Here is a 57671-nt window from a genome sequence, read left to right as displayed (position 1 = left end):
ATCCTGACACTCTCTGTGATTTTTTATGGTTTTCTGACCGTTGGCGTACAAATTGTCATTGCTCAGTTACTGGGCGCGAAGAAAAAACATCTGGTCAAAAAAGTGATTACGAACGGGCTGGTGGTGGCATTTATTATTGGTATTGCGATGAGCGGCATTTTTATTGTGTTGGGCGATACCTTCCTGCGCTGGCTCGGCCTGAGCGAACAACTGGTGGCCGTTGGTTCACCGTTTATTAAAATTATCGGCGGCAGCTCGGTTATTATCGCAATTTACTCCTCTCTGTTACCGATCCTGCGAACGCATGGCTATGTGCGTCAGGCCATGATTGTTCCCATCACCGTCGGGATTATTAACGTCATTTTTAACTACTTATTTCTCTACGGGCAGCTCAGCTATCTTAATTTGGGTGTTACCGGCGTCGGAATTGCCACCAGCTTCGCCAATATTGTGGGGATGGCGATCACAGTCTGGATGATAAAAAAATATATTGGCTACCGCTTCCGCTGGCAAAAACTGAAGCACTGCTCGAAGAAGATGCTCGGTTCAATATTACGTTATGGCCTGCCCTCTGCGGGCGAAAACCTCTCCTACGCTGGCTCGCAACTGGTGGTCACAGCGATTATTGCTTACCTGGGTACGGAGGCGCTGACCACCAAAGTATATGCCTCGAGCATCAGTCAGTTTGTGGCGATGTTCGCTATCGCCATCGGCCAGGCCTCGCAAATTATTATTGGACGCGCGACGGGGGCCGGTGAAATTGACCGCGCTTATCGTCAGGGTATCCGAAGCTGGAAAATAGGTCTGGTCATTGCCTTTCTGATAAGCGTCATCATTTATCTTTTCGCGCAGCCAATCATGCAATGGTTTACGCCAAACCATGACATTATTGCGATGACCAAACAACTTTTCCTGCTCGCGATACTGCTTGAAATGGGCCGCGCCACCAATATCATTGTGATTAGCAGCCTTAACTCCACCGGCGATGTCCGGTTCCCTTTTATCTGCGGCATTATCGTAATGTGGATTGTCAGCCTGCCTTTTTCTTATCTGCTGGGCATTTCCTGCGGTCTCGGGCTGGTCGGCGTGTGGCTGGCCTATATCATCGATGAAGGGGTTCGTGCACTGCTGATGTACCGGCGCTGGCGCAGCCGTGTCTGGACAACAAAAGCATTGTTTTGATGAGAATATGTTTTTATTGCTACCCGGCAATAAACATGGCATTTCGCTCGCCAGCGATTATGATAAGTTGTTCTAATAAGACATCGCAAAAAAGGATGATATTGATGAAATGGGCAGTTAAAGCAGGGTTATCGGGCGCAATTATTCTCTCCATTGCCGCGTGTGATAGTCTGGATCCCACCAGTACTAAAGGGGAATTTCATTACAGTAATCCCACTAATAACACGATGACCTTTAAGGTTGATGATAAGGATTACAAAGTGGAACCCGGCGCAACCGGACAGCTGAGCCTGTCACCCGGTATGCACAGTATGGTGAACGCAAAGGGTGAAAAAAGTCAGTTCATGGTGTTTGATAATAATACCGGTGGAATTATTAACCCGGATCATCAGATGTACTATATGTTGTCTGAAGTCTACGCCGTTAAAGGACATGAACAGCGTTTCAGACCCGCGGAGTACGCGGTCACCATCAACGGCCATAATCTCAAAATGCCGCTTCTCAGTGCCAATGCCACTATTATTGACCACACTTTCTTTGCCTGTAAATATCAGTTAGGTGAACCTTTTCCTGATAACATTACGACGCTTGATAAAAATACCGAAGGCAACATCTATAACAAATGTTTTGATAAAACAGAACTGCTGACCTACTTCGAAAAAGAATATAATCAAAAGCTCGACCCTTCTTCTGAAAACGGTGACGCCAGCGATTCTGTGAATACGGTCTTTGACTACCGTATCCCTGAACCGAAATTTAAAGATCCGGCCACGCAAAAGCAGGCGGAGAAAATAGTTTCGCTGTTGAAGAAGATCAACGACTCTACCGATCCTGGTATTCATGAGGACGTCAGAAAAGAACTTTTCCAGGCCACCAGCGATCTGGTCTCGGCTGACGTCAAGGTCGCGGCGAAAAATACGGTTGAGGATAATAAATATTACAACGCCTTTGTAGAGCAAACGGGCAGGTTCAGAGGCTACGGTATTCTGCCTAAGTAAGACGGTTCTGCCCGCGATAAGCGATTAACGCGGGCAACGTCGGTGAACGCCCCTTCTCGCATCATTAACCATGCAGCATTTTCGCATATCTATAGCCTGATAAAGGCAACTCTGCATTAGCCATTCTGAATCTTGTACAACTTTACACTCCATCAACTCATTGTTTTAAAATGATTTTTATAATTAATCTATCAACAGAAAGCTTTTAACAAGAAAAAACCTGTACAAGATTACAATTATTGTATAACTTTCTTTAACACCATCGACAACACTAAACATACAACAAGGCTAAATATGCAACAGATTATGCCATCCCATGCAATATCAAGCCACCTTACTGCCTTGCTCGGTCAGGCAACGCTGCCTTCTCAGCAACAGACGCTCGGCGCTATCGTTGTGGAGGTTTTAAAATCAGGCAGGACGCTGAACCGTAAAGCCCTTTGTCTGCGCCTGCTTGCGCGTATGGATCAGTCGTCGTCCAGCGAAGAGAAACAGCATTATCAGGACCTGTTAGGTTTGCTTTTCCGGAACTAGACCTCCTTCCAGCAGCAAGGAAGCGGTATTGTTGCCAGGAGGTTAATCATTATCCTGAAGAGTAGAGATGAAAGAGAATAACACCCATAACCTGCCCCATGTCGTTATCGGGGACATCGTGATGGAATTGCTGGATGAAACACGTTCGTTTACCCCGGAGATCGTGCTTCAGAAGCTGGAAACCGCACTGGATGCAAGTAAAGATAGCCAGCATTCACATGCACTGAATGATGCCATGACCCAGGTAAAAGCAAAGTTAGTCCCTGCGGAGCAGATTATCCCTGACGAAAGTAATCTGACCGGCAGCTGAGTCGTCAGTTGCTGAAAATCTGAGGTTACGTCAATACAATCTGTCGGCTTAAATTAATCACTGAAGGAAATAGTATGCGCCAGACAACGAATCAACCCGCCTTTCATGCGTGGTTTCTGGACAACGGAGATATGTATGCCGCCGAGCAACATGTCCTTGATGGGATCGTTAAGCAATTGCTGATCAAAAACGTCACGCTGACTAACAAGGCCATCATTCTTTGTCTCATTAGCGAGCTTGAGAAATGCTCTGATGTTGTACAACTGGATATTCTGCGGAGCTGTCTTGAAATCGTTGTGGGTCGCAAGACGGAAGATGAAGATTACTTTTTTCCTCGTTCAGCCAGCGCCCGGCATACACACTGATTCGAGCAGATCGCACCGTTGCTGGCGGCATGTCTGTTTGGAGTAGAAAATAACCCACGTACTGGAAGTAGAAAACCTTTTGTGCCAGATGCCTTAGTGCATTTTACGAGCAAGCGTTTCAATCAACAGCTTGCAGTTTTCGCGTCTGGATGGATTTTCCGTTATCTCCATTACGCTGTGAAGCGACTCGATAATGTCGTGGACCGTAATAACTCTGGCGGGCGCCAGCATATCAACGACAACTTGTCCGATAAGTTCACTTAAATCAACTCCCTTTCCTGTATGATCTTTTGTCAAAGCCCCTCCGACTGTTGGATGTATATACAGTGTAACACCTCACGCGCTTTAAGCGAAACTTCTGGCTGCCATTTTGTGCTCTGACGCCCTTAACGCCGCCGTATTTTTATCGATTAATCCGAATATCTCTTTTATTTGTCTTGCTGGCCTTAATTTTGCGTCTTATCCGTAGCAAGGGTCTACAGTGTGTAGTGAGGTTGTCATCCACTCGTACCAAAGGAGGTTTTATAGTGTTATTTCCAGAAGACGAGATAGGCCACGTCATTATTGGCGAAGCGGCACTTAGCCTGGCGCTCAGTGAAAAAGAGATTAGCGTTTTTTCTCTTATCAATGAGCTTAGTTACATGGCCAGAGAGGAAGCCAGCGACGAACGACTTGTTGAAATCAATGAGGCCAGAAGTTGGTTGAAAACGATGAATACACCGGAAATTGCTGCTCAACATGTGCCGTACCTGCATACACTGGCAGGCCTGAACGAAGAAAAGAACTAACGCCAATGGACGTAGTCCGGCTCCGGCCGGAAGACGACAGCGAGAGATGACCTCATCGGTCGCGCGCAAGCGTGTACCGGCCGGAGAAACTGTCAGGGATGACTTTACGCTAAAGCGTTATTATGAATTGCAGGGAGCAATGCTAATGCTGTGTGCAAAAACGGCATGGTACGGTATTTAGTTAGGGCATAAACCGCTGGGCTTTTTCAGTGGCCCGCATTCATCAAAGCCATAAACCTGATAGCCTTTACTTTCCATGCATCTGAAAATCCTTTGGTTCCTGTCGACACCTTCTTTCAGGGTTTCATTCCCATGCTGAATGTTTAATCCCCAGTTTTTATCGTCAAGGTTTTCGCTTCGATCAACGCCACAGCTGTAGAGCGCCTCCTTGCGTTCGCGAATGTTTGTCTGGCCTGTCGAATCCACTTTTTGAAACACCTGTATCCAGGGGACGTAGCGATAATTGGACGAGTCCAAATCCGCGACCACACATCCGGTTAAATTGAGGATCCCCGACAGTAAAAGAATCGTTTGTAAGCGCATTGGTATCCCTGTTAAGAAGTGAAAAGATAAAATCAGTTTGATCTGTTACGGTCGTTTTCATTCTGGGACAGATCACTGTATGACGCCCCTCTTTGATACTCTCATCATTGTTCTGTCTCGCACAGCAAAAACCTCCTTCCTGTTGAACGGCCTCCCTTCCTAGCCTTTCACCAGACTGCGCGCCGTCGGGTAATCCGTAATCAACACATCGATATAATTGCCCTGCAACGCCCCACGAATAGCATTCCTTTTTTCCGGTCCGCCTGCCAGCGCAATCACCTGCGGGCAGGCGCGGATCTGCGATAGCTCCATACCAATTACCGGATCTTCCTCATGGCTCAGAACCGGGTTACCCGCTGCGTCGTAATAATGCAGACAGATGTCCCCTACCGCGCCGCGTTCGGAGAGCAGTGTCAGCATCTGTTCGTTGTAATAGTTACCGGAGTTTTTCAATAGCTGGGAAGGTTCAAGCTCGCCGATGCCGACAATCGCCACGTCCACCTGGGCAAACTTTTCCACTACCGCGGCGACGTCCGGGCTGCTGACCAGCCGGGTGCGCTCCTCAACCGAGTGTTCGATGCTCTGTGACGGCAGCAGCCAGGCCGGGCACCCCAGATGTGCCGCTAATTGTTGGGTCAGGATCGTCGCCTGCACGTTACCATTGGGGCCAACGCCACCTAATAGCTGGATCACCCCGGCCGCGCGGATGTTCTGCGGATGCATCTCATCCACCATGCAGCGGATGGTGCTGCTCCAGGAGGAGATACCCACCAGGTCTTCCGGGCGCAGGCGCGTTTCAACGTAGTGCGCCGCCGCGCTGCCAATGGCATGTTTGATCTGCGCATTTCCGGGGGTGTCGCCGGTATCGACCACAATCGCCTGGCGGATGCCGTACTGCTCCTCAATGGCTTTTTCCAGCGAGACAAAAATATTGGTCGGCTGCACGACGGTGATTTTCACCAGCCCTTCTTTCTGACAGCGCGTTAACGCCCGCGAGACAAAAGACTGGGAGAGATGAAGCAGCGAGGCTATCTCAGACTGTTTTTTATTTTCACTGTAATAAAGCGTGGCGATCTTCACCAGCAAGCGCTGCTCATCCTGCTTAGACATAGTGTTCCCCTTGATTTACTGCCTGTTATTTTTATGCATTGTTGAATATTTAACAAGCCAGCCGCCGTCTGCACGCACGATCATTTGTGATCGTACTCGCTTTTCTGCAAAGCAACCCGGCTGTTGTCGTAGACAAAGCGTTCAACAAAGCATATCTTTACTTCATGAATAATAAATCAGTAGTGAATATATATTCCGAGCGGTAAAAAAATGGCAATGTAGCCTGTCTGCCTACGCCACGTTCGGAGTTCATTTTTACCCTACTGGAATATTTATTCATAACAGATTATACATTCAAGAGGTGCTTTATGAATCCGTTTTCGCTCTCCGTCGAGGAGCTTGAGAAAAAAGCGCGTGCCGTCCGTCGTCGCATTATTGTCCTCAATGCGGAAAGTCCGGCAGGGGGCCATACCGGGGCTGATTTGTCGCAGGTCGAACTGCTGACCGCCCTCTACTTTCGTATTCTGAACTGCTCGCCCGCGCTGCAAGAGAGCGACGAGCGCGATATTTACATCCAGTCCAAAGGTCACGCCGTTGGCGGCTATTACTGCGTGCTCGCCGAAGCCGGATTTATTCCGGTGGAATGGCTCTCTACCTATCAACACGCGGACTCTCACCTGCCCGGCCATCCGGTGAAACACAAAACGCCGGGTATTGAACTCAATACTGGCGCGCTGGGTCACGGCCTGCCGGTGGCGGTGGGGATCGCCCTTGCAGCGAAACGCAGTAACAGTAAACGTCGCGTCTTCGCCATCACCGGTGACGGCGAACTGGCGGAAGGCAGTAACTGGGAAGCGGCGCTGGTGGCAGCGCACTATCAGCTCGATAACCTGATCATCATTAACGATAAAAACAACCTGCAACTGGCAGGATCGACCAAAGAGATCATGAACACCGATCCGCTGGATGAAAAATGGCGCGCGTTTGGGATGGAAGTTACCGAATGTCGCGGCAATGACATGGCGGATGTGGTCGCCACGCTGGAGGGATTACAGCCTAACGGTAAACCGCATGTGGTCATTGCCAACACCACGAAAGGCGCAGGGATCTCCTTTATTCAGGGACGCCCTGAATGGCATCACCGGGTGCCGAAAGGGGAAGAGATTGAACTGGCGCTGGAGGAACTGAACGATGAGTAATAGCGAACATCTCGCCACGGTGATGGTGAATGCCTTTATTGATGCCGTGGATCGCGGCGTGGATCTGGTGCCGGTAGTGGCAGACTCCACTTCCACCGCCAAAATTTCGCCGTTTATTAAAAAATTCCCTGACCGCTTGGTTAACGTGGGGATTGCAGAACAAACGCTGGTCGGCGCTGCGGCCGGGCTGGCCATCGGCGGTAAAATTGCCGTCACCTGTAACGCCGCGCCGTTTTTGATTTCCCGCGCCAACGAGCAGATCAAAGTCGATATTTGCTACAACAACACTAACGTCAAGCTGTTCGGCCTGAACGCCGGGGCGAGCTACGGCCCGCTGGCCAGTACCCACCACAGTATTGACGATATCTCCGTACTGCGCGGTTTCGGCAATATTGAAATCTACGCCCCTTCCAGTCCGCTGGAGTGCCGGCAGATTATTGATTACGCGCTGGAACATATTGGCCCGGTTTATATTCGCCTGGACGGTAAAGCCCTGCCGGAACTGCATGACGACGACTACCGCTTCGCGCCTGGCAATATTGATGTGCTGCGCAAAGGTACGGATATCGCGCTGGTGGCGATGGGTTCGACGGTGCATGAAATTGTCGATGCCGCCACACAACTGGCGCAAGCGGGTATTGAGGCCAGCGTGATCAGTGTACCTTCTATTCGTCCGTGTAATACCACCCAGCTTCTTGAGCTGCTGAAGCAGCACAAGGCGGTGGTCAGCGTGGAAGAACATAACGTCAACGGCGGCGTGGGCAGCCTGGTGGCGGAAGTGCTGGCGGAAGCAGGATGCGGTATTCCCCTGCGCCGACTCGGTATTCCCGATGGTCAGTACGCTATTGCCGCCGACCGCGCGTCCACCCGCGCACGACATGAAATCGACGCGGCAGGCGTAGTGAAAAACGCAACCGCGCTCTGTCAGGCACAACAATAACAATAATTACGCTGAACCTTACTGGAGATTATGCAATGTCCCGAATCCCGCAACAATTAACCATGGCGGTCATTATTGGCAACCGGGGATTTTTCCCCAGCTACCTGGTGGCTGAGGCGCGTGAACAGGCGGTGGCGCTTTTTGCCCGCCTCGGCATTAACACCATCATGGTGGATGAAACGCAGACCGAACTCGGCGGCGTGGAAACGCGTCAGGACGCGAAGGTATGCGCGGAACTGTTTCGCGCCCATCGCGATGAGATCCACGGCGTCGTGGTGCTATTGCCGAACTTTGGCGATGAAAAAGCCGTCGCCGAAACGCTGCGACTGTCCGGTCTGAACGTGCCGGTGCTGGTCCAGGCGCAGGAAGACAACCTCGATAAAATGGGGCTTGCCACTCGCCGCGACAGCTTCTGCGGTAAAATCTCGCTGTGTAATAACCTGCGCCAGTACGGTATTCCTTTCACCCTGACCACTCAGCACGTCTGCGCGCTGGATGGCGAGGTCTTCGCACAGGATCTGAAGCGGTTTGAGCAGATTTGCCGCGTGGTGAGCAGCATGCGCGGCGTGCGCGTCGGGGCCATCGGCGCTCGTCCGGCGGGTTTTAACACCGTGCGCTACAGCGAAAAACTGCTTGAACGTCTCGGCATCGCGGTTGAAACCCTTGACCTCTCCGAAGTCTTTACCCGCATCAAACTGCTGCGCGACGACGATATCCGCGTGGATGAAAAGCGCCGTTTGCTGATCGACAACGCCGACGCCAGCGGTATCCCGGCGGACAAGCTGGTAACAATGGCGAAACTTTTCGTGGTGATCAGCGAGTGGGTAATTGCCAACGACATCGACACCACCGCCATCCAGTGCTGGACCTCACTTCAGGAGAACCTCGGCATCAACGTGTGCTCTATTATGAGCGTAATGTCCGGCCAGCTGATGCCCAGCGCCTGCGAAGTGGACGTGATGGGCGCACTGTCGATGTACGCGCTGGCGAGCAGCAATATGAGTCCGGCTTCGATTGCCGACTGGAACAACAACTTCGGCGACGATCGTAACAAATGCGTGCTGTTTCACTGCGGTAACTTCGCCGCCGCCAGCCTGGATACTCCGCATATGGGCACGGCGGATATTATCGGTACGACCGTCGGCAAAGAGAATACCTGCGGCGCGGTGCACGGACGTTTTCGCAGCGGCGATCTGACCTATTTCCGGTTGAGCACCGATGACCTGACTGGAGAGATCAAGGCTTACGTCGGTGCGGGTAAATCAGTAGACGATCCGCTGGATACGGTAGGCTGCCGCGCGGTGATTGAAGTGCCGCATCTGGAAAATCTGCTGAACTGGATCTGCCGCAACGGTTTTGAACATCACGTGGCGATGAACCACTCCGCCAGCGCGGACGTGTTACACGAAGCCTTCACGCGCTATCTCGGTGTCAGCACCTATCTTCACCAGTAAGGACAGCGGAGCACACTATGTCGGTGAGTAAAGAGATCGTTATTGCGCTTGATGAGGGCACCACCAACGCGAAAGCGGTGGCAATCGATGCGGCGGGTAAGGTCGTGGCGACGTTTTCCCGCGGGTTGTCGATCCAGACGCCGCGCGAAGGCTGGGTGGAGCAGTCAGCGGACCTGCTGATTGAAGCTTCCCTTGATGTGGTCTCGCAGGCGGTGGCCGCAGTCGGTGCCGATCGGGTGGCCGCGCTGGCGATCAGTAACCAGCGCGAGACGGCGGTCGGCTGGTATCGCAGCAACGGGCGGGCGATCGGTCCGGCGCTCACCTGGCAGTGCTCACGCACGGCGGCGTTTTGCCAGAGCCTGCGTCAGCAGGGCAGCGAGGAGCGGATAAAGGCCATCACTGGCCTGCCCGTCGCGCCGCTGTTTTCCGCCTCTAAAATGCGCTGGCTGCTGGATGCCGTTCCAGGCGGTCAGGCGCTCGCTGCCGAGGCGGCGATTTGTCTGGGAACGGTGGATAGCTGGCTACTGTGGCATTTTACCGGCGGCGAGGCGTTCTGCTGCGATTACTCAAACGCCTCACGCACGCAGCTCTTCAATCTGCAAACCGCTGGCTGGGATGAGGAGATGCTGGCCCTGTTCGGCATTCCCCGTGCTGCGCTGCCGGAAATCCGCCCGTCCAGCGGCGAGTTTGGCCGCACCAGAGGGCTGAAAGGCATTCCGGATGGCATTCCGATCCTCGCGATGATCGGCGATTCTCACGCGGCGCTGTTCGCGCATAGTCTGGGCGAAGAAGGGCGCGTGAAAGCCACCTATGGCACCGGATCGTCAGTGATGGCCCCGGTTTCTTCCGCGCAATTTGGCGTTAACACACTGGCGACCACCGTGGCCTGGCACGATGGCGAACGTCTGGTATACGGTCTGGAAGGCAATATTCCGCATACCGGCGATGCGGTGGCATGGATGGCCGACAGCACCGGCTTAAGCGAGCTTCCCGCCGCGGAACTGGCGCAGGCGCTGAATACCTTGCCCGCATCCGTCGAATCCACCCTTGGGGTCTATTTTGTGCCGGCGTTAACCGGTCTGGGCGCGCCGTGGTGGGACGAGCAGGCGCGCGGATTAATCCACGGTCTGAGCCGGGGCGTGAAGCGCGCGCATTTGATCCGCGCGGCGCTGGAGTCGATCACCTATCAGATTGCCGACGTGGCGGTCGCCATGCGTCAGCACAGCGATTTTGTCCTGAAGGCGCTGATGGTGGACGGTGGACCGACAAAAAACGACTGGCTGATGCAGTATCAGGCGGATCTGCTGGGTTGTCCGGTAATGCGCAGCGATGTCGCGGAGCTTTCCGCCACTGGCGCGGCGCTGCTGGCGCGTAAGGCGTTACTGAAAGCGGACGTTGGCGCATTACGTCAGTATTTACCGGAACATGCGATCTTTGAACCCGATATGACACGTCATGGCCGGCTGCAAAAACGCTGGCATGAATGGCAGGGTGCGGTGGAGATGACGCGCAGCCAGAAGCACGTTATGCCTGTATGAAAGGTCGACGTTCAGTGTTAATTGTGCCGGGTGGCGCTACGCTTACCCGGCCTTGTATTATCCTTTCTGAGCAGAGAGAGCCGGCCAGTTCTCCCTGCCATGCAGTCCGCATGCCGGACCCGGCCTCAGGCTCAAAGCCTGTTTTGTAGATCTATGCAGCGGACTGCCCTTCTCCACAGGTGACAAACCGGACAGTATCATGGACCGGTTTTCCCGGTAATCCGCATTCACAAGGTTGGTCTCACTATGGAACAGGAACTGCATTTTATTGGTATCGACGTCTCTAAAGCGAAGCTGGATGTTGATGTGCTGCGGCCCGATGGCCGTCACCGCAGTAAAAAGTTTGCCAACACCCCGAAGGGCCACGATGAGCTGGTCCGCTGGCTGAACAGCCATCAGGCTGCGCCTGCACATATCTGTATGGAAGCCACCAGTACGTACATGGAAGACGCCGCCGCGCATCTCAGCGATGCGGGGTTCACGGTATCGATCATCAATCCCGCCCGCGGTAAAGCCTTCGCACAGAGCGAGGGACTGCGCAGCAAAACGGACGCCGTCGACGCCCGGATGCTGGCAGAGTTCTGCCGCCAGAAGCGGCCTGCTGCATGGCAGGCGCCTCATCCGGTTGAACGGGCGCTGCGGGCACTGGTGCTGCGCCATCAGTCGCTGACGGACATGCACACCCAGGAGCTTAACCGGCTGGAGACAGCGCGGGACGTTCAGATGCCGAGTATTGACGCGCATCTTCTGTGGCTTGATGCCGAACTGAAACGTCTTGAAAAACAGATAAAGGACCTGACGGATGATGACCCGGATATGAAGCACCGCAGGAAGCTGCTGGAAAGTATCCCGGGTATCGGGGAAAAGACGTCAGCGGTGCTGCTGGCGTACATCGGTCTGGAAAACCGGTTCGGCGGAGCGAGACAGTTCGCGGCCTTCGCGGGACTGACGCCCCGCCATCATGAATCAGGGAGCAGCGTGCGCGGCGCAGGGCGGATGAGTAAGGCGGGCCATGTGTCGCTTCGCAGGGCGCTGTACATGCCGGCGATGGTGGCAGTAAGCAAAACGACCTGGGGGCGGGCGTTCCGTGACCGTCTGGCGGCTAACGGCAAACGGGGAAAAGTCATCATCGGGGCGATGATGCGTAAACTGGCGCAGGTGGCCTACGGTGTGCTGAAATCGGGCGAGTCGTTCGACGCGTCCAGGCATGCACCGGTAGCGGCTTAACCGGGTCGTGAAAGGAAAAAACAGCGCCTGACGGCGCTGTGGTTGTCATGCCTGTAATCCGGGAAACCGGAAGATAAAAAAAACTTGCGGGCTATAACAGTATCTACAAAACCCATAATATCAAAGAATTACAAATAACCATTTAACGTTGTCACGCCGTCCCCCACCGTAGGCCCGCGCAAGCGCAGCGCCGCCGGGCAGGTTAAACCACCGCCGTCACGCCGTCCCCCACCGTAGGCCCGTGCAAGCGCAGCGCCGCCGGGCAGGCAAAACCACCGCCTTCACGCCGTCCCCCACCGTAGGCCCGCGCAAGCGCAGCGCCGCCGGGCAGGCAAAACCACCGCCGTCACGCCGTCCCCCTCCGTAGGCCCGCGCAAGCGCAGCGCCGCCGGGCAGTTTCCCACCCGGCGCGCGTTAACCTTTTGGCCTCTGACTTATCGTGCCAGCCCGCTAAATCGTGATAAAACGCTATCAAAAATCGTCAGTCCCTTTTGCACCTGCTCCGCGCTGATGGTGCACGGGGGTACGACATGGATGCGGTTTTCGACCACAAAGCTCAACACGCCTGCTTCGGTCAGGGCGAATTTAATGCTCGCCATCTCCGTCGCGCCTACAGGCGTTTTGCTCTGCGCATTCGTCACCAGCTCCATCGCCTGAAACACGCCGCGCCCGCGCACCTCGCCAATCAGTGGGTGTTTTGCTGCCAGCGCTTCCAGTCCTGGTCGCAGCACGCTGTCGCCGATATACGCGGCATTCTCCACCACCTTTTCCTCTTTCATCGCGTCCAGGGTGGCAACAATCGCCGCCATTGCCAGCGGGTGTCCTGAATAGGTCAGCCCCCCGGCAAAGAAATGATCGTTAAAATAGTGGGCAATCGGCTCGCTGATAATGACGCCACCCGCCGGAACATAACCGGCGTTGACGCCCTTAGCGAAGGTGATCAAGTCCGGCACAATGCCGTCCTGTTCGAAAGCGAACCAGCTTCCGGTGCGACCAAAGCCCGCCATCACTTCATCCAGAATCAGAAGAATGCCGAACTCGTCGGCCAGCGCCCGCACGCCCTGCATATAACCCGCAGGCGGCACCAGAATGCCTGCGGTGCCAGGGATCGACTCCAGCAAAATCGCCGCAATCGCCGCTGGCCCTTCGCATTCAATCATCCGTCGCAGGTGGGCCAGCGCCCGGTCGCACTCTTCCTGTTCGCTGGTTGCATTGAACTCGCTGCGATACAGATAAGGATTGAAGAAATGAACGTGGCCGCGCGAAAACTCATTCGGTACACGTCGCCAGTCGCCGGTGGCGGCAATCGCGCTGCCGGTGTTGCCGTGATAAGAACGGTAAGCCGACAGTACTTTATCGCGCCCGGTATAGAGCCGGGCCATACGGATGGCGTTTTCATTCGCGTCCGCACCCGCATTGGTGAAAAAAACCTTGCTGAACCCTTCCGGGGCCAGTTCGACAATACGGCGTGCCGCTTCGCCGCGCGTCAGGTTAGCGGTCGCCGGCGCAATTGTGACCAGTTCATCGATCTGCGCTTTCATCGCCGCCAGCACGCGCGGGTGCTGGTATCCAATATTGACATTCACCAGTTGGCTGCTGAAATCCAGCCAGCTATTGCCCTCATAGTCCCACAGTTCACAGCCCTGTGCGCCCGCGATGACCAGCGGATTGAGGTTGCCCTGCATCGACCATGAATGAAATACATATGCGCGATCCAGCTGACGTACATCGTTATTGGTGATTGCCATATCGTCCTGAAGTGCCAGTTTCATTCGCTGCCCCTCTTTGGTGATGATTGATATCTGCATCATCTGCCGCCGGACCATCACGAGGTAGTGCCAGTTTTGTTAAAAAGGTGTGACACCTGTGTCACATCGCTGAAGGCAGTCTGTCCCTGTTCTGACTTGATCGTGATTTTTATAGTAAAGACTGGCTACCAATATGGGAGAAGATAATGTCTGCAAATAAAGTGGTGCTGATTACCGGCGCAACATCCGGCTTTGGGGAAGCGGCGGCGCAGGTTTTTGCCGCGGCGGGCTGGTCGCTGATCGTGTGCGGCAGACGTCTATCACGTCTGGAAATGCTTAAAGAGAAGCTGGCGCAGCAGGTACCAGTGCATATTATTGAAATGGACGTCCGCGACAGCGCGGCGGTGAAACAGGCGATCGATGCCCTGCCTGCGGACTTTGCCGACATCACCACCCTTATCAATAATGCCGGGCTGGCACTGGCTCCCCAGCCTGCTCAGCAGGTAGAACTTGAGGACTGGCAAACGATGATTGACACCAACGTCAGCGGGCTGGTCAATGTGACGCACGCGGTGCTGCCCGCACTGCTGCGCCACGGTGCAGGGGCGACGATGATTAATATAGGTTCGATTGCCGGACAGTGGCCTTATCCCGGCAGTCACGTTTACGGGGCCAGTAAAGCTTTTGTGAAACAGTTCAGCTATAACCTGCGCTGTGATTTGCTGGGCACGGGCGTGCGGGTAACCGATCTGGCTCCCGGTATCGCTGAAACCGAATTTACACTGGTGCGTACCAAAGGCGACCGTGCCGCCTCAGACACGCTTTATCGTGGTACCACGCCGCTGAGCGCACAGGATATCGCCGAACAGATGTTTTATATTGCCACGCTGCCGGACCATATGAATATTAATCGCATTGAGGTCATGCCGGTACGCCAGGCCTGGCAGCCTTTTGCTATCGATCGCGACTGAGTTTTTCGCCCTCTCACCACGAGAGGGCTGGCTATTAGCGGCTGTTCTGCAAAAATCGTCTTACTCGTTCTGAATCCGGCCGGTTGAAGAATTTTTCTGGCGGCGCTTTTTCAATTAATAATCCCTTCTCCAGAAACACCACTTCATCCGACACCTGGCGGGCGAAGTCCATCTCGTGCGTCACCACCACCATGGTATACCCCTCTGCGGCCAGCGCTTTCATCACCCCCAGCACTTCATTGACCAGTTCCGGATCGAGCGCCGAGGTCGGCTCATCAAAGAGGATCACTTCCGGCGACATCGCCAGCGAGCGGGCGATCGCCACCCGTTGTTTTTGCCCGCCGGAAAGGGTGATCGGATAGGCGTCGGCTTTGTGCATCATGCCCACCTTTTCCAGTTGATGACGGGCGATGTCGCTGGCTTCGGCGCGTTTCATGCCTTTAACGTGAAGCAGCGCTTCGCTGACGTTTTGTTGCACCGTCAGATGCGGCCACAGATTAAAGCTCTGGAACACCATCCCGACTCGCTCGCGGATGCGCGACAGTTCGCGATGCGACATCTTTTTGCCCGAGGCTTCATCCACCCCGATACGCTGACCACTGATGCGGATCTCGCCGCGATCCGGCTGCTCAAGCCAGTTCATACAACGCAGCAGCGTTGACTTACCCGATCCTGACGACCCCAGAATACTGACCACCGTCCCCTTTGCTACCGTCAAATTAATGTCGCGCAACACTTCAATATTATCGAACTGCTTAGAGACATTTTTTACACTCACCGCTGTAGTATCAGGCATGCGTTAATCCTCTTCTGGCGCCATAAACACTTAACCGCTTAATCAGTAATTCCAGTAGAATGCTAATCCCCCAGTAGAGCGCGATGGCAACAATAAAGGCATTAAACGGAATAAACCAGGTCGCCTGCACGCTATTAGCGGCTGCGGTAATTTCCTGCACGGTAATAATCGACAGAAAGGCGGTGTCTTTCAGGCAGATAATAAGCTGATTACCCATCAGCGGCAGTGCCGATGAAAAGATGTTGGGTAAAATAATCCGGCGGAAGGTTTTATAGCGGGAAAAGCCCTGCGAGGTTGCCGCTTCGATATAACCACCAGAAAATAGCCGCCGCTGGCTGCGGAGGATCTCAAAGAAGTAGGCTCCGTGATAAATAATCAGCGCCAGTAACCCGGCGGTCCAGGGTTCAAGGCTGATATCTATTTCAGGCAATCCGTAATAGAGCAGATATGCCAGGATCAGAAAGGGAATGGCCCGCATTAAACTGACAAACGCAATAATTAGTCGGTTAATCACGTTATTCTGATATTCCATTAAGTAACACAGAATGATGCCGATCATCAGCCCTACGACAGCAGCAATAATAAACAACTCCAGTGTCGCCAGCAGGCCGTTAACAAAACTTTCACGCGCACTCCAGATAATCGCCCATTGATTCATATCTCCTCCCGTCATTAACGCGCCAGACGTTTGGCTTTCCGCTCCGCCAATCCCTGAAGGCGCAGCAGCAGGCCAATAATAATGATGTAAAGCAACGCCGCCGCCAGAATGGGCGACAGCGGCTCGTAGGTCACGGATGAGATCCGATTCGTCACGCGGGTTAAATCCACCACCCCAATCACTGCAATCGCCGGGCTGCCCTTAATTAAAAAGGACATTTCATTAACCAGCGCAGGTAAACTTTCAATCCACATTTGCGGCAGCATAATATGGCGGAACCATGTCCAGCGCCGCATCCCCACCGATTCCGCTGCCTCGCGCTGCTCGCGGGGAAAATTGCGAAACGCGTTGCGCCAAATCTCAGCATTAAACGCAGAGGTGTTCAGGGTTAACGCGACGATGGCGGCAACGGTTTTATCAAGATTAATTCCCACCGTCGGCAACGACAGGAAGAGAAACAGCACCAGCGTCACCAGCGGTGTCGCTCGCGCAAGGCTGATATAGACCACCAGCAATTGATCGATGACCGGCAATTTCATCATACGGACAACGGCAATAAACAGCCCAATAACCACGCCACACAAAATCGCCAGCCCCGAGATCCAAAGGGTAGTCCATGCGCCCTCAATCAATAATTGCCACGCCATTACGTCCATCTTGCCCTCCCTTTTTCACGGGCGGCGGTTGCCCGCCGCACGATATTACAGACCCGCTAATTTGTGGAATTGATCGGCACTGGTAATCGGCTCGGTCGGCAGATTGTCGTAGGTTTCGCCAAACCATTTTTTCTGCAACTCGGCCAGTCGACCGGTTTCGCGCAGGTGATCCATAAATTTAGTCATATAAGCCAGTAATTCCGGTGAGTTTTTGGGGATTGGCCAGGCCATATAGCCCGGACCGGATACCGCCAGACCTTTGGCAAACACTTTCGGTTTGGCTTTCACCAGATCGTTCACCGAGATCACCACGTTAATCACATAATCCAGACGCTTATTGGCTAAATCAGCATAGGCTTCCGGATAAGAGGGATATTCCACCACCGGACCCAGCTTGCCGCCGGTTTTTTCCACCATGGCCTTCAGTTCCGGCAGTCGCGCCAGCAGTGCACTCCCCGCCTGCAAACCAACCTTTTTGCCGTTCAAGGCGGCAATGGTATTTAAGGAGTCGTCGCCCGCACGCTTGACAAAATAGTGCTGCGCGGAGGCCCATGGCGGGGTGAAATTAAATACATTCAGGCGTTCGTCAGTAATCACCGCGCCGGTAAGCGCCATATCATATTGCCCGGTAGAGACCGCCGCTAATAAGCCGGTCCACGGCAGAATGCTTTGATCGACGTTGAATTTGGCATATTTGCGTAATTCTTCGAGCATATCTTTATTAAAACCGTCGGTCTGGCCGTTGGTCATAAAATTAAACGGCGCGTAATCATCCTCCGTCGCCACTTTCAGGGTGCCTGATTTTTCTATTTCCGGTAAATCAGCAGCAATAGCGTGACAGGAAAACGCCATCGTCACCGCCGCTGCCAGATAATATGCGCCCAATAATTTTTTCATTTCCCCGCCCTCTGTTGCGTTGCCTGAAACGCGGTAGTCATTGCTGATGCGCTGCAAATTGCATGCCGATATCAGCGACCCACACGTCGGTTAAATTCGTTTTTACTGTAGGGAGCCTTTTTGCAATCTGAATAGAGCCAGTTGCGTTAAACGCGTGTGTCAGTGCTTTTCAGGCTGGTACGGAATTTGCTGGATTACTAACAGGCAGATTTTGAGGAGGACACCATGATCCGACACCTGATGCATGTGGAATTTGACCGGCAGCGCGGTTTGCAGGAGCAGGTCCGCGAATCCCTCATAAGCGCGATCCTGAGCGGCCTGTTTCCGCCAGACAGCCCGCTTCCCTCCTGCCGCCAGCTCGCCAGCCAGCTTCATGTTTCACGTAACACCACGGCGCTGGTCTTCGAGGGTCTGGTGAGTGAAGGTTATCTGATCAGCCGTCCGCGCAGCGGCTATTATCTGCATCCGGATTACCACCAGACATCACCTTCTACGGCCCAGGATCTGCTCATCCATGATGAAACTGCACCATCCTGGAGCACCAGGATGAAAATCACACCCAGTCAGCAGGAGTCGATTCTGAAACCGGCTGGCTGGATGAACTATCGCTATCCCTTTATTTATGGTCAGCCGGACACCCGGCAATTTCCGATCGCCAGCTGGCGTGCCACGGCTAACTGGCTGCACGGCGGAGTTCGCGACCCGGCGTGGGTGGTCGATCATATCGATCAGGACGTGCCGATGTTGATTGAGCAGATCCGTACCCGCGTGCTGCCTAAACGCGGTATCGCCGCCTCGCCGGATGAAATCCTGATTACCCTCGGTTCACAAAATGCGCTCTATCTGCTGACCCGTCTGCTGATGAACCGGGGAACGCGAGTGGCGGTGGAAGATCCGGGATTTCGCGAGGCCATTAATACGTTCCTGTTGAGCGAAACGGCCATCGTGCCGCATCCGCTGGACAACGAGGGTATAAAGCTTAACGATGCCGCCGCCTGCGATTATTACTACGTGACGCCCGGCCATCAGGTGCCGACCGGCGTTACCATGAGCCAGGCGCGCCGTCAGCAGTTGCTGGCCCATGCCGTTCGCCATGACGCGGTGATTATTGAAGATGATTATGATTCGGAGAGTAACTTTACCCTTAACCCGCTACCTGCATTGAAAGCCAGCGACCGCAGCGGACGGGTAATTTACGTCAGCAGCCTGTCAAAAGCACTATCGCCAGGGCTGCGGCTGGGTTTTATGGTCGCCGATCCGGATTTGATTGATGAAGCCCGCGCGCTGCGCCGCCTGATGTACCGCCATCCGCCAACCAATATTCAGTATCAGATGGCGTATTTTCTGGCGCAGGGCCACTACGAAACGCATCTGCGACGCTATCATGACGATTCTGCCCGCCGCTGGGACCGCCTGCATGACGCATTACGCACATCGCTACCGGAGTGCAACATGATGCCTGGTAGCGAACATGCTAATGCCTTCTGGCTGAGCACGCCGGAGCACATCAGTACCCGGCAGCTCACCTGGCGCGCGGCGCATGCGGGCGTGCTGATTGAGCCGGGCGCCCGTCATTTTCTCGGCGACGCACCGCCGGATCACTTTTTCCGCATGGGCTTTCACGCGATTGATCCGCAGGCAATTGCGCCAGGGGTAGACGTGTTGAAGGGACAGTTAATGCAGATGGGGTAATGGTTATCGCCGTTTGAGATTCGGGCGCTGTGATTGCTCCTCCTTTGCCATCACAAAAGGAGGAGCTCGTCAGATTACATGCTTACTTCAGCGCGTATAGTGGTCAACATCAGAAGCGATAACCCACGCTTACGGAGTAATTCAGCGGCTCGCCATAAACCACGCCGCTGCCGAAACTGGAGTAATATTCGCGATCAAACAGATTTTTGACGTTTGCCTGAACCGACAGGTTCTTATTAACCTCGTAACGGGCGAACAGATTTGCCAGCGGATAGCTACTCTGATACACCCGTTCTTTTACCCCGGACGGGCCAGTCGCATCTTTATACGTGCGGTTTTGCCAGTTCACGCCGCCGCCAACGGTCAGTTCCGGCATGACCGGCAGGTTATAGCTGGTAAATAATTTCAGGTCGGTTTGCGGCAACTGCGGGTTGGTACGTGATCCGCTGGCATCTTTGGCGACATAGCGTGTGGCGCCGAATGTCAGGTTAAGGTTATCAGTGACCGCGCCATTAATTTCAAAATCCACACCGCGACTGACGACGCCTTTGGCTGCCACGTAAGCCTGTTCGCTGCTGTTATTAACGTAGTTGTCGCTATCGGCTTGCCCCAGATTTTCCTGCTCAATACGGAAAATCGAGAGCGTCGTGGTTAGCCGGCCATTGTACCAGTCTGACTTAATCCCGGCCTCGTAATCCCGTCCGGTAACGGGCTTGAGATAGTTGCCCTGTCGATCGCGATAAGTTTGCGGCTGGAAGATGGCGGTGTAGCTCAGGAACGCCGAGTAATTTTCATTGATGTCGTAAACCAGCCCGCCGTAGGGCGTCAGGTTATTTTTATCCATATTGGCCGAGGTGCCATTAGAACTGTATTGCGTATAACGAGCGCCAAGAATAAGCGAAAGCGGATCGGCCAGCGAGAAGCGAGCCGCCGTGTAACCGGCCTTCTGACGGATAGTATCTTCTGATGACAGCCCCCAGGCTGGCCAGTCCGGCTCAGCAATATTGCCGTCAAAGTTGACCATGTTACCCATGGCGGCGGGAGATAGCATTGACGATGAGTAGAGATAGCGGTTTCGCTGGCGGCTGTAATCGGCCCCGACCACTAATTCATGCTGGCGGCCCAGCAGGTTAAACGGCCCGGTGGCATACGCATCGACTGCGGTCTGGGTACGTAAGCCTTTATACCATCCGGCAAAGCCATAACCGCCCGCTGCCAGAATGCCGGTAGTTCGATCCGGGAAACCGCTGGGATAAAACAGCTTACTGTCAAAATCCGTCTCGGTGTGCGTCCCGTTCAGACGCGTCTGCCAGCCATTAGCAAAGTGGGTCGTCAGGTTAGCAAAGACTTTACGGGACAGGACATTGTAATGGGTCCAGTCGGGCGCCAGGCTTTCACTGTGATCGTAATGAGTGCGGTTGCCGTTGGAGTACCAGGCGGGCAGACCGCCCCAGGTTGCACCGTCGGTATCGCGCGACTGGTAATCATAGCCGAGGTCCAGAATGGTATTATCGGTGACATCGGCCTGTACCGTGGCATAAAGGAATTTTTTGCTTTTATGGTAGCGATCCATCCAGCTATCACCGTCCTGATAGCCGGTGACCACGCGGCCGCGCAGCGTTCCGGCATCATTTAACGGACCGGAAAGATCGGCCACGTAACGCTGCGTATCCCAGCTACCGTAGCTGGCAGAAAGGTTTCCGGAAAACGTTTTACTGTCGGCTTTCTTACGCACAAAATTGATAGCCGCGCCGGGGTTACCCGTCCCGGTCATGAGTCCCGCTGAACCACGCACAATATCGACCTGCTGATAAATAGCGGCGTCGCTGTCGGTTTCACCAAAGTTCCATGCGCCATATTGCGTGACGGGAATATCATCCCAGGTAAAATTGTTAATGTAAAAACCACGGGAGAAATAATCGAAACGCTCGGAATCATTTTGCGCGGAAGAAATCCCGGTGGCGTTACTCAGAATATCTTTAACATCGCGCAGATCCTGATCTTTCATTCTTTCTTCAGTCACGACGCTGACCGACTGAGGAATATCCCGCTGCGTCAGGTTGAGTTTCGTGCCGGCGCGGGTGGCGGGTACGGTGTAAGATTTTGCCTCCTCTGCGGCACTGCTCTGTGTCGCGCCGACCACGATGGTTTCTTCCGCGACGGCGGTGGCGGCATACAGCGAACTGCAAATGCACAGCGCCATCAGTGAAAACGAAAAGCGGTTTATGTCCCCGGAGGTAAAGTTAGCCGTCCGGGGCGGTGTAATTTTATGATGCAAAGCCATCTGTTAACCCCATTAGTATTGTTATGTTGTCAGCGATCTCAGGCGGAGATCGCTGACGAAAACGCGCGCAACAATACTAAATGCAAATGATTTAGATTTCTATTCTCAATTAAGTGGGGTTAATTGATTCACGTCAGTAATATGTTATTCCTCGCTGACCACCACTTTTGCGTATTCCATCATCACCTTCAGCAGCACATTTGCCCCGGCAGTGACATGCTCCGGCGAGGCATATTCAATCTCGTTATGGCTGATGCCGTCCTTACACGGAATAAAGATCATCCCGGTGGGGGCAAGATAGCTCATATAAACCGCGTCATGGCCCGCACCAGAGACAATGGGACGAGACGGATAGCCCAGTTGATCTGCCGCCCTGCTAATGGCTGCCTGACAGTCAGGATGAAACGGTGCGGCAGGATAGTGGCTCACTTCTTCCAGCGTAATGGTCATCCCGGTCTCCTGGCTTACCGTATTGATATACTCCCGCAGCGCGCCATCCATCTTCGCCACCTCATCGTCGCTGATGTTGCGCATGTCAATAGAGAATTTAACCTCGCCGGGCACCACGTTACGGCTGTTGGGATACACCTGTACCATGCCCACCGTCCCCCGCCCGTGCTCGCTGCGACGCGCGATAGCCACCACCTCCTGCATGACGCGCGCGGCAACCTGCATCGCGTCCTGGCGCAGGTGCATCGGCGTCGGCCCGGCGTGCGACTCCTGCCCGGTGACGATGCAGTCGTACCAGCGGATCCCCAGTACGCCCTGCACCACGCCGATAATTTTTTCTTCCTCTTCGAGGATCGGCCCCTGCTCAATATGCGCCTCAAAATACGCGCCAATCGGGTGATCGCCCGGCGTCTGGGTGCCAAGATAGCCAATGTTCTTCAGCTCCTCGCCCACCGTTTTACCCTCGCTATCGGTGGCCGCGTAGATGTTGTCCAGCGCAAAGACGCCGGCAAAGACGCCGGATCCCATCATCACCGGCACAAAACGCGATCCTTCTTCATTAGTCCAGAACACCACTTCAACCGGGGCTTCGGTTTCAATATGCAGATCGTTGAGCGTGCGGACGACTTCCAGCGCCGCCAGCACGCCGTAGTTACCGTCGAATTTACCGCCGGTGGGCTGGGTATCAATATGGCTGCCGGAAACAATCGGCGGCAGAGACGGGTTGCGCCCTTCGCGACGCATAAAGACGTTACCGATTTTGTCGACGGTGACGGACAGCCCCGCCGCCTTCGCCCAACGTATGACGAGATCGCGTCCCTGTCGGTCCAGATCCGTGAGCGTCAGCCGGCAACAGCCGCCTTTAGGCGTTGCGCCAATTTTTGCCAGTTCCATCAACGATGCCCAGAGTCGTTCATCGTTAATACGCGAATTTTTTATCTCTGCGGCCAGAGTGGTCAATACATCACTGCTCATCGTCTTCTCCTGAAAAAAAGGTGGTAGCCAGCGAAACCAGCAGGCGATCGCTGTTTCGGGGGCCGAGTAATGAGATACCGAGCGGAACGCCGTTGATATGGGCGGCAGGCAGCGTAACCTGCGGACGTTTCGTCAACACCGACAGCAGGAGCAAATCATGAGAAAGGCGGCGGGTGGCTTCAATTTCTTCCGCCGTGGCGCTCAGCAGTGGCGCGACATCCGGCACGGTGGGCATGACCAGAATGGCGTTGCCTAACTGGCTCTCCCACCATCCGGTAAACTGCTCGCGCAACTGACAGGCGTGTTCAAACTGCGCCGCCGTCACCGCCTTGCCCCAGAAAAAGCGTTCTCTGACGTCCGGCCCCAGTTGCAGGCCGTAGCGCTCAATCGTCTGCCCTTGCGATTGCCACGCTTCATAGCCCTGGATTTGCCTGAAGGCCATATAGACGTCGTCGAGGGGCGGCAGCACCCCGGCGATCGCTGTTATGTCACCAAACGTCTCACCCAGACGTTGCATCACTGGCTGGAGTGCCTGCTGGCTATGTGCGGGAAGGCGATCAAACAGAGCATGATGACAGGCCAGTTGTATTGCCGCGGGCGGATGAGGATCGTCCCCCAGCAGGCTGTCGGCCACGGCACTGAATACCTCAGGCGTGCGGGCGAAGAAACCGCAGGTATCCATCGTGGCGCACAGCGGCTGGCAGCCCGCCAGCGAAATACGGCCGTGCGTCGGGCGCAGGCCAAACAGGCCGCAGTAGCTGGCGGGCGTGCGTACCGAACCGCCAGTATCCGTCCCGAGCGCAAAATCACACACGCCGTTGGACACTGCCGACGCGGAACCCGATGACGAGCCGCCGGGGATACGGTCGTGTGCAGCTCCGTTGCGCGGCGTGCCATAGTGAATGTTATGCCCGCTCATCGAATACGCCAGTTCGCTGGTGTGCGTCTTGCCGATAAACCGCGCGCCGTGATTCAGTAACGTTTGCACCACCGGCGCGTTTACGGTTTTAATTCCGGACCGCGCCAGCATATGCGGGTTGCCGCCGCCGGTGGGATACCCGGCTACGTCAAAAAGATCTTTCACCGCGAAGGTCAGCCCGGCCAGTGGCCCGCTGGACGCATGTTGTACCGGTACGAACGGGTAAGGCATAAAAGCATAATGATCGTCCTGCATGGTTTTCTCCTCGGTTTCAGGCAACAGCAATAGACGTTGTGACGGGTTCTGACAGTTCACGCCAGCGATGGCAACTGACCACATGACGTTCCCCTGCCTGTTCAGTGACAGGCTGCTGCTCGCGACACACGGGCTTCGCATGCGCACAGCGGTCAGCAAACGCGCAACCCGGCGGCAGATGGGCCAGATCCGGCGGTGAGCCGGGAATACAGTGCAGCGCCTCGCCTTTTTTCAACCCGTCTTTCGGTCGGCTGCCCAGCAGCACGCGGGTATAGGGATGACGCGGCTGGTTAAGGATTTGCGCTATCGGCGCCTCTTCTACAATTCGACCGGCGTACATTACCGCCACCCGGTCAGCAATCTCCACCGCCGCGCCGATGTCATGGGTGACAAAGATGATCGACAGGTCACGCTGTTTTTGCTGCTCGCGCAGCAGGATCAGGATCTGGATCTGCACCGTGGCATCCAGCGCGGTGGTAGGTTCATCTGCCAGCAACAGTTGGGGATTGCAGGAAAGCGCCAGCGCAATCATTGCCCGCTGACGCATCCCACCGGACATCTCGTGGGGAAACGCATCCAGACGCCGCTCAGGGCTGGGGATCCGCACCTGGCGCAGCGACTCCAGCGCCCGTGCTCTGGCTGCCTGACGTGATAATCCTTCGTGACGCCGCAGCCCTTCCTCGATCTGCTGGCCCACCGTATACACCGGATCGAAGGCCAGCAGCGGCTCCTGAAAAATCATTGCGCAGCGTGCGCCACGGTACTGGCGCAGGCGAGCCGCATTCATCGCCAGCACCGACTCGCCCCCCACCTGCAACGTACCGGAAAGAAATGAACTGGCAGGTGGATGCAAACGCATCAACGCGCGCAGCGTGACGCTCTTGCCGGATCCGGATTCGCCGATCAGCGCCATCACCTCTCCTTTTTGCACGTCAAAGGAGACGCCGTTGACGGCGTTTACCGTCTGACCATCGCGACGAAATTCGACCCGCAGATCGCGAATGTGCACCCAGGGTTCATGCGACATGGCTGACCTCCTGTACGGTAATTTCACGATGCCAGGCAGAATCCGGCTGCGCCATCAGACAGGCGCTTTGGTGCCCCTCACCAACCGTTTCCAGCCGCGGTGAGATTTGTGAACACACCGCTTTGGCATGGGTACAGCGGGTATGAAAACGGCAGCCAGAAGGCGGCGAAATCGGACTCGGCGGATCGCCTGACAGCGGCGAGACCAGGGTTCGGTGCTGCGGGTCCATCGACGGCATGGAATTTAATAGCGCACGGGTATAAGGGTGCGCGGAATCAGTGAACAATGTTTCCGCCGGGCCAATTTCCACTACCTCGCCGAGATACATCACCAGGATCCGGTCCGATAGCCAGCGCACCACGTGCAGGTCGTGGCTGATAAACACATAGGTCAGATCCAGCGTGCGTTTTAACTCCTGAAGAAGCTGAAGTACCTGCGCCTCGACCGATTTATCCAGCGCGGAGACCGCCTCATCGAGGATCATCAGACGCGGTTTCATCGCCAGCGCTCTGGCAATATTAACTCGCTGACGCTGGCCGCCGGAGAGCGCATGCGGATAGCGATGCGCAAAACGCCCCGGCTCCAGCCCGACGTGCGCAAGCAGATAATGGGCATAGGCTTTCGCCTCTTTTTGACTGACACCGTGAACGCGCTGACCGAAAGCAATGCTCTCCTCCATGGTCATCCGCGGGTTAAGCGAGGCGTAACTGTCCTGAAACACCATCTGCACCTGGCGGCGATAAGCTTTCATCGGCAGGCGCGAAGAACCAACCTCCAGACCATCAAAAATCAGCTCGCCGCGATCCTGATTGAGCAACTGCATCAGCAGACGCGCCGTCGTCGATTTACCGCAGCCTGACTCGCCGACCACGCCCAGCGTTTCGCCTTTGATCACCTCAAAGCTGACGTTATCTACGGCCCGTACCACCTCATGACCTTTACGTGCGCCCAGATGGAAATGCCTGACCAGGTTATTCACTTTCAGCAGCGGCTGCGCCGGTCCGCCGATATCGACATTGATAAAAGGTTGCATCGTTTACTCCTTAATCGCCATTGCGGCGCGCAGGCGGTCCGCCAGGATATTGAAAGAAATAGACGTGATAAAAATCATCACCCCCGGCAGCGCCGCCACCCATGGCTGGGTGTAAATCGCCGTGCGCAGCGTGTTAAGCATCAGTCCCCACTCTGGCTCGGGTGGTCTCACGCCGAGGCCGAGGAAGGAGAGGCCGGAGGCGAGGATCATGCACACGGAAATCAGGCCGGTTGAGAAAACAAAAATGGGGCCGAGTACATTACCGAGGATTTGTACGCGAATAATGGTCAGCGCGCTGGCCCCCGTGGCGCGGGCAGCCTCGATATAATCCATATGCCGGACCTGCGCGGTGACGCTCTCAGCAATGCGTGTCACCTGCGGGACAAACACCAGAGTCAGCGACAACAACGCGTTACCTACCCCGGCCCCCATTGCACCGGAAAGCGCAATTGCCAGCAGTACCGACGGAAAGGCGTAGAAAACGTCTATCGTGCGCATGATGAGGGTATTGGTCTTGCCCCCCACATAACCGGCGATAATGCCGATGGCACCGCCGATAAAAAAGGCCAGCACCACCGGGACAATGCCCATAAAGAGCGACAGGCGAGTGCCGAGGATCAGCCGTGAGAGCATATCCCGGCCCAGCTCATCCGATCCGAGCGGAAAGCCCTCTGACCCGGGTGCCTTCAGGCGCATAAACATTGACGTTTGGTAAGGATCTTTGGTGATAAGCCAGGGGCCAAACAGCGCCAGCATCAGCAGCAGCAAAATAATACTGCCGACCACAACGCCGCCCGGATCGCGCAGCAGGCGCATCATCACGCCGCGCCAGTAGCCGTGCGTCACGTTCGCGGGGGCCGCGACGGAGGCCATTTTTGTCGTAACGGTATCCACCATCATCAGCTCCTTTTAATACGCGGGTCGAGGGAGGTCTGGAGGATATCCACCAGCAGGTTGAGCAGCACAAAGAACAGCGCCAGCACCCAGATAGTGCCCTGAAGCAGCGGCAGATCGCGCTGGAAAATGGCGGTATTGAGCAGCATCCCGGTGCCGGGCCACGAGAAAACGGTCTCGACTAAAATCGAGCCGCCCATCAGATAGCCAACCTGAAGCCCCATTACCGCCAGCGCGGTGGGCGCGGCGTTTTTCACCACGTGCAGAAAGATCCGTGACTCATTGAGACCGCGGGCGCGCAGGCCAATGATGAACTCCTGACTCAGGATGTCCGCCACCTGCGAGCGCACGGTACGGGCAATAATACCGACCGGAATGACCGAGAGCGTGACGGCGGGCAGCAGCATGAACTGCAAATGCGCCCAGTCCCACTGCCAGCCGCTTTCACCAATTGGCCCACCCCCGGTGGCAGGCAAAAGCGCCATTTTCACGCTAAAGATGATCACCAGTAGCATCCCCAGCCAGTAATGCGGCACGCTAACGCCGAACACGGAGAGGATGGACGCTGCACGGTCGACCGCGCTGTTGCGAAAATAGCCCGCCACGAAACCAAACAGACTGCCGAGGACAAAGCCAATCAGCGTGGCCAGCAGCGCGAGGCGCAGCGAGTAGCTGACGGCGTTCATCACCTCATCAATCACCGGCCTGCCGGTGGCAACCGATAATCCCAGGTCGCCCTGAAGCGCCCGCCACAGCCAGTGAAAAAATTGCAGCGGCAACGGTTTATCAAAGCCATATGCCTGCATTAAGGTCTGGCGCAGGGCTTCCGAGGCATCCGGCGGCATCACCGAGACCAGCGGATCGCCGGGCGCAATTTGCACCAGCAAAAAGCAAATCACGGCGACGCCAAGCATGGTAGGAATAGCCAGTAGAACGCGATAAAAGAGCGTGCTGATCATAGGATTTCCTCGTAATGATTACTCTTTCTTACTCACCAGGCTCAGGTCGATAAACCAGCTTTGCGGCTGCACCACCCCACTCACCGCCGGGGAGATGGCACGCGGACCAACGTCATGCGCGACATACAGGAACGGCACCTGATCGACCATCGCGGCATGCAACTCGCTGGCCGCTTTATCCATCTCGGCAGGGGTAAAGGCATGTTTTACCGCCGTCGCCAGCTTTTCAGTCTCCGGCGTGGAGAAATAGCCCCAGTTAGTCGCCACCGGCGGGAACGCTTTGGCGGTGGAAAAACGCAGCATGCCGAAGTAAGGATCGTTAACGGCGGCGCTGACATTGATGGCATCTACCCCTTTCGCTGACGGATCTTTCGCGCCAAGACGCCAGTTAGTGAACAGGGTGTTCCACTCGGTGACTTTGATATCAACATTGAAGAAACAGCTTTTCAGGCTTTGCTGGATGTATTCATTCATCGGCAGCGGCTGCATCTGGCCGGATCCGGAGGCGGAGGTGGCGACCGTAACATGCAGCGGCTTGCTTTCGCTGTAGCCGGCCTCGGTCATCAGCTTGCGTGCGGCATCCGCATCGTATTTGATCTGGAAAGTGGGCTTGCCGTGCCACGGGTTATCCGCTTCATAGATGCCCGTCGCCTCGGTCATATAGCCGCCGAGATAACTTTTTAATTCAGAACGGTTGAGGCACAGGTTGGCGGCTTTACGCACGCGGATATCTTTCCACGGCGAGCCATCGACGAAGGAGAACTGCCACGGCCAGATATGCGGCTGGGTGTTGGCATAAATCTTATAGCCCTGGGCTTTAATCTGATCGACGGCATCCGGCGCGGGCGCTTCGATCCAGTCTACCTGTTTTGACAATAACGCCGCGGTACGGGCATTCGCTTCCGGTAGCGGGATCAGCACGATTTTATCTACCCGTGGGACGCGATCTTTATTCCAGTAGTCCGGGTTTTTCGCCAGGATAAGCTGCTGGCGCGGCACCAGTTTTTCCATTTTAAATGGGCCGCTACCGACCGCATGAGCGGCAAAATCGGTCCATGCCTGCTTGCTGCGTGCCGCCGTATCGCCTGTCGAGGCGGGCACCGCGTCATACATCTTTTGCCACGCCGTCGGCGAAACGATAAACAGGTTAGTGATGTTATAGGGCAGCAGCGCATCGGGTTCGGAGGTGGTCAACACGACGGTATGGTCGTCAATTTTTTCTGCGCCGGTCAGGGTCGGCATACGGGAAATCGTATTGCCAATCTGCCCTGGCGCGTATTGCGGCGCGTTCTTGTCCAGCACTTTACCGACGTTCCAGACAATCGCATCAGCGTTGACCTCCGTGCCGTCATGAAACTTTACCCCTGGACGCAGCGTGAAGATCCAGCGGCTCTGGTTTTGCGGATCAACATGCCACTCGCTAGCCAGTCCCGGCACCAGACCGCTGGGTTTCTCACCCTGCGACAGATCCCACTCCACCAGCGCATCGTAAATAGGAATACCGGTGAAACGGTTTCCTTCATAACCCTGATCCGGTTGTCCGAGCGTCAGCGGAATATCGGCGGCAGTCATCGCGATACGCAGTGTCGAGGCCTGCGCCAGTTGGATACCTGACAGCGTCATGATGCCGATAGCGGCAGCAAGATAACCTTTACGTATAAAGAAGGAATTCGTCATCGCATGGTCCCTGTTAAAATAAGTGGCGTAATTAACAGGCAAGATGCGTACCAGTTTACTTTTTGCGGAAATTAACCGGGATCAAGGGCATAAAATCAGAATAAATTATTGTTAAAGGGACGATCGTAAAAAATATATCAGTTTTCCTTATTGCAAACGTTTTCGCTGCACTAAGGATGTGAAATGGGTTGCACTATTGCACCATAAAAAAAACAGCACACTGTAATAACGCCAGTAAATTATTGTGTCAGCGTCTTATTTATTAATTAAATTAATGACAGCAAATAAATTAGTACCATTATTACACTTCATCTTATCCCTGAGTATTGAATATTGAGCGACACCGAAAGGAAAATTTTACAACATGTCAGGACGCCACACCGCGTAGCTTCATCGTCGTTTCCTCCTTCTATACTTACACAAACATCTATAAATATGAGAGTGATTATGCCCTTACCCGATTTTCATACCTCCGACCCTTTCACCCTTGGCGTTGAGCTGGAGTTACAGGTGGTGAACCCGCCGGGCTACGATCTCAGTCAGGATTCATCCACGCTGATTGATGAAGTGAAAGTCGATGTGAACGCTGGCGAAGTAAAACACGATATTACAGAAAGTATGCTGGAGATCGCGACGGGGATTTGCCGGGATATTCATCAGGTGGCGGCGGAGTTTTCGGCAATGCAACACATCATTCTGCGCGCCGCTGAAAAGCATCACCTGCAAATCTGCGGCGGCGGGACGCACCCGTTTCAGACATGGCAGCGGCAGGAGGTAAGTAAAAGCGCCCGCTATGAGCAAACGCTGGAGTATTACGGCTATCTGACTCAGCAGGCCACGGTGTTCGGCCAACATGTACACGTCGGCTGCCAGAGTGGCGATGACGCGATTTACCTGCTGCATGGCCTGTCGCGTTTTGTACCGCATTTTATCGCCCTGAATGCCGCCTCGCCGTATATTCAGGGGTCCGACAGTAAATTTGCGTCCTCGCGACTGAATATTTTTTCTTCTTTCCCGGATAACGGCCCGATGCCGTGGGTGAGTAACTGGCAGGAGTTTGAAGGGCTTTTTCGCCGCCTGAGCTATACCAGCATGATCGACAGTATTAAAGATTTGCACTGGGATATTCGCCCCAGCCCTGGCTTCGGCACGGTAGAGGTCCGGGTGATGGACACGCCGTTGACGTTAACACATGCGGTAAATACCGCCGGATTTATTCAGGCGATTGCCTGCTGGCTGTTAACGGAGCGCCCCTTCAAACATCAGGAGCGGGACTACCTGCTGTATAAATTTAACCGCTTCCAGGCGTGTCGCTATGGACTGGAAGGCGTGCTGACGGATGTACATACTGGCGAACAATGCACTATCGCCGACGATATTTCACGACTGCTTGAGCGGCTGACGCCTTTCGCAGACAAGCTGGGTGCCGCCAGCGCGCTGGCCGATATCGGCGTGATGCTTAAAGGGGGTAAAAGTGAGGCGCAGAATATGCGTGATTTTATCGCCGATGGCGGCTCGCTCATCGGGCTGGTGCAAAAGCACGCTGAAATCTGGGCGGCAGGCTAGCCGCCCCTCTTCTCAGGCTTTACAATGCGCCAGATGATTTTTAACAGAAGATTAACGGCACATGAAACATCCGCTTGAATCCCTGACCATCGCTGGCGGCATTTTGCTGCTGGCATTCTTGTCCTGCCTGCTGCTGCCAGCCCCGTCGCTCGGACTGGTACTGGCGCAGAAACTGGTCGCCGTGTTTCATCTGATGGATCTCGGCCAGCTATATACCCTGCTGTTCTGCCTGTGGTTTTTGATGCTCGGCATTATCGAGTATCTGATTATCCGTTTTATCTGGCGTCGCTGGTTTTCGCTGGCGGGTTAAACCGGTAAAGTCGCGCATTCCGGCCACCAGCGCCTCACACCAGGCAGCATAGTCATGACCGCTGGACCACGGATGGAAGCTGGCGCGATAGCCTTTATCGCGCAGCAGCCGGGCAAAATCCTCGGTATTACGATAAATACCGCCATCCGGCCCCTGGCTTTCAAAGCGTCCGGCCTGCAACCAGAAGCGAATCGGATAGCGCGGCGACTGCTGATACTGTCGCGTCAGCCAGCCCGGCGCTTCACCTTTCGGCGACCACCAGTACGAGCCAGACAAACTCAGCACATTGCCGAAGACGCGTGGATAGCGTAATGCCACCCAGGAGGATGCGAGTCCACCATAACTGGATCCTGCCAGCACCGTTTTTTGCCGCTGTACCGGGATGCCCTTCTGCCGCAGCCACGGCACCAGTTCATGCGCCATAAAATCGGCAAATGCCGGATTCGGCGGCAGTTCTTTTCCACGACGGAGGTGATCCAGACTGTCGATAAACACAATATTCACCGGCGGCACCACGTGGCGGGCGATAAGGTCGTCCATCACGCTGGCGAAACGATAATCATCCTGATACACCTGACCATCAAACAACATCAGCGTCCAGCGTGCCGGCTGCGCCACGCGCGGGCGGTAGATAATGATATCGCGCTGATTGTTGAGGGTTGGGCTGTAAAAGGATTGCCGCGTCAGCGTGCCATGCTTAACCGGCTGCATCATCCGCTGCGGCGTACAGTAGCGGGCGGGCGTCAGCGCCAGCAATGAATAACGATTCCAGCGATCGGCGCGATCGGTGGTTAACGTGGACGGATTCAGTGGATCGGCCTGAGCGCTGACCAGGATCGCCCGGCGCTGATCGCGTGCCGTTCCCTGCACCACCGGCACGTCCGGGGCCAGCTTGTACTGCATCAGCGTATCGGCAGGCACAACATAGCTGCGGAACCAGACATCGGAGTCACCAAGGCGAAAAAGCGGATCGTGATCGCCCGCAGGCGAGCCGAGAATAAACACGTTATTCCGCGCGCCGCGCCACAGGAAAGTCACCCGCTTATGGGTCGCATCGACAGGCTCGACCAGCGGCGTCCCCTGCTGGCGACGGGCCTGCCAGAATGCCTCGGTAGATCCGCCCGCCTGAAGTTCGCGAGCTAATTGCTGCAACAGTGGACTAACCGGATCGAGCACCTGCGTTCTGGCAAGGGAAGCGGTTTCTTTGATCCGCCAGCTAAAGCGCCAGCGTGTACCCTCTTCGCCATGTAACATCAGTGAGGAAGGCTGATTCAGCGGGAGAGAAAATAAGAGCGTTTGTTCACCGTCGCCCGGCTCCCCTTCCAGCAGCGTGCGCAAACGGCGGTTATTCCGATCAAGAAGACGCGCATCGGTAACGCCGCTCAACGTCGCGGAAACATAATTTTCCCCCAGCGCCGGGAGCACAAAACAAATTTCGCCGCTGGCGTCAAACTTGCCCTGCTGTTCTCCCTGCACCGACATGGAATCACAATTCGCGGCAAGCGCAGGCGTCGCGCTCAGCCCAATTAATAAACCACTCCACGCCATTTTCATTACAGCACGGTTCCCGATGAAATTTGTAACAACGCTAATGCAAATGATAACAATTTGCAATATCATTAGCGCCGTTTACGTTTTCATCTCCCGCTATTGAGGTCATCAATACGGGATTTTCTATGGCATCGTTCACGGGGTTTTATTTAAAACATGTTTAAAAATAATAAGATAATGCATCTCTGGTTAATGAGTATAGCCACCGCAGCAATCAGCCATCAGGCGCTGGCTGCCGAGGAAACCATGGTCGTCACGCAGGGAAACAGTGAAGATCCCACCGCGCCGCTGAAAGGGATGGTGGCGACTAAAACGCTGTCGGCGACGAAAACCTCGGCGGATCTGGTCAAAACGCCGCAGTCGGTCTCCGTTGTCACACGCGATCAGATGGACGCGCTGGATGTGACCTCCGTGTCGCAAGCGCTGCGCTACACGCCGGGTGTGTTTACCGAGTATCGCGGCTCATCTAACCGTAATGATGAAGTGTTCGTGCGCGGTTTTAGCTACGTGCCGAAATTTCTCGACGGCCTGAGCTTCGGGGCCACCGCCTCATCGCAAACCGGCACCGTCGATCCGTGGCTGCTGGAGCGGGTGGAACTGGTGCGCGGCCCGGCCTCCGTCCTGTTCGGTCAGGTTAACCCTGGCGGCCTGATTAGCATGACCAGTAAACGTCCCACCAGCGAACCTGTTCATGAAGTGCAGTTCCGCACCGGTAATCACGATCTGGCGGAAGGTGCGTTTGATTTCGGTGGCCCGCTAAGCGACGACGGACGGGTGCTGTACCGCCTGAACGGTATCGCCCGCACGCAGCATAATCAGGTGGAAGACTATAAAGAAACGCGGATGGCGATTGCCCCGGCGATCACCTGGTTTCCCAACGATCAGACCCGCTTTACCCTTCTGACCAGCTACCAGAAAGATCCCGATGCCGGTTATCGTAACTTCCTGCCGTACTACGGCACGGTGGTCAGTGCCAACGGCCAGTATATTCCGTGGGATTTTAACGTCAGCGATCCGAACTACGACCAGTCCTGGCGCGAGCAGACAATGGTGGGATATGAGTTTGAGCATCAGTTCAACGATGTTTTCACCTTCCGTCAGAACGCCCGTTACGCCACTATCAAACAAAAGTATCGCTACCTGGTGTATGCCAACAGCGCGGCCAACAGCACACTGCTAACCCGTCGCGCGCAGCATGAGGAGCGCGAAACCACTGAATTCGGCCTCGATAACCAGCTTGAGGCGCGCCTGGCAACCGGCGCGCTCGATCACACCGTGCTTGGCGGAGTTGATTATAAATCCAGCCATGATAAGCAGTATCTGGGGCGCGGTGCCGGTAGCCAGTACGACATGGACTGGACGCAGCCAGTGTATGGCGTCAACGTCGATGAAAGCACTTTCGCTACCATGACCAACGAGCAGCAAAACCTCGATCAGATGGGAGTTTATCTTCAGGATCAGATGAGCTGGAATAACTGGGAACTGCTGCTTTCCGGGCGCTATGACTGGTCGGAAGTGCGTACGACTGATTTAACCGCCTCTGACAAAACGCAGCAAAACGATGATAAGTTTACCTGGCGTACCGGCCTGCTTTACGCTTTCGATTTTGGTCTGTCGCCTTATGTAAGCTACAGCACCTCGTTTGAGCCTAATCTGCAAACCAACCGCGCGCCTGGCACCGCACCATTCGCGCCAACCACCGGTAAACAGGCGGAAGTAGGACTGAAGTATCAGCCCGCAGACAATACGCTGATGAGCGTGGCGCTCTACGATCTGCGCCAGAACAATGTGCCGACCTATAACAGCACCGAAGGCTGGTTTGAAAATGCCGGTGAAGTGCGCTCGAAAGGCGTTGAGACCGAGATCCATTCCGCGCTGTGGAATGAGACGGTCAACCTGATCGGCTCTTATACGTATACCGATGCTGAGGTCGCCAGCACTACGGTCGCCGGAACCGAAGGTAAAACGCCGGCGCGTATTCCAACGCATATGGCTTCCGCGTTTGCCAGTTATACCTTCCCCGGTGGCCCGCTGAAAAGTCTGACTGCCGGCGTTGGTATGCGCTACCTCGGCACCAGCTATGGCGATGCAAAGAACACCTTCAAAGTGCCGTCGGTGGATCTGTACGATGCGATGGTGAGCTACGAACTGGGCGAGCTGAACAGCAACCTGAAGGGTGCAACCGTCAAGTTTAACGTCAATAACGTGGCGGACACCAAATACGTAGCGTCATGTGCCAGCGATACCGCCTGCTTCTACGGTATTGGCCGCACGATGACCGCAACGCTGGGTTATTCCTGGTAAGAAAAGCGCAGCGCCCCGCCGGTGATGCCCGGCGGCGCTTCGCTTGCACGGGCCTACAGTGCGGGCCAGTCCGTTGATAGCGCCAGTTTTTGTAGGCCGGGCAAGCGAAGCGCCGCCCGGCATTACGCCCACGCCCTGGCTGAATATTTGAGCGCACCTCAGTGCGCGCGGCTGTGATTCTCTTTACGATAGGCCCCTGGCGGCTGATTAAAGGTGCGGGTAAAGACACGGGTAAAGGTTTGCTGCGATTCGTAGCCATACTTCAGGCAGATATCGTAGACGCGCTGATCGGTATCACGCAGATCGCGCGCCGCCAGCAGCAGTTTACGCTCGCGAATATAGCGCCCCAGACTTTCCCCTTTGTACTGCAGAAAAAGACGCTGCAAATGCCATTTTGAATACCCGGAATGGCGGGCGATTTCTTCAATGCGCAGCGGCTGATGCAGATTGTCATCTATCCACTCGACGATGGTGTCGATAACCTGAGCGGAAATGGTCATATGGCTCCCCCTCTCTCCTGTAATGGTGGTTTATTCCCACCAGGCACTAAATTGATGCATACGATCTGAAATGTTTACCGGTTCGCCTAACTGCGGCGTTAACAGGCGGTACGGTTTATTCAGACTGGCCTGCGCCAGCCTTTTATAGGGATCGTCCCAGGTATGTTTTGCCAGCACAAAACGCCCAGAATGACCGGGTAAAATCGCGCTGGCGTTAAGATCGACCGCCGCCTGTGCCGTCTGCTCCGGCATCATGTGAATGTATTTCCAGTCTTCGTCGTACTGACCATTTTCCATAATCGCCAGATCCACCGCGCCAAACTGCTCGCCAATGGCTTTAAAATGCGGTCCGTAGCCCGAGTCGCCGCTGTAATAAAGCTTCTCTTCCGGCGTGACGAACATAAAGCTGGCCCATAGCGTCTGGTTGCGTTTCAGTCCGCGCCCGGAGAAATGGCGGGCAGGCAGAACGTGTACCGTTAACTGGTCATCCACAATAATCGCCCGATTCCAGTCGGCTTCGGTAATAATGTCCGGATTCATACCCCAATAACGCAGATGGGAACCTACGCCCAGCGGTGTAATGACCCGGTGGATTTTCGGCATGAGCGCGCGAATGGTGGCGTAATCGAGATGATCGTAGTGATCGTGCGAAATGATCAGCAGGTCGATCTCCGGCATTCCCTGCGCGGTCCACGGATAGTCGCCGTCAAACGCTTTATTCAAAAACGAAAACGGCGCGGCGTAGGCGCTGAAGACCGGGTCAATCAGGATACGTTTGCCGCCCAGTTGCAAATACCATGAGGAGTGGCCTAACCAGACGGCGACCTCCTGTTCTGGCGGAAGGCTTGCCAGATCGGTTTTCACCAGCGGCAGCGGCTGCGCGGGTCGTGAATTTTCCCGCCGGGTGGTCAGAAACTCCCACCACGCGGCCAGCATGTTTTTCTTGCCGGTAAACCCCGGCGTGGGAAGCTGATTATGAAATTGTCCGTCGCGGTAATGCGGCGATTTCTCGACTTCCGTCAGCCCGTTCCCCTGCGGGGCCTGGCCGAATCCGGCGTTGCATACAAACGGTAAACTTGCTGCGCAGGCGATCATCATTACGGCAACCACACTTATTATTAGACGCTTCATATCCTGACCTGGAACACGCCTTTTCCGTAAGACGGTGTAATGTGACTTGATTATGAGTGAGTAAGCACTCATTATAGAAAGAGACCGAATGTCGTCAAGACGTTTTTCATTTTTTGACATTCGCCGTTGAAGTGCCGCTAAGGGCATGTTTCAATCGTGGTTTTTACAGACAGAAAGGTAAAGCGTAGTGGCTCGTCCGAAGAGTGAAGATAAAAAACAGGCGTTACTGGAAGCGGCGACCATCGCTTTTGCGCAATCCGGGATCACCGCATCAACCGCTACCATCGCCCGCAGCGCGGGGGTTGCAGAGGGAACGCTGTTCCGCTATTTCGCCACCAAGGACGATCTCCTTAACGCGCTTTATCTCCATCTTAAACAGCAGCTCTGTCGGGCAATGCTGGCCAATCGCGATCCTGCGGTTGTCGATCCGGTGGAAAACACCCGCTATATCTGGAATAACTACATCGACTGGGGCATGCAGAACCCACTCGGCAACCGTACCGTGCGCCAGCTGGCAGTGAGCGAGAAGATCACCAAAGAAACAAAACAGCAGGTGGAAGATATGTTCCCGGAGATGAAAACGCTGTGTCGCCAGTCTATCCTGCCGGTATTTAAATCAGAAGAATTCAATGCCTTCGGCGATGCCTGCTTCCTCGCACTGGCCGAAACCACCATGGAGTTTGCGACGCGCGAACCTGCCCGCGCCAGCGAATTTAAAGCCATTGGTTTTGAAACCATGTGGCGTGCGCTTTCCACCGAGAAAGCCTGATGTCGGTGAGGCGTTGAATATTCCCGCCTCCGCCCTTTGAGATTTGTCGCACAAAACGATAATAGTTATCGACGTAAGCCGCTTTATTTTTTCCGTCCGGCAGCGCTACTCTGCTGTCCGTCGGGCGCACCCGCGCGGTGCGCATTCAACATCACCAGGAGTTGTTATGGATATTGTTTCCGTTGCCTTAGCGCGTTATTCCACCAAGGCATTCGATCCGAGTAAAAAACTGACCGCTGAGCAGGCTGAACATCTGAAAACGCTGCTGCGCTATAGCCCCTCCAGCACCAACTCGCAGCCGTGGCACTTTATCGTCGCCAGCACGGAAGAAGGTAAAGCGCGCGTGGCAAAATCCGCTGCCGGTACCTACGTGTTTAACGAGCGTAAAATGCGTGATGCCTCACACGTGGTGGTGTTCTGCGCCAAAACCGCAATGGATGACGCCTGGCTGGAACGCGTGGTTAATCAGGAAGAGGCCGATGGCCGCTTCGCCACTCCCGAAGCGAAAGCCGCCAACCACAAAGGCCGTACATTCTTCGCCGATATGCACCGTAAAGATCTGCAAGACGATCATCACTGGATGGCAAAACAGGTTTACCTGAACGTCGGTAACTTCCTGCTGGGCGTGGCGGCGATGGGTCTGGACGCCGTGCCGATTGAAGGCTTTGACGCCGCTATTCTTGATGAGGAGTTCGGCCTGCGCGAACAAGGCTACACCAGCCTGGTCGTGGTGCCGGTCGGCCAGCATAGCGTGGAAGATTTCAACGCTGCCCTGCCGAAATCCCGCCTGCCGTTCAGCACCACGCTGACCGAGTGCTAATCTTCTGGCGCGCGAGGGGTCGCGCGCCTTTTATGCTGTGCCCTCGCTTACCGGATGCCCGGTTGCTGACAAAGCGTCATGCCGGATGGCGGCTGCGCCTTATCCAGCCTACAGATAGTGAGCGTTAATTCATTCAGGCGGCGTGATGCCGAAAAATTGTAGGCTGGGTAAGCGAAGCGCCACCCGGCACGTATATCTCATCAACAAACGTCATTGACTATTACGCCCCGGCATCCAGCCGCGCCAGCGCCTTCTCCCCGGCCTCATCTACCGGCAAATACACCAGCAGTCGCGAACCGTTACGCGGCGCGGAGTACCAGTACATCTGCTGAAGACTGAAGCAGCCTACCAGCGGGTGATTAAAGCTCTTGAGCTGGTTTTCCACGCCGCGGACGTCATAGCGCTGGTGCCACAGCGCCTCAAACTCCGTTGAGACAGCAAAAAAACGCGCCAGCTTATCTTCCCATGCCGCCTCGCCGCGATGCTCCGCCATGGCGGCGCGAAAATACGAAACGAAGGTCGGTAAGACATCCGGGTTGCCCAGGCGGCTACGCCAGCCAGGATGGGTTAAATAGAGATAGATGCAGTTGCGATCGGCTTCTGGCAACGTACTGAAGTCGACGCCCATCAGGCGGCAAAAGCTGTCATTCCAGGCGACGATGTCAAAATTGGGTTTCTGAATGCTGGCGGGTTGCGGCATCAGGCTGTCAAGCAGCCGCCGGGTGCCCGCACTGATGCCTTCACACTGCGCCAGTTGCGGGCTTTCCGGCGGCGTTAATCCGGCCAGCACGAAAATGTGACGCGTCTCCAGCGGCGAACATTGCAGCGCCGCGGCAACCGCGGTCATTACGACGGGGGATGGGTTAACGTCCCGCCCCTGCTCCAGCCAGGTATACCAGGTGACACCGACATCCGCCAGCATCGCCACCTCTTCGCGCCGCAATCCCGGTGTGCGACGTCTCCCGCTGCGCGGCAGGCCAAGGCGCTGCGGATCGAGGCTTTCACGCCGCGCACGCAAAAACGCGCCAAGCTGTTTGCGCGTGTCGTCCTGCGGCAGGATCGGCGCTTCACGTTCGCTTATCAGGCTCATAGTCTCTCCAGCCGGGTAGTGCCAGTACCAGTATAAGCAGGAACTGGTACCGGTTTTTCGATTCAGCGATGCTACGTCCATTCGCTGAATGACGCAATGGAGTGACCATGAAAACGTCCGCTGTTTCACCCGGCCGTGCGGCCCTGATTTTATTGTTAACCGGCCAGATGCTGCCGCTGATTGATACCTCAATTACCAATGTGGCGCTGGAATCAATCACCCAATCGCTGCACGCCAGCGCCACCCAGCTTGAGCTTATCGTCGCGCTGTATGGCGTAGCCTTCGCGGTGTGTCTGGCGATGGGCAGCAAGCTTGGCGACAACTACGGTCGCCGCCGCCTGTTTATGTGGGGCGTGGCGGCCTTCGGCGTCGCCTCGCTGCTGTGCGGAATGGCGACCACCATAACGGAACTGCTGGCGGCGCGCATTTTACAGGGCGCAGGCGCGGCGTTGATCGTGCCGCAAATTCTGGCGACGCTACACGTCACGTTAAAAGGCAGGGCGCACGCGCGGGCGATAAGCCTGTATGGCGGCATTGGCGGTATTGCTTTTATCGTCGGGCAGATGGGCGGCGGCTGGCTGGTCTCCGCCGATATTGTCGGGCTGGGCTGGCGCAACGCCTTTTTTATCAATGTGCCCATTTGCATGCTGGTACTGGCGCTGAGTCGACGCTACGTGCCGGAAACGCGTCGCGAAATGCCTTCCCGTATTGACTGGCAGGGTACTTTTTTGCTGGCGGCAATCCTCTGCTGTCTGCTCTTCCCGCTGGCGCTGGGTCCGGAACTGCACTGGCCGTGGCCGACGCAGGCGGCGCTGCTGGCCATTGTGCCGCTGGGACTGTGGATGCGTGCCAGTGCACAGCGTCAACAAGCCCGGGGCGGACAACCTCTTCTGCCGCCGCGCCTGCTGCAGCTCGCCAGCATCCGCTTTGGCATGATTATCGCCCTGCTGTTCTTCAGCGCCTGGTCTGGCTTTATGTTCTGCATGGCGCTGACGATGCAAAAAGGTCTGGGGATGGCTCCCTGGCAGTCCGGCAACAGCTTTATTGCGCTCGGCATCGCCTATTTTGCCTCCGCACTGTACGCCCCGCGGCTGATCGCCCGTTACAGCACCGGGCGCATCCTGATGACCGGTCTGGCGGTGCAGATGGTGGGACTGCTGGCGCTGATGTACACGTTCTGGCGTTTTGACAGCGCGACTACCGCGCTGGCGCTGGTGCCCTCGACCATACTCATTGGCTACGGGCAGGCGTTGATCGTCAACAGCTTTTATCGGGTGGGGATGAAAGATATCAGCGCCTGCGATGCCGGTGCGGGCAGTGCGATCCTCAGCACCCTGCAACAGGCGACGCTGGGATTAGGGCCTGCGGTGCTGGGATCGTTATTTCTGGCGCTGGCGCACCACGGCCATGGCAATTACCCGCGGGCGATGGTCGGTTTTCTCGGCGTGGAAACGGTGATGATGGTGTTATTAGGTGTCGTCGCCGTGGCCTATCGCCAGCGTCTTTTTATCGCAGTCGATAATCGCTGTGTGTCCGTAAAAGGATAAAATACCTCGCCGGCGGGTTAAAAATAATGCCCGCCGGGGATATTTCATCCCTACTAATAATTAGGGTGCAGGGATAACGAATTAAAAAACACCTTAATAAAAAGGTATAAAATTCAGCTTGTTACAATTCCACTAATTTCAATTTCCGTTAAGTCATTAGCCGCTCGCCTTCCCAACCAGGACTATTCTTATAATCCATGTAAAAAAATATGTCTTAATATGTCCAAAATCTTATTTTCCTCGTTGGCATATTTCCTCTGAAACAGGACGTTTACTATGGCTTACATTAAACCTGCAATTTTGCTTTCCCTGCTTGCGCTTACTGCCTGTGGCGGCGGTGGTGGCGGCGGTCATCATGATAGTGGTTCAGCACCAGAGACCAGTACACCGTCTCAGCCGGATACCGGCACCACACCAGCACCAGAGCAGCCCCAGTCGCCGCCGGAAAGTAAGGCCACGCTGGGCAGCGTTTCCGGCGTCACCTATACCACGCCGGATGGCATTGAATATCAGATGCGTCGTGATGGCATTACGTTTGGCGGTACCTGGACGGAAGGGCTGGTCAAAGCTGACGGCACCCGGGTTTCCAGCACCAGCTGGTGTTGTGGCCCGATGAGCTACACCCTGTTCGGTAGCTGGACGTCGCAGGAAAAAGGCGAGCACGGCGTGTTCTACAGTGGAGAAGGCACCGCAGCGGCCAATGTGCCGACGCAGGGCACCGCGACCTATGTCGGTTCCGGTATGCGTGACGGCGTGCGTACCGACGCCAGCTTTAACGTCGATTTCGCCGCGAAAACCATCAACGGTAACATCACGGGCAACGACGATTTTGGTTCAGCGGTGGCGATGCAGGGCACTATTGTTGACGGCGGCTTCAGGGGTGACGCGCAGTCCGGCGGCGATAACGGCACCTTTGTCGGCCACTTCAACGGTCCTGCGGCGGAAGAACTGGGCGGTATCGCGGAATTTGCCGATACCAGCAAAAGCGCGTCGTTTGGCGCAACAAAACAATAATATTTTACCGGCCAGCATCGCTGGCCGGTTTTCCTGATGATGGTAATCTGCGGTATGTCCTCCCTGCGCCTGCGCTCCCTGTTATTAACCTGTTTTTTACCCGCTGTCGCCACGGCGGCTCCCACGGACAATACCCTGATCCCGGCGGCCCCCCATTTCGAACGCTTAACGCCAAAAACGACGGGTGAAACGGTTTCCGGCGATACGCTGCACGTCTCAGATCAGCAGCTTGCGGCGCAGCCGGAACTGGCGAAAGCGCTACTGGATCAGGCGGTGCGCGATGAAGCCTGGCCGGTGGTGAAAAGCGTTCTGCCCCTTTACGAACGCTCACCCGCCCCGGACAGGGTACTCATTCACTATGCGAAAGCGGGCGTAGCGCGCAGTGAAGGTCACTATGGCGAGGCGATTAAAAACTATCGGGCGATCCTCAGTGAGCATCCTGATTTCGCCGCCGTGCGTCTCGACCTCGCCCGTGCGCTGTACGAAGACCGGCAGTTTGATGCCGCAGAATATCATTTTGAACGGGTGAGAGCCGCCAGTCTGCCGCCTGAGGTGGCGCAGCGCATTGACGCCTACCTTCAGCGCATCCAGTCACAGGATCGCCTGACGGGAAATCTCAGCCTCAGCTATCTTAACGACAGTAACGTGAATAACGCCTCGACCAATAAATATATTCGTATTGGCGATAAGCTGTTTATCCGTAATAAAGAGGCTTATCCGCAGCGTGGCGAAGGCTTCTGGTTTAACGGCGCGCTACAAAAAGATGTGCACCTTTATGATCGCCATTCCCTTCGTTTTCTCGGCACGGTAACGGGCAAAAGCTACTGGAACAATCATCGCTTCGACGATATTACCAGCCGCCTGTACGCCGGATATCGCTGGCAGGATTTTCGTCAGCAAATCTCGCTGCTGCCCTTTTATGAGAAACGCTGGTACGGCACCGAAGCTTATTCTTCCGGGCCGGGTATGCGCATGGAGTACAGCTATTTACTCTCTCCGGCGTGGCAAGTCAGTCAGGTGCTGGAATATCAAAAGCTGCATTACGACAATGCGCAGTATGATTTTTTAGCCGGGGATAACCGCTACGTTTCAACTACCCTGTCGCATGTGATTAACGCGCGGCTGTCGGTGTTTGTCGGCGGCGATGTGGCGTGGCAGAACACCACCACCGCCAGCGAAACGAACCAGCGCTATAGCCTGCGCAGCGGGCTGGAAACAGATCTGCCGTGGGGCGTGTCGGCTGGCCTGATGGGGGCGCTCGCTAAACGTCATTATGACGATGACAACGATATTTTTGGCGTTCGCCGTCAGGATGATGAGCAGATTGCGATGGTGTCACTCTGGCATCGCGATCTGCATTTTATGTCGGTGATGCCAAAGCTGAATTTCGTCTACAAAAAGGTTAACAGTAATATTGATTTCTACGATTATACCCAGCGCAATGTCTACCTGACGCTGGATAAACGCTTTTAGGCGCTGGCGCGGGTAGTCAGATGCCACGCCATCATCACCCGTTCGGCTCTGGCGTCAGGATTGTCGATTTTATTGAGCAGCAGCCCGACGGCCTTACGGCCCATTTCATGCGACGGCTGTTCAACGGTGGTGAGCTGGGGAGAGATCATTTCCGCCAGTTCGGTGCCGTCGAAACCAACCACCGCAATATCATCCGGCACGTTCAGCCCGGCCTGTTCAATGGCACGGATCGCCCCGGCGGCCAGGGTATCGGAAACCGCGAAAATAGCGTCGGGCCGACGCTCTGCCGCCAGCAGTTTTTCAGCAGCGGCTTTTCCGGCTGCCACGCTCAGCTCACTGGCATATTCGACGGACTGAAACGCCAGACTGCGGGTATGGATCACGCTTTTATAACCGCGCTCGCGCAGGCGAGCATATTTATAGCTGAGATCGTGATTAATCAGCGCAATGCGCTGCCGGCCTTTATCCGCCAGCCAGGAAACGACATGCTGAGCGGCATCGACATCATTAATGCCCACGCAGGAAACCGCGCCGCTGTCGGCGTATTCGGCGCACTGCACCCACGGCGCATCGCCAATCATCGTAGACAGTTCTGGCAGCTTAGAAAAAGCATCCATCGTGATAATGCCGTCAACGATTTTGCCTGACAGCAGCTTCAGGCCGGAACGTGAGCGTTCGATGTCCGAACCGGAGTTACAAAGCAGAATGCGGTAGCCGTTTTTCTCTGCCTCTTCTTCGATACCTTTCACCACCGCCGCGCAAAACGGGTTGGCGATATTGGAGACCATCACCAGGATCATATAACTGCGCGCGGTCCGCAATTGCCGGGCCAGCAGGTTGGGCTGATAGTTACTTTCCGCAATGGCCGCCAGCACACGTTCGCGGTTTTTCGCTTTGACGGTATCGCTGTTATTAAGCACGCGCGATACCGTCGCCACCGAGACACCGGCGAGACGGGCAATTTTTTGAATGGACATAGTGACGGCAAATCCTGCGGTTAGCGTTCAGAATTGCAGGCTATCATAAAACCATTGCCCGGCGAACCGGGCAATTATTTACTGCCCGACGCGTACCCAGCGCTGCTCCTGATGGCTTTTTACAATCGCCTCAATGAGATACATCACGTTTGCACCGTCATAAAAAGAGGCGAAGGACTCAGAACGTGACGGTTTTCGCCCTTCCCGCACCGCCTGATAAAACTGACCGAGCATGTTTTTAAAGGCGTCCGGCCAGCCTTCGATATGACCGCCGGGGAAATGAGCGCTGGCGGCCACGTCGGCATTCATCAGGCCCGGATCGTCGCTCAGTAGCTGATTCGGCTGCGCACGCTGGCCGATCCATAGTCGCTGCGGCGTTTCCTGATCCCACGCCAGCGAGCACGCGCTGCCGTTGATTTCAAAACTCAGGCGGTTTTTCCGTCCGGCGCTGACCTGCGAAACGTGAAAGCAGCCTTTGCTGCCGTCCTCAAAACGGAACAGGACCGAGCCGATGTCCTCGGTGGAGACCGGGCGATCGACATAACGAGCGTCATCGTCGTGGCTGAAGGTCGCCGCGCCGGAGGCGCTGGCTTTACGCGTCGGCCAGACAATCGACAGGTCGGCCATCACCTCGACAATGCGCTTGCCAGTGACAAACTGCACCGTATCGCACCAGTGCGAGCCGATATCCGCCACTGCCCGCGATGCGCCGCCCTGCGCGGCATCCACCCGCCAGTTGTAGTCGGTCTCCAGCAGCATCCAGTCCTGCAAATAGGTGCCGTGTGCGGAAAAAAGCCGTCCGACGCTCCCCGCCCGGCGCATACTGGCCGCCTGCTGGACCATCGCGAACTGGCGATAAACAAAACTCACGCCGTGCACCACGCCCGCCTGTTCGGCCAGTTGCACCAATTCGTGCGCTTCTTCGCCCGTCATACATAGCGGCTTTTCGGAGAAAACATGTTTCCCCGCCCGCAGGATCTGCCGGTTAATCGCCGCGTGAAGGTGGTTAGGCGTGCAGTTATGCACGACCGCCAGCCCCGGATGCGCCAGCAGCGCGTCCACGTTGTCGTAAGCATGGGGAACATTGAGCGCCCGCGCTTTGCTTTCTGCGGCCTCACGCGTGCTGTCGCACAGCGCCACCACCTCGACATCCCCCAGCCGACGCAGCGCTTCCAGATGCGCCGGGCCGATAAACCCGCTACCAATAATGCCGACCTGAATCATTTACGCACCCCACTACCGGCGGCAAAATCGTCAAAAGCATGTGCGGAAACCGGAATGATGTGGCGACGGATAAACTCGCTGCCTTCGCGCGCGCCCGTTTCTCCGTCTTTCAGACAGCACTCCCACTCCAGTACCGCCCAGCCGGCATAGTCATACTGCGTCAGCTTGCTAAAAATGGTTTTGAAATCGACCTGCCCGTCGCCCAGCGAGCGGAAGCGCCCTGCCCGCTCAAGCCACGGCTGATAACCGCCGTAAACGCCGCTGCGCCCGTTCTGGCGGTATTCAGCATCCTTAACGTGAAAGGCTTTGATCCGCGAATGGTAGATATCGATCCACGTCAGATAGTCAATGTGTTGCAGCAGCAGGTGGCTCGGATCGTAGAGCATATTGCAGCGCGGATGGTTATCGACCTTCTGCAGGAAGCGCTCAAAGGTAACGCCATCGTGCAGGTCTTCACCCGGATGGATTTCGTAGCATACGTCTACGCCGTGCTCATCAAAACAGTCGAGGATCGGCCGCCAGCGCTGCGCCAGCGCGTCAAAAGCCTCTTCCAGCAGCGCGGCGTTGTGTGGCGGCCACGGGTAAAAGTACGGCCACGCCAGCGCACCGGAAAACGTTGCGTGGGCGGTCAGGCCGAGACGTGCGGATGCCGCCGCTGCCTGTTTGAGAATATCTGTTGCCCAGGCCTGACGCGCCTGGGCATTGCCGCGCACCTCCGGCGGCGCGAAGCCATCAAACGCCGCATCATAGGCCGGATGCACCGCCACCAGTTGCCCTTCCAGATGAGTGGATAGCTCGCTGATAACCAGCCCGTGAGCGGCCAGCTTGCCGCTAACCTCATCGCAGTAAGTCTGGCTCTCCGCCGCCCGTTGCAGGTCGAAAATCGCTTTGTTATGACAGGGGATCTGCAACGCCTTATAGCCCAGCCCCGCCGCCCATTCGGCCAGCCCCTCCAGGCTGTTAAACGGCGGCTGGTCACCGAGAAACTGCGATAAAAAAAGCCCCGGTCCCTTAATGGTTCTCATAAACACCTCCAGAATTACTCAGGCTCTTTCTCGTTATAGTGGAAAGAGAAAAGAAAAATCAGTGCGATAACGGCGGCAGCAATGGCCGGGATCCACCAGAAGGTCACCCACGCCTGCGGCACGGTTTGTCCGGCCACCAGGCGGTTATACAGCGCGCCGGAGATCTGCGATCCAAGCAGCATTCCGATACCGTAAGTGAACATGACGATCATGCTTTGCGCCTGGCCTTTGACCTTTTCGCCGGCCACACGGTCGGTATAGATAAAGCCGACGACAAAGAAGAAATCGTAGCAAACGCCGTGCAGCAGGATGCCGAGATACAGCAGCGCCCGCGCTTCTTCATTCACCCCGAGCGCAAACAGCGCGTAACGCACAAACCAGGCGAGCATGCCGATCAGCAGCATATATTTGACGCCAAGGCGACGGAACAGCAGCGGGATGACCAGCATAAAGACGATTTCCGACATCTGGCCGAAGGACATGGCGGTGCTGACGTCGCCGACGCCCGCGTCAGAAAGGTACGACGCGGTGTACGCGTAGTAGGTACCCAGCGGCACCGAAATCAGCGTGGCGCACAGCGAGAAGATAAAGAAGTGGCGCGTTTTCAACAGCGCGAAGGCGTCGGCGCAGAACAGATCGCGCACCTGGATCGGCAGCCCTTTCGCGGGCGCAGGCGTGTGTGGCAGCGTCAGGCTATAGAGCGCCAGCGCCACCGAGCAGATCGCGGCGAGAGTAAAGATACCGGTAGTGTCGGAAATCCCGGTCACGCCAATAAAAATCCCCGCCACAATCCAGCCGATAGTGCCGAAAACGCGCACCACCGGGAAGGTTTTATCGATGTTCGCCAGGCTGTGAAAGGCAATGTTATTGGTCAGCGCCAGCGTCGGCATATAGCACAGCGTATAGCCAAACAGCAGGCCGATCAGCAGTGCGCCGTTCTGCGACACCAGCGCCTGCGGCACAAACCACAGGATGATCGCCCCAAGCAGGTGCATGACTGCCATCACCTTTTGCGAGGCGAAGAAGCGATCCACCAGCATCCCCAGCACGAACGGCGAGAGAATGGAGGCGATCGGCCCGGCGGAGAACGCATCGCCAATCAGCAGCGACATGTTGTGCTGGGTCATCACCAGCCCGAGCGTCACCGACCAGCTTCCCCAGATAAAAAACTGTAAAAACATCATTAACGACAGACGCGGCACCAGCAGGCGGTACTGAACGCCTCCTCTGCCCGTGGTTTCAGTTGTAGATACCATTTTTCGCTCCACCCTTAAAAGTAATCGATTACAAAGCACGTTTAATCTGAAAGTAATCGATTACAAAAAAAGATCGAGCGTCTTGTAATGAAAGTGCGAGAGCGATCACGAACAAAAAAGCAGCAGCGATCCACCGCCACTTCAGGTGCGTAATTCAGGGTTCAAGCAGATCGTTACGAACAGGGCCTGCGCTATCCGGCAGGCCCGTTGCATTGAAAGGTTATGCTTTACGACGCAGACATTTGAAGGCAATAAACAGGAACAGGACCCACATCGGCAGCAAAATCGCCGACAGACGCATCTCCTCCATGGTGCACATCAGCCCCAGGATCATCAGCAGAAAGGCAATGCAGATATAGTTACTGGCCGGGGAAAGCAGCGCTTTAAATTTCGGCAGGCGTCCTTTGCGACGCATCGCTGCGCGGAATTTAAGATGTGCCAGGCAAATCATGATCCAGTTCAGCAGCAGCGTCGCCACCACCAGCGCCATCAGCAGGCCGAAGGCTTGTTTTGGCAGCAGGTAGTTGATCAGCACCACCAGCGAGGTAATCACCGCGGAGAGCAGCAGCGAATTGACCGGCACGCCGCGACGGCTGACGCGGGTGAGGAATTTCGGCGCGTTGCCCTGAACCGACAAGCCAAACAGCATCCGGCTGTTGGAATACACCCCGCTGTTATAGACCGACAGCGACGCGACCAGAATCACCATGTTCAGTGCAGAGGCCACCAGGTTACTGTCGAGATCGTGAAAAATCATCACAAACGGGCTGCTGCTGGATTTGATATCCATCCACGGATAGAGCGCCAGCAGGACCACCAGCGAACCGATATAGAAAAGCAGAATGCGATAAACCACCTGATTGACCGCTTTGGGAATCGATTTCTCTGGATCGCGCGCTTCCGCAGCCGTAATGCCGATCAGTTCAAGGCCGCCGAAGGAGAACATGATCACCGCCAGCGACAGGATCAGACCGTGCCAGCCGGTCGCCAGAAAGCCGCCGTGGACCCACAGGTTGCTCAGCGTCGCACGCTCGCCGCCATGGCCGGAGACCAGCATCCAGATGCCGAAACCAATCATGCCAATAATGGCGAGCACTTTGATCAGCGCAAACCAGAACTCGGTTTCGCCATAAAGACGCACGTTAACCAGGTTAATCGCATTGATCACAATGAAGAACGCTGCCGCCCAAATCCAGGTCGGGACATCCGGGAGCCAGTACTGCATGTAGATGCCGGCCGCCGTCAGTTCCGCCATGCCGACCAGCACGAACATCACCCAGTAGTTCCAGCCGGAGAGGAAGCCCGCGAACGGTCCCCAGTATTTGTAAGCAAAATGAGCGAAGGAGCCGGAGACCGGTTCTTCCACCACCATCTCGCCAAGCTGGCGCATAATGAGAAAAGCGATGATCCCGGCGATAGCATATCCCAGCACCACTGCCGGGCCTGCCATCTGAATGGCCGGGCCAATGCCGAGGAACAACCCGGTACCGATAGCGCCGCCCAGCGCGATCAATTGAATATGTCGGTTTTGTAAACCGCGGTGTAATGCTGGATTATTTTCTGAAGACGCATCCGCAGAGTGTCCGGATGTCAGTGACGCGTTTTTCACGCCCTACCCCTGTGCTATTTATATTAAGGGGCACCTTTTAACACTTATAGATGTCACACTTCAAGTTACGCGGCGAGAACGGGCTTCCCTGCCCGCCTTACGAGGTGCTCTTATAATCAGAAGTCGTAGCTCATGGAGACTTTGACCGTGCGCGGTTCACCTTCAAAGATGTAGGTGCCGTTATCTTCAACGCCCGACCAGTATTTCTCGTTGGTAACGTTATCCACGCCGACACGTACTACCATGTCGTTCTTCTCCTGATTCAGGTGCATACGATAACGCACGCCCAGATCCAGCGTGGTGTAATCATCCAGCTTTTTAGTATTCGCGGCATTGGCATACTGCGAACCGGAGTGGTTCACTCGCGCGGTCGCCGTCAGACCATCCACCGGTTTGATGTCATATTCCGCCCCGAGCACCATATAGAAGCGCGGTACGCCAATCGCATCTTTACCGTTATTCACGCCGCCTTTGGTTTTGGTCATTTCCGGATCCAGCCAGACGGTGCTGCCGTTCAGACGCAGCCCCAGCGTTGGCTCGCCAAACACGTTCAGCTCAACGCCACGGTTACGCTGCTCGCCATCCAGCGCGTAGACGCCGGTCACGCTGTCCTGAAGCGCAGACGGTTTTTTGATTTCAAACAGCGACAGTGAACCGCCGACGCGCTCGAAGTCGACTTTCACGCCCACTTCGTTTTGTTTGGAGTGCGCAATACCGGTGCTCTTACCGTAGTTGGTGGCCGTTTTCGGTGCCACGCTGCCAGGCTGCAACGCTTCGGTATGGTTGGCATACAGGGAGAGTTCTTCCCACGGCTTGTACACCACGCCATAGGTCGGCATCCAGCGGCTTTCGGTGTAGCGGCTGGTGGTATCTTCCGCGCCGGTGGCGTTACTGTAGTTACGCACCACCACTTTCTGATGACGTGCGCCGACGGTGAACAGCAGTTGATCGTCCAGTACGCCGAGGGTATCGCTTAACAGCCAGCCCTGGGTGCGGTTACGAGTGGTGGTCAACGGATCGGAGTAGTTGCCGCCGAACAGCGTGTTGTCCGGGATCGGCACCGCATGATTATCATAGATATTGGTGGTCGGATTAACGGACGACATCGTCCATGCGGTTTTATCTTTTTCGATTTGCGCCGAGTACCCGACGTTCACTTTGTGGGAAACAAAACCGGTATCGAAATCACCGCGCAGGCCGCCCATTCCGCTGTATGCGTCGGTAATACGGTTAGTATCCAGACGTCCGGCGGTCGCATCACCATTAGCGTTAAGCAGTTTTGGCCCGCTGTAAACGCCGGTTTCATGCGCGTGCTGCATGCCGAGCGCGGCATAGGCGGTCCAGTTGTCGGTCAGATCGTATTCGCTTTTTGCCATCCCGAATTCGTTTTCGATATCGCTGAAGGCCCATTTCTGACTGTAGTTTTTGGTCGGATCCGGCACGCGGGGGATAAAATCAACGCCGCTGATGTTCAGGCCGGTCTCACCGCCGTGGAAGGTTTTTTTCTGGTAGCCGAAGTCCAGCGAGGAGCGCAGGCGGTCACCACGGTAATCAAGGCCAATGGCGGCCAGCGTAGTGCGGTGTTTATCGTCTTCTACCGCCGTCTCGCCTTCGCGATGCACCAGGTTTACGCGCGCGCCAAACTGGTTGTTATCACCAAAGCGGCGTCCGGCGTCTACCGTACCACCGACCTGAGAGTCAGAGGTGTAGTCCACGCCAACCGTGGCGTTTGGCGTATCCTGCGCGCGCTTCGGCTCAAGGTTGATCATCCCGCCAACGCCGCTGCTTGCCGCGCCGTTGACCAGCGCATTCGCGCCTTTAAAGATCTCGATGCGCTCCAGCATCTGCGTGTCCATCACCTGACGCGGCACCACGCCCGGCAGACCGCCGAAAGTCATGTCGTCGCCGTCCAGCTTAAAGCCGCGAATACGGTAGGTTTCGGCATAGTTCCCGTAACCCTGTACGGCCTGCACGCCTGCATCATTGCTGACGACATCGGCAATGGTTTTCGCCTGCTGATCCTGAACCAGCTTCGAGGTGTAGCCGATGACGTTAAACGGCACATCCATCGCCTTTTGCTCGCCGAGCATCCCCATGCGCCCGCCGTGGGCAATCTGCCCGTCCAGATAGGCCGGAACCAGATCGTTGCCGCCCGGCGTGAAATCCGCCTCCGGCGTCGCCTGGACCACAATGGTATCTTCTTTGGTTTTGCTGTCGTCCGCAGGAGCGGCCCAGACGGAATGGCTTGCCGCGCCGATGGCCAGCGCCAGCAGCGTTTTACGCAGCGGGAATGAAACGTTGGTGTTGTGCATAATTCACTCGAAAAAAGGGTAAAGTGAAAAAAAGGCCCGTCTCCGGGCCGGATATTTATTTAGTCAAATCAATGCGAACCACGCTATCCGGTCCGCTGGTTGAGTGGTCTTTGTTGAACTTCTGCTTCACGGTCACAAACAGTGTCTGGCCATCGGCAGAGAGTTCCAGGCTGTTCGGGTTCGGTGGCAGATCCCACGTTTGCTTCACGGCGTAAGAGGTGCCGTCGAGGCTGACCACTTTGCCACCATCGCGACGGGAGACGTAAATTTCGTTGCGTTTGGCGTTGTATTTCACCGACAGCGAATCGCCGATATCGAGCTGCTTAAGCACGTCACCGCTACGGATATCCAGCACCAGCGTGGTTTTGGCTTTCGAGTTGTCGGTCACGAACAGACGACCGGTTTCGCTGTCTTCTGCGATGTTCAGCAGTAGCGCCGGTTTATCACCCAGCGGTTTCCAGCGATGTTCAATACGATTGGTGCGCGGGTTGATCACCAGAATTTCGCCGCCGCCATTGGCCGCATACAGACGATCGGTTTTTTCGGAGTAATGCAGACCGGTCATCCATTTACCGGTATTTTTAATGCGGGTTTTCAGCTTCAGCGTTTTCGCATCAACTACCCAGATGATTGCCGGATCGGCAACAGCGCCGATATACAGCGTGTTGTTATGCAGCAGGATCTGGCGCGCGCCGTAAGGGAAGCCTTCGTCGTTACGCTCCGGGAACAGAATGCGGTTTTTGACTTTGCCGTCGGCGGTGTTGATGGCGCTGACGCCGCCGTCCAGAGAATTGGTGACATACAGGGTTTGCCCGTCGTCGGACAGTGCGAGGGCAAAGTTTTTCAGATCGGTATGGCTGGCCCCAATGGTTTTCAACGTGCGCGGGTCAAGTTTGTAGACTACCCCACCCTGCACATCCTTGAAGCCTTCAGAACTGGCAACGTACAGCGCATCCCCTTTCGGGCTGAGCGCCATTTCATACAGGCCATCCGCCAGATCGCGTTTTTGTACATTCGCAGGCAGCGCAGCGGCAGTGGTTTTCTGAGGTTCAGCAGCAGGTTTGGTCGCGGTGGACTGGTGCGCCGTGCAGCCGCTCAGCGCGACGGTCATCAGCAGCGCAAGGGCGGAGATTTTCATTTTCATCAGGGAAGTCCTTCACCTTCGAAATAGCAAAAACGTGGAGGCATCCCGGATTATGATTTTTCGTTCCGGTCATTCTTACGCGCGCTCCACCGTGTGCCTCAGTGTTTCCCTGTGAAAGCGTTCACTGTCGTGCAGGTAGGTCCATATCGCGCCTGCGAATAACAAAGAGAATGAGAACTATACTCATTCTCTTTGTATTATCAAGTCTAAATGTTACAAGGATTAACGACGGGAAATATAGGGCGGAGGTAAAAGCGAGGTTGAAAAAGACAATCCCGGCAGCTAACTACCGCCGGGGAAAGGGTTTTATTTACCGCCTTCAGCGATAACGGTCAGTTTACTGTCAGTTGCTTTTTCTTCTTTTAACGTTGCTTCAAGCAGTTTTGCCGCCTCGTTATAACCCAGTTTGAGCGCCAGCGTTCTCAACGTACCGTAAGAGGCAATTTCATAGTGTTCCACTTTCTGCGCGGCCCCGATCAGCCCGGCGTCGCGAAGCTCCCCCGCTTCAACGGATTCAATAATTTCCTGCGCTTCTTCTGCCAGTCCTTCGAGAGCATGACATTTCATGCGCTTGATACGCACCCCTTCCGTCACCTCCACCAGTTGATCGAGTCTTTCGATCTGACCCTGAGTTTCTTCAAGATGCGCTTCAAAGGCAGCCACTAATTTTGGCGAGGTGGCCGCTCTGGCCATTTTTGGTAATGCTTTGGTAATTTGTTTCTCGGCGCTGTAAATATCTGATAATTCATGAATGAATAAATCATTCAGGCTTTTTACCGCTGGCATAAATATTACCTCGTCGTCAAATACGAAATAAAATGGCACCGCTGATAAATATCAAGGTGCCACTGCTATTACGCTATTATAGCCCGTTAATCAGTACAGCATTGTCGCTACCGTTAAAGCGTAACGTCCTGAATTGATTAAGGTGCTATAAAAACATATTTATGAGGAAGAACGACCACCGCTGTGGCTGTTTTTACCACCTTTCTTGCCCGCTTCAGACGCGCGCTGTGGGTCGTTTTTAAAGTTGCCACCGCTCTGCTGGCCGCCTTTACGCCCGGCTTCAGCTGCGCGGTTTTTATCTGCTGCGAAATTACCTGAACCGCCACGATGTTGAGTCATAAAAATTACCTCATTACATGTTTAGGGTTGATAAATCAGGGCCTGCGCCCTTGCTAAGCAGAGTTAATACTAGTCGCTGCGCACAGCTTCGCAAGTCAATAAAAAACGCTATTTATCTCGGATCAATCTTATATTAACCAACATAATGTAAGCCTGGCAATGATATAAACGAAGCGGCAGAATAATAATCTCATCCATACTCTCTTATTAGTAATGGCATAAAAAGCAATGCAAAATGTAACCGATTAGAGATCAACCATTTTTCTCTCTGGGTGTTAAATCGTGGACAAAACGGTAAGGTTTCAAACACATGACAGGTTTGTATCTATACTCTACCCAATGTTAAACATGGTACTTACAGGATGTACTTATGAGATTCAAGGGTCTGACCAAGGGCTTTTTCATACTGATACTGGTCATTGTTACGTGGGCCTTCTTCGATGTGCTGGCACCTTACTATTCGGCAATTTTGTGGGCGGCTATTCTGGCGATCATTTTTTATCCGCTTAAAAACAAGCTTCGCGATAAGCTTGCAGACCGAAACGTACTGGCATCGTTACTGACGTTATTGATCATTTGTCTGATCGTATTCACGCCGTTGGCAGTCATTCTCTCTTCGTTAGCCATTGAAATTAACCTGGTTTACGGCAAGTTACAGCAGCATAACACCCAGTTCCCGGTGGTAATTGCCAATTTATTCGAGCATTTACCTGCCTGGGCGCGTCATTTCCTTGCCGAGCATGACCTCGACAACGCCACGCAGATCCAGCAAAAGCTCTCGGGGGTCGCATTGAGAGGCGGCCAGTATGTAGCGGGTAGCGCGTTCCTGATCGGTAAAGGCACCTTCGGCTTTACTATCAGCTTTGGCATTATGCTGTATTTGCTTTTTTTCCTGCTGAAAGATGGCCCTTATCTGGTACGCCTGACGCTCGAAGCGCTGCCGCTGTCGAAGTATATGAAGCATCACCTGTTTGCCAAATTTGCGGCGGTGTCGCGGGCTACGGTCAAAGGCACGGTGGTAGTGGCTATCGTGCAGGGGGTGCTGGGCGGCCTGGCGTTTTACATTGTCGGGATTGACGGCAGCATTCTCTGGGGCGCGCTGATGGCTTTCCTGTCGCTGGTTCCCGCCGTCGGTTCGGCGATTATCTGGGTGCCTGCAACTATTTATTTGTTCGCCACCAGCCAGTTGTGGCAGGGCTTTTTCATGATTGGCTTCTTTGTGGTGATCGTCGGGCTGGCGGACAATATCCTGCGTCCGCTGCTGGTAGGGAAAGACACGAAAATGCCGGACTATCTGATTCTGATCACCACCCTGGGCGGGCTGGAAGTGTATGGCATCAATGGCTTTGTGATTGGGCCACTGATCGCTGCACTGTTTATCGCCTGCTGGAACCTGCTTTCCGGTCGCGATCATCCAGGTAATGCCGACGAAATTGATGAGATTGTGATTGAGGAAGGACTGAATCACCCGGATGTGGAAGAAAAATAGCGATGAATGGCGCGACGGTGTCGCGCCATTCAGACTGCTGACAAACGTTATACCGCGGAATTATGCCTGGCGGCGCTCCGCTTGCACAGGCCTACAGGTTATGCATAACGCGTTGATATGGCTGATTTTCGTAGGCCGGGTAAGGCGAAGCCGCCACCCGGCAAAACGGCGCACAGAGCGAAACCGGGTGGCATCAACCTCAACGGTAATAGTCCTGCCAGGCCGTGATAAACGCCCGCGCTCTGGCGCGGGTATCCTCGACCGACTGCCCGGCGCGATAGAGGTCACTGCCTAATCCTGCTCCGGTGCACCCGGCCTTTAACCAGTCATGCAAATTTTCCGGCGTAACACCACCAACCGCCAGCAGCGGAATGTGTGCAGGCAATACCGCTTTCAGCGCGCTGACATACGCAGGCCCAAAGCATGACGCCGGGAAAAGTTTCAGCGCCTGCGCGCCATTCTCAAGGGCGATAAACGCCTCGGTGGCGGTGGCGCAGCCTGCATAGATTTTCATACCGTGCTCGCCGCTACGGCGGATCACCGCAGGATTGATATTGGGTGTTACCACCATTTTTCCCCCGAGCGACGCCAGCTCATCGACCTGATCCACGGTTAATATCGTGCCCGCGCCAAATAATCCGCGTCCGGGAAAGGCGCTGATAATACTGGCGACACTTTGCTGCCAGCGCGGAGAATTGGTCGGTATTTCAATCGCCGTAAAACCTGCCTCCAGTAGCGCCTCCACATGATGCAACACGGTTTCAGGATCAATTCCGCGAAGGATAGCGATAAGAGGAATATCAGTTGAATCGTGCATGAATGATGCTCCTTATACCCTGCAAAAAAGCAGCCTCGCCGGAAACGATTTCAGACGGGATCGCAATAAGATCCAGCGCAGTCTGGTAACGTTTTGCCAGCGCGTCGCCGCCAACAATGACGATGCGTTGTCCATGATGAGGACGATAAATTCGCTGCATTTGCGCAATTTCGGCACCAATTAACAGGCCAGACAGCCGCTCGCCTACTTCATCCTGCGCCAGTTTTCCCACTACCCAGGCCGCGCGGATTTCAAATAAGCGCGGTAAAATTTCACTGTCGTTAAGCCCGCATTCAAGGCCGTGGATAAACGCGTTACGGTCAGTTATTTGCGGCGGCAGGGCCTTACCAATAAGGGAGTGTGTCATCAGCAAGTGATGCATCTCTCCCGTCATTACCGTTTTAAAACGTGTCAGGCAGCCTTTATCGATCTCCACCCATTTGCAGTGGGTGCCGGGCAGGATATAGAGCGACGCCGGGGCCAGTTGCCATGCGCCTGCAAGCTGCGTTTCTTCGCCACGCATGATATTGCATTCGTGTTCGTTAAGGATGTTCACGCCGGGGACAATCCATGTCGAGGCATCAACCTGGCAAAGATGG

Annotated in this window: 52 protein-coding genes (2 of these 52 only partly in view); 22 read left to right on the top strand and 30 right to left on the bottom strand. The window is 55.3% G+C overall.

Features of this window, described 5'->3' with window-relative positions:
- From ACMGGS_RS13510 to ACMGGS_RS13485, 6 genes are all read left to right on the top strand, one after another.
- Positions 1-1182: the 3' portion of an MATE family efflux transporter gene (locus tag ACMGGS_RS13510; RefSeq protein ID WP_414163083.1), read on the top strand. The gene continues 159 nt to the left of window position 1, outside the view; 1182 of the gene's 1341 nt are visible here — the last part of the coding sequence; its start codon lies off the left edge, out of view; its stop codon occupies positions 1180-1182.
- A gap of 104 nt (positions 1183-1286) precedes the next feature.
- Positions 1287-2180 (top strand): hypothetical protein, encoded by an 894-nt coding sequence (locus tag ACMGGS_RS13505; RefSeq protein WP_414163082.1) that lies wholly within the window; start codon positions 1287-1289, stop codon positions 2178-2180.
- A 294-nt stretch (positions 2181-2474) separates the two neighbouring features.
- Positions 2475-2714, top strand: coding sequence for a regulatory protein YcgZ (gene ycgZ / locus ACMGGS_RS13500; RefSeq protein ID WP_194205391.1), 240 nt, complete (start codon positions 2475-2477; stop codon positions 2712-2714).
- 67 nt (positions 2715-2781) lie between these two features.
- Positions 2782-3024: a hypothetical protein gene (locus ACMGGS_RS13495; RefSeq protein WP_414163081.1), complete on the top strand. Its 243-nt coding sequence runs from the start codon at positions 2782-2784 to the stop codon at positions 3022-3024.
- A 74-nt stretch (positions 3025-3098) separates the two neighbouring features.
- Positions 3099-3389, top strand: coding sequence for a biofilm development regulator YmgB/AriR family protein (locus ACMGGS_RS13490; protein WP_414163080.1), 291 nt, complete (start codon positions 3099-3101; stop codon positions 3387-3389).
- 527 nt (positions 3390-3916) lie between these two features.
- Positions 3917-4177 carry a hypothetical protein gene (locus ACMGGS_RS13485; RefSeq protein WP_414163079.1) on the top strand — a complete coding sequence of 87 codons (261 nt, stop codon included), beginning with the start codon at positions 3917-3919 and terminating at the stop codon, positions 4175-4177.
- A 177-nt stretch (positions 4178-4354) separates the two neighbouring features.
- Here the strand turns inward: ACMGGS_RS13485 and ACMGGS_RS13480 are convergent, their stop codons facing one another.
- Both ACMGGS_RS13480 and ACMGGS_RS13475 read right to left on the bottom strand, forming a co-directional pair.
- Positions 4355-4720 (bottom strand): hypothetical protein, encoded by a 366-nt coding sequence (locus ACMGGS_RS13480; protein ID WP_414163078.1) that lies wholly within the window; start codon positions 4718-4720, stop codon positions 4355-4357.
- 159 nt (positions 4721-4879) lie between these two features.
- Positions 4880-5830 carry a sugar-binding domain-containing protein gene (locus tag ACMGGS_RS13475; protein WP_176917559.1) on the bottom strand — a complete coding sequence of 317 codons (951 nt, stop codon included), beginning with the start codon at positions 5828-5830 and terminating at the stop codon, positions 4880-4882.
- Between the two features lie 308 nt (positions 5831-6138).
- On the opposite strand from ACMGGS_RS13475, the gene ACMGGS_RS13470 reads away from it, so the two are divergent.
- The 5 genes from ACMGGS_RS13470 (at position 6139) to ACMGGS_RS13450 (ending at position 12128) form a co-directional block, all read left to right on the top strand.
- Entirely contained in the window at positions 6139-6969 is an 831-nt protein-coding gene (locus ACMGGS_RS13470) for a transketolase (RefSeq protein ID WP_276164176.1), read from the top strand.
- Positions 6962-7909 (top strand): transketolase family protein, encoded by a 948-nt coding sequence (locus ACMGGS_RS13465; RefSeq protein WP_414163077.1) that lies wholly within the window; start codon positions 6962-6964, stop codon positions 7907-7909. Before ACMGGS_RS13470 ends, ACMGGS_RS13465 begins: the two co-directional genes overlap by 8 nt.
- Positions 7910-7944: 35 nt before the next feature.
- A complete protein-coding gene (locus ACMGGS_RS13460) occupies positions 7945-9363 on the top strand; it encodes an L-fucose/L-arabinose isomerase family protein (RefSeq protein ID WP_194205382.1) in 1419 nt (472 codons plus the stop codon).
- Between the two features lie 17 nt (positions 9364-9380).
- Positions 9381-10901 carry an FGGY family carbohydrate kinase gene (locus ACMGGS_RS13455; RefSeq protein WP_414163076.1) on the top strand — a complete coding sequence of 507 codons (1521 nt, stop codon included), beginning with the start codon at positions 9381-9383 and terminating at the stop codon, positions 10899-10901.
- A 246-nt stretch (positions 10902-11147) separates the two neighbouring features.
- Complete coding sequence (locus ACMGGS_RS13450; protein ID WP_414163075.1) at positions 11148-12128, top strand: IS110 family transposase; 981 nt, start codon at positions 11148-11150, stop codon at positions 12126-12128.
- Between the two features lie 434 nt (positions 12129-12562).
- On the opposite strand, the gene ACMGGS_RS13445 is transcribed toward ACMGGS_RS13450, so the two are convergent.
- A complete protein-coding gene (locus ACMGGS_RS13445; protein WP_414166271.1) occupies positions 12563-13900 on the bottom strand; it encodes an aspartate aminotransferase family protein in 1338 nt (445 codons plus the stop codon).
- Positions 13901-14082: 182 nt separating this feature from the next.
- Here ACMGGS_RS13445 and ACMGGS_RS13440 point away from each other — a divergent pair, with 182 nt between their 5' ends.
- Positions 14083-14847 carry an SDR family NAD(P)-dependent oxidoreductase gene (locus ACMGGS_RS13440; RefSeq protein WP_414163074.1) on the top strand — a complete coding sequence of 255 codons (765 nt, stop codon included), beginning with the start codon at positions 14083-14085 and terminating at the stop codon, positions 14845-14847.
- Between the two features lie 34 nt (positions 14848-14881).
- On the opposite strand, the gene ACMGGS_RS13435 is transcribed toward ACMGGS_RS13440, so the two are convergent.
- The 4 genes from ACMGGS_RS13435 to ACMGGS_RS13420 are packed head-to-tail and all read right to left on the bottom strand — an operon-like array spanning position 14882 to position 17854.
- Positions 14882-15643, bottom strand: a complete 762-nt coding sequence (locus ACMGGS_RS13435) for an amino acid ABC transporter ATP-binding protein (protein WP_414163073.1) — start codon at positions 15641-15643, stop codon at positions 14882-14884.
- Positions 15636-16301: an amino acid ABC transporter permease gene (locus ACMGGS_RS13430; RefSeq protein WP_414163072.1), complete on the bottom strand. Its 666-nt coding sequence runs from the start codon at positions 16299-16301 to the stop codon at positions 15636-15638. The genes ACMGGS_RS13435 and ACMGGS_RS13430 overlap by 8 nt, the downstream gene beginning before the upstream one ends.
- Before the next feature lie 14 nt (positions 16302-16315).
- The gene (locus tag ACMGGS_RS13425; RefSeq protein ID WP_414163071.1) at positions 16316-16957 is read right to left on the bottom strand and encodes an amino acid ABC transporter permease; all 642 of its coding nucleotides are present in this window, start codon (positions 16955-16957) and stop codon (positions 16316-16318) included.
- Between the two features lie 45 nt (positions 16958-17002).
- Entirely contained in the window at positions 17003-17854 is an 852-nt protein-coding gene (locus ACMGGS_RS13420; protein WP_414163070.1) for a transporter substrate-binding domain-containing protein, read from the bottom strand.
- Between the two features lie 225 nt (positions 17855-18079).
- Between ACMGGS_RS13420 and ACMGGS_RS13415 the strand changes: the two genes are divergently transcribed.
- Positions 18080-19546: a PLP-dependent aminotransferase family protein gene (locus tag ACMGGS_RS13415; RefSeq protein ID WP_414163069.1), complete on the top strand. Its 1467-nt coding sequence runs from the start codon at positions 18080-18082 to the stop codon at positions 19544-19546.
- A 109-nt stretch (positions 19547-19655) separates the two neighbouring features.
- Here ACMGGS_RS13415 and fhuE read toward each other — a convergent pair whose 3' ends face one another.
- The 8 genes from fhuE to ACMGGS_RS13375 all read right to left on the bottom strand — a co-directional run bounded on the left by fhuE (position 19656) and on the right by ACMGGS_RS13375 (position 30019).
- Positions 19656-21830, bottom strand: coding sequence for a ferric-rhodotorulic acid/ferric-coprogen receptor FhuE (gene fhuE, locus ACMGGS_RS13410; RefSeq protein ID WP_414163068.1), 2175 nt, complete (start codon positions 21828-21830; stop codon positions 19656-19658).
- Positions 21831-21974: 144 nt separating this feature from the next.
- Complete coding sequence (locus ACMGGS_RS13405; RefSeq protein ID WP_414163067.1) at positions 21975-23255, bottom strand: Zn-dependent hydrolase; 1281 nt, start codon at positions 23253-23255, stop codon at positions 21975-21977.
- Positions 23245-24429: an amidase gene (locus ACMGGS_RS13400; RefSeq protein ID WP_414166270.1), complete on the bottom strand. Its 1185-nt coding sequence runs from the start codon at positions 24427-24429 to the stop codon at positions 23245-23247. Before ACMGGS_RS13400 ends, ACMGGS_RS13405 begins: the two co-directional genes overlap by 11 nt.
- Positions 24430-24445: 16 nt before the next feature.
- The gene (locus ACMGGS_RS13395) at positions 24446-25456 is read right to left on the bottom strand and encodes an ABC transporter ATP-binding protein (protein ID WP_414163066.1); all 1011 of its coding nucleotides are present in this window, start codon (positions 25454-25456) and stop codon (positions 24446-24448) included.
- Positions 25446-26489, bottom strand: a complete 1044-nt coding sequence (locus ACMGGS_RS13390; protein ID WP_414163065.1) for an ABC transporter ATP-binding protein — start codon at positions 26487-26489, stop codon at positions 25446-25448. Before ACMGGS_RS13390 ends, ACMGGS_RS13395 begins: the two co-directional genes overlap by 11 nt.
- 3 nt (positions 26490-26492) lie before the next feature.
- On the bottom strand, positions 26493-27386 hold the full coding sequence (locus tag ACMGGS_RS13385) for an ABC transporter permease (RefSeq protein WP_414166269.1): 894 nt from the start codon (positions 27384-27386) through the stop codon (positions 26493-26495).
- Between the two features lie 2 nt (positions 27387-27388).
- Positions 27389-28342, bottom strand: coding sequence for an ABC transporter permease (locus ACMGGS_RS13380; protein ID WP_176917545.1), 954 nt, complete (start codon positions 28340-28342; stop codon positions 27389-27391).
- Positions 28343-28360: 18 nt separating this feature from the next.
- Positions 28361-30019, bottom strand: coding sequence for an ABC transporter substrate-binding protein (locus ACMGGS_RS13375; protein ID WP_414163064.1), 1659 nt, complete (start codon positions 30017-30019; stop codon positions 28361-28363).
- Between the two features lie 447 nt (positions 30020-30466).
- Between ACMGGS_RS13375 and ACMGGS_RS13370 the strand changes: the two genes are divergently transcribed.
- Together ACMGGS_RS13370 and ACMGGS_RS13365 are read left to right on the top strand one after the other, a co-directional pair.
- Positions 30467-31585, top strand: a complete 1119-nt coding sequence (locus tag ACMGGS_RS13370) for a YbdK family carboxylate-amine ligase (protein ID WP_414163063.1) — start codon at positions 30467-30469, stop codon at positions 31583-31585.
- 61 nt (positions 31586-31646) lie between these two features.
- On the top strand, positions 31647-31895 hold the full coding sequence (locus ACMGGS_RS13365) for a DUF1158 family protein (protein WP_176917541.1): 249 nt from the start codon (positions 31647-31649) through the stop codon (positions 31893-31895).
- On the opposite strand, the gene ACMGGS_RS13360 is transcribed toward ACMGGS_RS13365, so the two are convergent.
- Positions 31794-33449: an alpha/beta hydrolase-fold protein gene (locus ACMGGS_RS13360; RefSeq protein ID WP_414163062.1), complete on the bottom strand. Its 1656-nt coding sequence runs from the start codon at positions 33447-33449 to the stop codon at positions 31794-31796. The genes ACMGGS_RS13365 and ACMGGS_RS13360 overlap by 102 nt on opposite strands.
- A 153-nt stretch (positions 33450-33602) precedes the next feature.
- Between ACMGGS_RS13360 and ACMGGS_RS13355 the strand changes: the two genes are divergently transcribed.
- On the top strand, positions 33603-35750 hold the full coding sequence (locus ACMGGS_RS13355; protein ID WP_414163061.1) for a TonB-dependent siderophore receptor: 2148 nt from the start codon (positions 33603-33605) through the stop codon (positions 35748-35750).
- Between the two features lie 158 nt (positions 35751-35908).
- Here the strand turns inward: ACMGGS_RS13355 and ACMGGS_RS13350 are convergent, their stop codons facing one another.
- Positions 35909-36250 (bottom strand): RamA family antibiotic efflux transcriptional regulator, encoded by a 342-nt coding sequence (locus ACMGGS_RS13350; protein WP_414163060.1) that lies wholly within the window; start codon positions 36248-36250, stop codon positions 35909-35911.
- A gap of 30 nt (positions 36251-36280) precedes the next feature.
- Positions 36281-37381, bottom strand: a complete 1101-nt coding sequence (locus tag ACMGGS_RS13345) for an MBL fold metallo-hydrolase (RefSeq protein WP_414163059.1) — start codon at positions 37379-37381, stop codon at positions 36281-36283.
- Between the two features lie 187 nt (positions 37382-37568).
- Here ACMGGS_RS13345 and ACMGGS_RS13340 point away from each other — a divergent pair, with 187 nt between their 5' ends.
- Positions 37569-38150: a TetR/AcrR family transcriptional regulator gene (locus ACMGGS_RS13340; protein WP_194205365.1), complete on the top strand. Its 582-nt coding sequence runs from the start codon at positions 37569-37571 to the stop codon at positions 38148-38150.
- Between the two features lie 166 nt (positions 38151-38316).
- Complete coding sequence (gene nfsB / locus ACMGGS_RS13335) at positions 38317-38970, top strand: oxygen-insensitive NAD(P)H nitroreductase (RefSeq protein ID WP_414163058.1); 654 nt, start codon at positions 38317-38319, stop codon at positions 38968-38970.
- A 220-nt stretch (positions 38971-39190) separates the two neighbouring features.
- Here nfsB and ACMGGS_RS13330 read toward each other — a convergent pair whose 3' ends face one another.
- Positions 39191-40060 (bottom strand): helix-turn-helix transcriptional regulator, encoded by an 870-nt coding sequence (locus ACMGGS_RS13330; RefSeq protein WP_414163057.1) that lies wholly within the window; start codon positions 40058-40060, stop codon positions 39191-39193.
- A 107-nt stretch (positions 40061-40167) separates the two neighbouring features.
- On the opposite strand from ACMGGS_RS13330, the gene ACMGGS_RS13325 reads away from it, so the two are divergent.
- The 3 genes from ACMGGS_RS13325 to ACMGGS_RS13315 all read left to right on the top strand — a co-directional run bounded on the left by ACMGGS_RS13325 (position 40168) and on the right by ACMGGS_RS13315 (position 44094).
- Entirely contained in the window at positions 40168-41607 is a 1440-nt protein-coding gene (locus ACMGGS_RS13325) for an MFS transporter (protein ID WP_414163056.1), read from the top strand.
- A gap of 276 nt (positions 41608-41883) precedes the next feature.
- Entirely contained in the window at positions 41884-42621 is a 738-nt protein-coding gene (locus ACMGGS_RS13320; RefSeq protein WP_414163055.1) for a Slam-dependent surface lipoprotein, read from the top strand.
- 36 nt (positions 42622-42657) lie between these two features.
- Positions 42658-44094, top strand: coding sequence for a surface lipoprotein assembly modifier (locus ACMGGS_RS13315; protein WP_414163054.1), 1437 nt, complete (start codon positions 42658-42660; stop codon positions 44092-44094).
- Here the strand turns inward: ACMGGS_RS13315 and ACMGGS_RS13310 are convergent.
- From ACMGGS_RS13310 to ACMGGS_RS13270, 9 genes are all read right to left on the bottom strand, one after another.
- Positions 44091-45071 (bottom strand): LacI family DNA-binding transcriptional regulator, encoded by a 981-nt coding sequence (locus tag ACMGGS_RS13310; protein WP_414163053.1) that lies wholly within the window; start codon positions 45069-45071, stop codon positions 44091-44093. The two genes, ACMGGS_RS13315 and ACMGGS_RS13310, sit on opposite strands and share 4 nt — an antisense overlap.
- Positions 45072-45149: 78 nt before the next feature.
- A complete protein-coding gene (locus tag ACMGGS_RS13305) occupies positions 45150-46295 on the bottom strand; it encodes a Gfo/Idh/MocA family protein (RefSeq protein WP_414163052.1) in 1146 nt (381 codons plus the stop codon).
- Positions 46292-47320 carry a sugar phosphate isomerase/epimerase family protein gene (locus ACMGGS_RS13300; protein ID WP_414163051.1) on the bottom strand — a complete coding sequence of 343 codons (1029 nt, stop codon included), beginning with the start codon at positions 47318-47320 and terminating at the stop codon, positions 46292-46294. The genes ACMGGS_RS13305 and ACMGGS_RS13300 overlap by 4 nt, the downstream gene beginning before the upstream one ends.
- A gap of 14 nt (positions 47321-47334) precedes the next feature.
- Positions 47335-48576 carry an MFS transporter gene (locus ACMGGS_RS13295; RefSeq protein WP_414163050.1) on the bottom strand — a complete coding sequence of 414 codons (1242 nt, stop codon included), beginning with the start codon at positions 48574-48576 and terminating at the stop codon, positions 47335-47337.
- Positions 48577-48796: 220 nt separating this feature from the next.
- Positions 48797-50185 carry a phenylalanine transporter gene (pheP, locus tag ACMGGS_RS13290; RefSeq protein WP_414163049.1) on the bottom strand — a complete coding sequence of 463 codons (1389 nt, stop codon included), beginning with the start codon at positions 50183-50185 and terminating at the stop codon, positions 48797-48799.
- Positions 50186-50301: 116 nt separating this feature from the next.
- Entirely contained in the window at positions 50302-52497 is a 2196-nt protein-coding gene (locus ACMGGS_RS13285; RefSeq protein ID WP_414163048.1) for a TonB-dependent receptor, read from the bottom strand.
- A gap of 55 nt (positions 52498-52552) precedes the next feature.
- Complete coding sequence (locus tag ACMGGS_RS13280) at positions 52553-53641, bottom strand: YncE family protein (RefSeq protein WP_414163047.1); 1089 nt, start codon at positions 53639-53641, stop codon at positions 52553-52555.
- A gap of 306 nt (positions 53642-53947) precedes the next feature.
- Complete coding sequence (locus ACMGGS_RS13275) at positions 53948-54427, bottom strand: ferritin-like domain-containing protein (protein WP_414163046.1); 480 nt, start codon at positions 54425-54427, stop codon at positions 53948-53950.
- Positions 54428-54586: 159 nt separating this feature from the next.
- Positions 54587-54766, bottom strand: coding sequence for a general stress protein (locus tag ACMGGS_RS13270; RefSeq protein WP_414163045.1), 180 nt, complete (start codon positions 54764-54766; stop codon positions 54587-54589).
- 370 nt (positions 54767-55136) lie between these two features.
- On the opposite strand from ACMGGS_RS13270, the gene ACMGGS_RS13265 reads away from it, so the two are divergent.
- Positions 55137-56255, top strand: coding sequence for an AI-2E family transporter (locus tag ACMGGS_RS13265; protein ID WP_414163044.1), 1119 nt, complete (start codon positions 55137-55139; stop codon positions 56253-56255).
- A gap of 199 nt (positions 56256-56454) precedes the next feature.
- Here the strand turns inward: ACMGGS_RS13265 and ACMGGS_RS13260 are convergent, their stop codons facing one another.
- Together ACMGGS_RS13260 and ACMGGS_RS13255 are read right to left on the bottom strand one after the other, a co-directional pair.
- A complete protein-coding gene (locus ACMGGS_RS13260) occupies positions 56455-57072 on the bottom strand; it encodes a 2-dehydro-3-deoxy-6-phosphogalactonate aldolase (RefSeq protein WP_414163043.1) in 618 nt (205 codons plus the stop codon).
- Positions 57056-57671, bottom strand: the 3' portion of a protein-coding gene (locus ACMGGS_RS13255; RefSeq protein ID WP_414163042.1) for a 2-dehydro-3-deoxygalactonokinase. It continues 269 nt past the right edge of the window; the window shows 616 of its 885 coding nt (coding positions 270-885); its start codon lies off the right edge, out of view; the stop codon is at positions 57056-57058. The genes ACMGGS_RS13260 and ACMGGS_RS13255 overlap by 17 nt, the downstream gene beginning before the upstream one ends.

It is taken from the genome of Superficieibacter sp. BNK-5 (genome assembly GCF_047456055.1).
GTDB lineage: Bacteria > Pseudomonadota > Gammaproteobacteria > Enterobacterales > Enterobacteriaceae > Superficieibacter.
The sequence above is the reverse complement of the archived record's forward strand: the minus strand, read 5'-3'. Positions and strand labels throughout refer to the sequence as shown.

Excerpts from the sequence above, each read along its gene's own strand:
- ACMGGS_RS13390 (WP_414163065.1), bottom strand. The coding sequence starts at position 26,489 with ATGCAACCTTTTATCAATGTCGATATCGGCGGACCGGCGCAGCCGCTG.
- ACMGGS_RS13395 (WP_414163066.1), bottom strand. The coding sequence starts at position 25,456 with ATGTCGCATGAACCCTGGGTGCACATTCGCGATCTGCGGGTCGAATTT.
- ACMGGS_RS13275 (WP_414163046.1), bottom strand. The coding sequence starts at position 54,427 with ATGCCAGCGGTAAAAAGCCTGAATGATTTATTCATTCATGAATTATCA.
- ACMGGS_RS13505 (WP_414163082.1), top strand. The coding sequence starts at position 1,287 with ATGAAATGGGCAGTTAAAGCAGGGTTATCGGGCGCAATTATTCTCTCC.
- ACMGGS_RS13405 (WP_414163067.1), bottom strand. The coding sequence starts at position 23,255 with ATGAGCAGTGATGTATTGACCACTCTGGCCGCAGAGATAAAAAATTCG.
- ACMGGS_RS13460 (WP_194205382.1), top strand. The coding sequence starts at position 7,945 with ATGTCCCGAATCCCGCAACAATTAACCATGGCGGTCATTATTGGCAAC.
- ycgZ (WP_194205391.1), top strand. The coding sequence starts at position 2,475 with ATGCAACAGATTATGCCATCCCATGCAATATCAAGCCACCTTACTGCC.
- ACMGGS_RS13280 (WP_414163047.1), bottom strand. The coding sequence starts at position 53,641 with ATGAAAATGAAAATCTCCGCCCTTGCGCTGCTGATGACCGTCGCGCTG.
- ACMGGS_RS13380 (WP_176917545.1), bottom strand. The coding sequence starts at position 28,342 with ATGATCAGCACGCTCTTTTATCGCGTTCTACTGGCTATTCCTACCATG.
- ACMGGS_RS13430 (WP_414163072.1), bottom strand. The coding sequence starts at position 16,301 with ATGAATCAATGGGCGATTATCTGGAGTGCGCGTGAAAGTTTTGTTAAC.
- ACMGGS_RS13490 (WP_414163080.1), top strand. The coding sequence starts at position 3,099 with ATGCGCCAGACAACGAATCAACCCGCCTTTCATGCGTGGTTTCTGGAC.
- ACMGGS_RS13385 (WP_414166269.1), bottom strand. The coding sequence starts at position 27,386 with ATGGTGGATACCGTTACGACAAAAATGGCCTCCGTCGCGGCCCCCGCG.
- ACMGGS_RS13480 (WP_414163078.1), bottom strand. The coding sequence starts at position 4,720 with ATGCGCTTACAAACGATTCTTTTACTGTCGGGGATCCTCAATTTAACC.
- ACMGGS_RS13400 (WP_414166270.1), bottom strand. The coding sequence starts at position 24,429 with ATGCAGGACGATCATTATGCTTTTATGCCTTACCCGTTCGTACCGGTA.
- ACMGGS_RS13470 (WP_276164176.1), top strand. The coding sequence starts at position 6,139 with ATGAATCCGTTTTCGCTCTCCGTCGAGGAGCTTGAGAAAAAAGCGCGT.
- ACMGGS_RS13435 (WP_414163073.1), bottom strand. The coding sequence starts at position 15,643 with ATGCCTGATACTACAGCGGTGAGTGTAAAAAATGTCTCTAAGCAGTTC.
- ACMGGS_RS13325 (WP_414163056.1), top strand. The coding sequence starts at position 40,168 with ATGAAAACGTCCGCTGTTTCACCCGGCCGTGCGGCCCTGATTTTATTG.
- ACMGGS_RS13425 (WP_414163071.1), bottom strand. The coding sequence starts at position 16,957 with ATGGACGTAATGGCGTGGCAATTATTGATTGAGGGCGCATGGACTACC.
- ACMGGS_RS13345 (WP_414163059.1), bottom strand. The coding sequence starts at position 37,381 with ATGAAGCGTCTAATAATAAGTGTGGTTGCCGTAATGATGATCGCCTGC.
- ACMGGS_RS13440 (WP_414163074.1), top strand. The coding sequence starts at position 14,083 with ATGTCTGCAAATAAAGTGGTGCTGATTACCGGCGCAACATCCGGCTTT.
- ACMGGS_RS13375 (WP_414163064.1), bottom strand. The coding sequence starts at position 30,019 with ATGACGAATTCCTTCTTTATACGTAAAGGTTATCTTGCTGCCGCTATC.
- ACMGGS_RS13305 (WP_414163052.1), bottom strand. The coding sequence starts at position 46,295 with ATGATTCAGGTCGGCATTATTGGTAGCGGGTTTATCGGCCCGGCGCAT.
- ACMGGS_RS13300 (WP_414163051.1), bottom strand. The coding sequence starts at position 47,320 with ATGAGAACCATTAAGGGACCGGGGCTTTTTTTATCGCAGTTTCTCGGT.
- ACMGGS_RS13495 (WP_414163081.1), top strand. The coding sequence starts at position 2,782 with ATGAAAGAGAATAACACCCATAACCTGCCCCATGTCGTTATCGGGGAC.
- ACMGGS_RS13370 (WP_414163063.1), top strand. The coding sequence starts at position 30,467 with ATGCCCTTACCCGATTTTCATACCTCCGACCCTTTCACCCTTGGCGTT.
- ACMGGS_RS13315 (WP_414163054.1), top strand. The coding sequence starts at position 42,658 with ATGATGGTAATCTGCGGTATGTCCTCCCTGCGCCTGCGCTCCCTGTTA.
- ACMGGS_RS13330 (WP_414163057.1), bottom strand. The coding sequence starts at position 40,060 with ATGAGCCTGATAAGCGAACGTGAAGCGCCGATCCTGCCGCAGGACGAC.
- ACMGGS_RS13320 (WP_414163055.1), top strand. The coding sequence starts at position 41,884 with ATGGCTTACATTAAACCTGCAATTTTGCTTTCCCTGCTTGCGCTTACT.
- ACMGGS_RS13455 (WP_414163076.1), top strand. The coding sequence starts at position 9,381 with ATGTCGGTGAGTAAAGAGATCGTTATTGCGCTTGATGAGGGCACCACC.
- ACMGGS_RS13285 (WP_414163048.1), bottom strand. The coding sequence starts at position 52,497 with ATGCACAACACCAACGTTTCATTCCCGCTGCGTAAAACGCTGCTGGCG.
- ACMGGS_RS13310 (WP_414163053.1), bottom strand. The coding sequence starts at position 45,071 with ATGTCCATTCAAAAAATTGCCCGTCTCGCCGGTGTCTCGGTGGCGACG.
- ACMGGS_RS13465 (WP_414163077.1), top strand. The coding sequence starts at position 6,962 with ATGAGTAATAGCGAACATCTCGCCACGGTGATGGTGAATGCCTTTATT.
- ACMGGS_RS13265 (WP_414163044.1), top strand. The coding sequence starts at position 55,137 with ATGAGATTCAAGGGTCTGACCAAGGGCTTTTTCATACTGATACTGGTC.
- ACMGGS_RS13475 (WP_176917559.1), bottom strand. The coding sequence starts at position 5,830 with ATGTCTAAGCAGGATGAGCAGCGCTTGCTGGTGAAGATCGCCACGCTT.
- ACMGGS_RS13365 (WP_176917541.1), top strand. The coding sequence starts at position 31,647 with ATGAAACATCCGCTTGAATCCCTGACCATCGCTGGCGGCATTTTGCTG.
- ACMGGS_RS13360 (WP_414163062.1), bottom strand. The coding sequence starts at position 33,449 with ATGAAAATGGCGTGGAGTGGTTTATTAATTGGGCTGAGCGCGACGCCT.
- ACMGGS_RS13415 (WP_414163069.1), top strand. The coding sequence starts at position 18,080 with ATGATCCGACACCTGATGCATGTGGAATTTGACCGGCAGCGCGGTTTG.
- nfsB (WP_414163058.1), top strand. The coding sequence starts at position 38,317 with ATGGATATTGTTTCCGTTGCCTTAGCGCGTTATTCCACCAAGGCATTC.
- ACMGGS_RS13260 (WP_414163043.1), bottom strand. The coding sequence starts at position 57,072 with ATGCACGATTCAACTGATATTCCTCTTATCGCTATCCTTCGCGGAATT.
- ACMGGS_RS13445 (WP_414166271.1), bottom strand. The coding sequence starts at position 13,900 with ATGAAACTGGCACTTCAGGACGATATGGCAATCACCAATAACGATGTA.
- ACMGGS_RS13350 (WP_414163060.1), bottom strand. The coding sequence starts at position 36,250 with ATGACCATTTCCGCTCAGGTTATCGACACCATCGTCGAGTGGATAGAT.
- ACMGGS_RS13450 (WP_414163075.1), top strand. The coding sequence starts at position 11,148 with ATGGAACAGGAACTGCATTTTATTGGTATCGACGTCTCTAAAGCGAAG.
- ACMGGS_RS13420 (WP_414163070.1), bottom strand. The coding sequence starts at position 17,854 with ATGAAAAAATTATTGGGCGCATATTATCTGGCAGCGGCGGTGACGATG.
- ACMGGS_RS13355 (WP_414163061.1), top strand. The coding sequence starts at position 33,603 with ATGTTTAAAAATAATAAGATAATGCATCTCTGGTTAATGAGTATAGCC.
- fhuE (WP_414163068.1), bottom strand. The coding sequence starts at position 21,830 with ATGGCTTTGCATCATAAAATTACACCGCCCCGGACGGCTAACTTTACC.
- ACMGGS_RS13270 (WP_414163045.1), bottom strand. The coding sequence starts at position 54,766 with ATGACTCAACATCGTGGCGGTTCAGGTAATTTCGCAGCAGATAAAAAC.
- ACMGGS_RS13295 (WP_414163050.1), bottom strand. The coding sequence starts at position 48,576 with ATGGTATCTACAACTGAAACCACGGGCAGAGGAGGCGTTCAGTACCGC.